The organism is Singulisphaera rosea, assembly GCF_054877945.1.
On the sequence record NZ_JBTYIP020000035.1, the window covers coordinates 1 to 57671 of the forward strand.

General features: G+C 63.5%; 42 protein-coding genes, 1 pseudogene and 2 riboswitches (1 of these 45 running past the window's edge). Of the genes and pseudogenes, 26 read left to right on the forward strand and 17 right to left on the reverse strand.

Annotation, left to right across the window (positions count from 1 at the left end; translation table 11 throughout):
* Positions 1-387 precede the first annotated feature (387 nt).
* From ACYOEI_RS35540 to ACYOEI_RS35570, 7 genes and pseudogenes are all read left to right on the forward strand, one after another.
* Positions 388-2268 (forward strand): redoxin domain-containing protein, encoded by a 1881-nt coding sequence (locus tag ACYOEI_RS35540; protein ID WP_462855043.1) that lies wholly within the window; start codon positions 388-390, stop codon positions 2266-2268.
* A gap of 526 nt (positions 2269-2794) precedes the next feature.
* Positions 2795-2971: pseudogene (locus ACYOEI_RS35545) on the forward strand (transposase family protein); the annotation flags it as partial.
* A complete protein-coding gene (locus tag ACYOEI_RS35550) occupies positions 2925-3668 on the forward strand; it encodes an ISAs1 family transposase (protein ID WP_462855044.1) in 744 nt (247 codons plus the stop codon). The pseudogene ACYOEI_RS35545 and the gene ACYOEI_RS35550, both read left to right, overlap by 47 nt.
* A 255-nt stretch (positions 3669-3923) precedes the next feature.
* Positions 3924-4736, forward strand: coding sequence for a hypothetical protein (locus tag ACYOEI_RS35555; RefSeq protein WP_462855045.1), 813 nt, complete (start codon positions 3924-3926; stop codon positions 4734-4736).
* Positions 4737-5476: 740 nt separating this feature from the next.
* Positions 5477-6043 carry a hypothetical protein gene (locus ACYOEI_RS35560; RefSeq protein WP_462855047.1) on the forward strand — a complete coding sequence of 189 codons (567 nt, stop codon included), beginning with the start codon at positions 5477-5479 and terminating at the stop codon, positions 6041-6043.
* Between the two features lie 186 nt (positions 6044-6229).
* Positions 6230-6487, forward strand: a complete 258-nt coding sequence (locus ACYOEI_RS35565; RefSeq protein ID WP_462855048.1) for a transposase — start codon at positions 6230-6232, stop codon at positions 6485-6487.
* Positions 6484-9030: a tetratricopeptide repeat protein gene (locus tag ACYOEI_RS35570; protein ID WP_462855050.1), complete on the forward strand. Its 2547-nt coding sequence runs from the start codon at positions 6484-6486 to the stop codon at positions 9028-9030. The genes ACYOEI_RS35565 and ACYOEI_RS35570 overlap by 4 nt, the downstream gene beginning before the upstream one ends.
* Positions 9031-9177: 147 nt before the next feature.
* Here ACYOEI_RS35570 and ACYOEI_RS35575 read toward each other — a convergent pair whose 3' ends face one another.
* Complete coding sequence (locus ACYOEI_RS35575) at positions 9178-9426, reverse strand: hypothetical protein (protein WP_462855051.1); 249 nt, start codon at positions 9424-9426, stop codon at positions 9178-9180.
* A 124-nt stretch (positions 9427-9550) separates the two neighbouring features.
* On the opposite strand from ACYOEI_RS35575, the gene ACYOEI_RS35580 reads away from it, so the two are divergent.
* Positions 9551-10744: a bifunctional heptose 7-phosphate kinase/heptose 1-phosphate adenyltransferase gene (locus tag ACYOEI_RS35580; protein WP_462855053.1), complete on the forward strand. Its 1194-nt coding sequence runs from the start codon at positions 9551-9553 to the stop codon at positions 10742-10744.
* On the opposite strand, the gene ACYOEI_RS35585 is transcribed toward ACYOEI_RS35580, so the two are convergent.
* Complete coding sequence (locus ACYOEI_RS35585) at positions 10684-11361, reverse strand: type 1 glutamine amidotransferase domain-containing protein (protein WP_462855054.1); 678 nt, start codon at positions 11359-11361, stop codon at positions 10684-10686. The genes ACYOEI_RS35580 and ACYOEI_RS35585 overlap by 61 nt on opposite strands.
* A 374-nt stretch (positions 11362-11735) precedes the next feature.
* On the opposite strand from ACYOEI_RS35585, the gene ACYOEI_RS35590 reads away from it, so the two are divergent.
* Complete coding sequence (locus ACYOEI_RS35590; protein WP_462855056.1) at positions 11736-12518, forward strand: SDR family NAD(P)-dependent oxidoreductase; 783 nt, start codon at positions 11736-11738, stop codon at positions 12516-12518.
* Positions 12519-13084: 566 nt separating this feature from the next.
* Here ACYOEI_RS35590 and ACYOEI_RS35595 read toward each other — a convergent pair.
* From ACYOEI_RS35595 to ACYOEI_RS35610, 4 genes are all read right to left on the reverse strand, one after another.
* The gene (locus ACYOEI_RS35595; RefSeq protein WP_462855057.1) at positions 13085-14554 is read right to left on the reverse strand and encodes a tetratricopeptide repeat protein; all 1470 of its coding nucleotides are present in this window, start codon (positions 14552-14554) and stop codon (positions 13085-13087) included.
* Positions 14555-16099: 1545 nt separating this feature from the next.
* Positions 16100-16819 carry a DUF4058 family protein gene (locus tag ACYOEI_RS35600; RefSeq protein WP_462855059.1) on the reverse strand — a complete coding sequence of 240 codons (720 nt, stop codon included), beginning with the start codon at positions 16817-16819 and terminating at the stop codon, positions 16100-16102.
* A gap of 138 nt (positions 16820-16957) precedes the next feature.
* A complete protein-coding gene (locus tag ACYOEI_RS35605) occupies positions 16958-18766 on the reverse strand; it encodes a DUF190 domain-containing protein (RefSeq protein WP_462855060.1) in 1809 nt (602 codons plus the stop codon).
* 92 nt (positions 18767-18858) lie between these two features.
* Positions 18859-18942, reverse strand: a riboswitch (Fluoride riboswitch).
* A 188-nt stretch (positions 18943-19130) separates the two neighbouring features.
* Positions 19131-19598 carry a hypothetical protein gene (locus ACYOEI_RS35610; RefSeq protein WP_462855061.1) on the reverse strand — a complete coding sequence of 156 codons (468 nt, stop codon included), beginning with the start codon at positions 19596-19598 and terminating at the stop codon, positions 19131-19133.
* Positions 19599-20530: 932 nt separating this feature from the next.
* Positions 20531-20668, forward strand: a riboswitch (SAM riboswitch).
* 208 nt (positions 20669-20876) lie between these two features.
* Here ACYOEI_RS35610 and thrC point away from each other — a divergent pair.
* From thrC to ACYOEI_RS35630, 4 genes are all read left to right on the forward strand, one after another.
* Positions 20877-22145, forward strand: coding sequence for a threonine synthase (gene thrC / locus ACYOEI_RS35615; protein ID WP_462855062.1), 1269 nt, complete (start codon positions 20877-20879; stop codon positions 22143-22145).
* A 360-nt stretch (positions 22146-22505) separates the two neighbouring features.
* Entirely contained in the window at positions 22506-22778 is a 273-nt protein-coding gene (locus tag ACYOEI_RS35620; protein ID WP_462855063.1) for a ubiquitin-like small modifier protein 1, read from the forward strand.
* Between the two features lie 98 nt (positions 22779-22876).
* Positions 22877-23923 carry a ThiF family adenylyltransferase gene (locus ACYOEI_RS35625; RefSeq protein ID WP_462855064.1) on the forward strand — a complete coding sequence of 349 codons (1047 nt, stop codon included), beginning with the start codon at positions 22877-22879 and terminating at the stop codon, positions 23921-23923.
* Between the two features lie 159 nt (positions 23924-24082).
* Complete coding sequence (locus ACYOEI_RS35630) at positions 24083-25231, forward strand: aminotransferase class V-fold PLP-dependent enzyme (RefSeq protein ID WP_462855065.1); 1149 nt, start codon at positions 24083-24085, stop codon at positions 25229-25231.
* A gap of 119 nt (positions 25232-25350) precedes the next feature.
* Here ACYOEI_RS35630 and ACYOEI_RS35635 read toward each other — a convergent pair whose 3' ends face one another.
* A complete protein-coding gene (locus ACYOEI_RS35635; RefSeq protein ID WP_462855066.1) occupies positions 25351-26535 on the reverse strand; it encodes a DUF2135 domain-containing protein in 1185 nt (394 codons plus the stop codon).
* 152 nt (positions 26536-26687) lie between these two features.
* Complete coding sequence (locus ACYOEI_RS35640) at positions 26688-28379, reverse strand: hypothetical protein (protein WP_462855067.1); 1692 nt, start codon at positions 28377-28379, stop codon at positions 26688-26690.
* 496 nt (positions 28380-28875) lie between these two features.
* Here ACYOEI_RS35640 and ACYOEI_RS35645 point away from each other — a divergent pair, with 496 nt between their 5' ends.
* Positions 28876-29253 (forward strand): hypothetical protein, encoded by a 378-nt coding sequence (locus tag ACYOEI_RS35645; RefSeq protein ID WP_462855068.1) that lies wholly within the window; start codon positions 28876-28878, stop codon positions 29251-29253.
* Positions 29254-29566: 313 nt separating this feature from the next.
* Here ACYOEI_RS35645 and ACYOEI_RS35650 read toward each other — a convergent pair whose 3' ends face one another.
* Positions 29567-30568 (reverse strand): hypothetical protein, encoded by a 1002-nt coding sequence (locus ACYOEI_RS35650; protein ID WP_462855069.1) that lies wholly within the window; start codon positions 30566-30568, stop codon positions 29567-29569.
* A gap of 593 nt (positions 30569-31161) precedes the next feature.
* Here ACYOEI_RS35650 and ACYOEI_RS35655 point away from each other — a divergent pair.
* The 5 genes from ACYOEI_RS35655 (at position 31162) to ACYOEI_RS35675 (ending at position 37233) form a co-directional block, all read left to right on the forward strand.
* Positions 31162-32145, forward strand: a complete 984-nt coding sequence (locus ACYOEI_RS35655; RefSeq protein ID WP_462855070.1) for a GDP-mannose 4,6-dehydratase — start codon at positions 31162-31164, stop codon at positions 32143-32145.
* Positions 32146-32267: 122 nt separating this feature from the next.
* Complete coding sequence (locus ACYOEI_RS35660; RefSeq protein ID WP_462855072.1) at positions 32268-33260, forward strand: DHH family phosphoesterase; 993 nt, start codon at positions 32268-32270, stop codon at positions 33258-33260.
* Between the two features lie 251 nt (positions 33261-33511).
* Complete coding sequence (locus tag ACYOEI_RS35665) at positions 33512-34036, forward strand: QcrA and Rieske domain-containing protein (RefSeq protein WP_462855073.1); 525 nt, start codon at positions 33512-33514, stop codon at positions 34034-34036.
* Entirely contained in the window at positions 34029-35876 is a 1848-nt protein-coding gene (locus ACYOEI_RS35670) for a cytochrome b (protein WP_462855075.1), read from the forward strand. The genes ACYOEI_RS35665 and ACYOEI_RS35670 overlap by 8 nt, the downstream gene beginning before the upstream one ends.
* Before the next feature lie 592 nt (positions 35877-36468).
* On the forward strand, positions 36469-37233 hold the full coding sequence (locus ACYOEI_RS35675) for a gamma-glutamyl-gamma-aminobutyrate hydrolase family protein (protein WP_462855076.1): 765 nt from the start codon (positions 36469-36471) through the stop codon (positions 37231-37233).
* A 291-nt stretch (positions 37234-37524) separates the two neighbouring features.
* On the opposite strand, the gene ACYOEI_RS35680 is transcribed toward ACYOEI_RS35675, so the two are convergent.
* From ACYOEI_RS35680 to thiC, 3 genes are all read right to left on the reverse strand, one after another.
* Positions 37525-37884, reverse strand: a complete 360-nt coding sequence (locus ACYOEI_RS35680) for a hypothetical protein (RefSeq protein ID WP_462855077.1) — start codon at positions 37882-37884, stop codon at positions 37525-37527.
* 548 nt (positions 37885-38432) lie between these two features.
* Complete coding sequence (locus ACYOEI_RS35685) at positions 38433-40580, reverse strand: polymorphic toxin-type HINT domain-containing protein (RefSeq protein ID WP_462855078.1); 2148 nt, start codon at positions 40578-40580, stop codon at positions 38433-38435.
* A 549-nt stretch (positions 40581-41129) separates the two neighbouring features.
* Positions 41130-42533, reverse strand: coding sequence for a phosphomethylpyrimidine synthase ThiC (gene thiC / locus ACYOEI_RS35690; protein WP_462855145.1), 1404 nt, complete (start codon positions 42531-42533; stop codon positions 41130-41132).
* Between the two features lie 284 nt (positions 42534-42817).
* Between thiC and ACYOEI_RS35695 the strand changes: the two genes are divergently transcribed.
* The gene (locus tag ACYOEI_RS35695; protein WP_462855079.1) at positions 42818-43789 is read left to right on the forward strand and encodes a DUF1571 domain-containing protein; all 972 of its coding nucleotides are present in this window, start codon (positions 42818-42820) and stop codon (positions 43787-43789) included.
* Positions 43790-43966: 177 nt separating this feature from the next.
* Here the strand turns inward: ACYOEI_RS35695 and ACYOEI_RS35700 are convergent, their stop codons facing one another.
* From ACYOEI_RS35700 to ACYOEI_RS35715, 4 genes are all read right to left on the reverse strand, one after another.
* Positions 43967-44965, reverse strand: a complete 999-nt coding sequence (locus ACYOEI_RS35700) for an amidohydrolase family protein (RefSeq protein WP_462855080.1) — start codon at positions 44963-44965, stop codon at positions 43967-43969.
* 124 nt (positions 44966-45089) lie between these two features.
* A complete protein-coding gene (locus ACYOEI_RS35705) occupies positions 45090-46679 on the reverse strand; it encodes a TolC family protein (protein ID WP_462855082.1) in 1590 nt (529 codons plus the stop codon).
* 273 nt (positions 46680-46952) lie between these two features.
* Positions 46953-48920, reverse strand: a complete 1968-nt coding sequence (gene selB, locus ACYOEI_RS35710; protein ID WP_462855083.1) for a selenocysteine-specific translation elongation factor — start codon at positions 48918-48920, stop codon at positions 46953-46955.
* Between the two features lie 481 nt (positions 48921-49401).
* The gene (locus ACYOEI_RS35715; protein WP_462855084.1) at positions 49402-49707 is read right to left on the reverse strand and encodes a hypothetical protein; all 306 of its coding nucleotides are present in this window, start codon (positions 49705-49707) and stop codon (positions 49402-49404) included.
* A 506-nt stretch (positions 49708-50213) separates the two neighbouring features.
* On the opposite strand from ACYOEI_RS35715, the gene ACYOEI_RS35720 reads away from it, so the two are divergent.
* From ACYOEI_RS35720 to ACYOEI_RS35745, 6 genes are all read left to right on the forward strand, one after another.
* The gene (locus tag ACYOEI_RS35720; protein ID WP_462855086.1) at positions 50214-52202 is read left to right on the forward strand and encodes a CRTAC1 family protein; all 1989 of its coding nucleotides are present in this window, start codon (positions 50214-50216) and stop codon (positions 52200-52202) included.
* 26 nt (positions 52203-52228) lie between these two features.
* Positions 52229-53200: an enediyne biosynthesis protein UnbU gene (locus ACYOEI_RS35725; RefSeq protein WP_462855088.1), complete on the forward strand. Its 972-nt coding sequence runs from the start codon at positions 52229-52231 to the stop codon at positions 53198-53200.
* 230 nt (positions 53201-53430) lie between these two features.
* Positions 53431-53658: a hypothetical protein gene (locus tag ACYOEI_RS35730; protein ID WP_462855089.1), complete on the forward strand. Its 228-nt coding sequence runs from the start codon at positions 53431-53433 to the stop codon at positions 53656-53658.
* Complete coding sequence (locus tag ACYOEI_RS35735; protein ID WP_462855090.1) at positions 53659-54792, forward strand: carboxymuconolactone decarboxylase family protein; 1134 nt, start codon at positions 53659-53661, stop codon at positions 54790-54792.
* A 270-nt stretch (positions 54793-55062) separates the two neighbouring features.
* Entirely contained in the window at positions 55063-56073 is a 1011-nt protein-coding gene (locus ACYOEI_RS35740) for a carboxymuconolactone decarboxylase family protein (RefSeq protein WP_462855091.1), read from the forward strand.
* A 15-nt stretch (positions 56074-56088) separates the two neighbouring features.
* Positions 56089-56418 (forward strand): carboxymuconolactone decarboxylase family protein, encoded by a 330-nt coding sequence (locus tag ACYOEI_RS35745; protein ID WP_462855092.1) that lies wholly within the window; start codon positions 56089-56091, stop codon positions 56416-56418.
* A 93-nt stretch (positions 56419-56511) separates the two neighbouring features.
* Here the strand turns inward: ACYOEI_RS35745 and ACYOEI_RS35750 are convergent, their stop codons facing one another.
* On the reverse strand, positions 56512-57671 hold the 3' end of the coding sequence (locus ACYOEI_RS35750; protein ID WP_462855094.1) for an efflux RND transporter permease subunit. It continues 2335 nt past the right edge of the window; only the last 1160 of its 3495 coding nucleotides appear in the window; the start codon falls outside the window, past its right edge; its stop codon occupies positions 56512-56514.

The following is a 57671-nucleotide window of genomic DNA, read 5'->3' on the forward strand; positions in this document are numbered from 1 at the left end:
CCAGGCGGATGACCTGGAAGGGGCGACATCCGAAGGTGGAGAGTCTCGAGGGTTCGTATCCCGATGGGGTTCGAGTGGGCGCGAAGGAAATGAAGAGTTATGAGGCCCGACTACAGCGATCGGTGACTCTCCCCAAGTACGACATCACTATCACTCCAAAAACGAGGGATCGGCAGGTGAAATAATTCCTGCCGAACGCCTAACAGGAGCAAAAAAGGGGGACATAACAAATATCACTCCTCGGTCGGGAATATAGCACATTTTCTGAATGGGCGCAAAAAAAGGGGACATAACGAATTAAGCCAGCCTGTATCGGCCAAAGAGGCTTGTGCAGCCATCGGCGTCGAATAAATACACCATACACCCGACCGAGGCAGGATATTTGTTATGTCCCCTTTTTTGACTTCTGTGCAGTTGATCGGATTGTTGATCGAATTAGTGTCGCGTGTTATGATTCATTGCAGAGGAATTGTTGTGAAGAATCCCATTTTGTGTTGCGAGGCTTTTATGGTGGGTCGAACTTCTGTTATCGTTCTTGTTTGCATGCTCTTTTTTTGGGAGGTTCGTGGTGATGATTCGACGAACGCGAGCAATAATCAGCGGGTGGTCGAAGGGAGAATATCGACTGTTGGAAGTCTTCCGATCGAGGGAGCGAGGCTTTTTTTCACACCTGAGTTACTGGGGAGGAGCTTCATCGAGGGCGCAGAGGCAAAGACTGATGCCCAGGGACGCTACAGAATCGATCTGCGACGATTTCCGTGGTCCATGAAACCATTTCGCGCGGTAGTCCTTGCTCCTGGTTACAAGGTGGGAGATCGAATACTAGAGACTGTCGTGGGAAGAACGACTACGGATTTCGAGCTTAACGCGCAGCCATGGAGAGAGACGATATTTTGTGTAGAGACGAGCACAAATGAACCGTTGGCCAATGTGGTGCTCGCTTGCTCGATCGGAGGAGTGCGTTGGACGCGAGCAAAGACTGATGCCGATGGTCGCTGCCGGTTGGCAATCCCTCCTTCATTAGGGATGACTGTGGCCGCGAATCCTGTAGGTGCTCGGCCTGTCGAGTTGAATCTCTCAGGTACTGAGAATGAGCCGACGACCCTCAGGTTGCCCGCTCTCCCTCCGATCCGGGGTCGGGTTGTCGATGTGGAGGGTCGTCCCGTTCCTGATGTGGCCGTCGGCCTTTGGATTTCATTCGACTCGGAGCGAGGAGCTAGTGTACGACCCTTCTCCGACGGATCCCGGACGGTAACCAACGGCAACGGTGACTTTCTCATTTGCCCGGTGGTCTCAATTCATAGTTATGATTTGACATCAAGGTTGGTCGAAGGTGTTGATCTCTGTTTTGCGGATTTGTCCTATAACCGACTGGCTTGCAAGTTTTTCGAATCTTCTCAATTGATGAAGCCGATCGAGATCAAGCTTGAGCGTGGAAGACGAGTTCGCATCCCGGTCGCGCCTGAATCGGTGGGACTTTCTTCCGGAAATCAGGTTGAGACGATAATCTCGGTCGCGCTTCATGCTGATCGTCCAAGGGAGTGGTCTACTTTATCTATGCGATACTCAATTTTGAAGGATTTTGCTGGCCATGGCGAGGCCCTTTTACCAGAAGAGTGTTTGCCCGAAGGGAGGTATCAGTTAAAGACATTTATTTGGCGTGCTACTGGTGACGGAGCAGCTGGCTTTGCACAATGCGAGTTCGTTGTACCGAAGGGAGACGGTCCTCTAGACGTACCTCCTCTAATATTCGAACGGCTACCGTATCAGAAGATGACAGGGAAACCTGCTCCGGAAATCGAGAGCACTGATCTCAGGACAGGCCGTCCTGTTAGGCTGGCCGATTTTCGCGGCAAGGTGGTCCTCCTTGACTTCTGGGGTTTTTGGTGTGGCCCTTGTATCCGGGATATGCCGAAACTGATGGATCTACATCGCAGATTTGAAGGCCGGCCATTGGTGATCATTGGCCTGCATGATGGCTCAATTCAGTCGGAGGCCGAATACGATCAGAAGATCACTTTTGCCCGAGATCGATTCTGGGGTGGGCGTGATTTACCGTTCCATGTGTTGCTCGATCGCCGCCATCCCAAAAAGGAAGGCGAGCACGGTACTATCGGAACAGGTGTAACGGTAGAACGCTACAGTATCCTAGAATTTCCGACTCTTCTGATCATCGACCGAGATGGGACGGTGGTCGGCAAATCTCGAGATAACAATGACTTGGAGCCTCTTGTCCGATCGCTAGTGGAAAAGGCCGAACGGTTCTGACTCGGACTCTGTAAATTCTGTCGGAAATGAGGCTCTTGTTGGCGATTCGGAGATAGCGTTCGGTGAATGTCATCTTGCTTGACCCACTGTAATTCAGCGCTTTTTCTCTTGGCGTGAGAGGATCCGACGACACTCCCTCATGCAGTACATCAGACGCTCCACAGTGTTTCGTCGACGATGTGCGTCAATCTCGAATTCTACCGGCCTCATCGAACGATTCTTGTTCTTCTTCGATGGGATCGCCGGCTTGATCTTCAGATCGATCTGGTACCTGTCGATCCAGTCTGCTCGGTATCCCTTGTCTCCGGATACCGCCACCGGCTAGGCGACCGGATCGCCTTCGCCGTCCTGGTTCGCCTCGACGGCACTCACGAACATCGGGATAAACGCCGTCATCTCACGCGCCTGCCCGGCAGGGCGATTGCGCAATATTGGGTACTTTGAGATGATAACGTTATGACGATCTGGTTTCGGGAAGCCGAGGTCCGTCCACCGGGGCGACGATTCCAGGCGGTATCCTTCTCATATGGCGACCGATCCTTCACCAGTTATCGACTGTCACTTCGCTCCCCTGACCGATCCCCGCCGACGCAAGGTCACTTACCCGCTCCTCAACCTCCTCACCATCGCCCTCTGCGTCATCATCGCCGGCGCCGATGATTTCGTCGCTATGGCCAACTTGGGCCAGGCAACACGGCGATTTGCTCTCACAGTCCCTCGACCTGTCCGCAGGCATCCCCTCTCACGACCGACTCAACATGATCTTCCGTTGCCTCAATTCCGCCGAGTTCGAGCGCTGTCTCTTTTCCTGGTTTGGAGCCCTGCATGACACCAGTGAGGGGCGGTTGTTGGCTATCGACGGCAAGACTGCCCGGCAAAGCTTCGATATGGCCACCGCCAAGTCGGCCCTCCACATGGTCAGTGTCTGGACCGTCTCGCAGAAGCTCAGCATCGGTTCCGTGGCCCTGAATCAGAAGAGCAACGAGATCACGGCCATCCCCGAGGTGCTCAAGCGGGTGGAGTTGTGTGGGGCGATCGTCACGGTCGACGCCATTGGCTTCCAGACCGAGATCGCCAAGCAGATCGTCGAGGCCGGTGGGCACGACATCTTGGCCGTCAAGGGCAACCAACCGACCTTGCACGAGGGGATCGTGGACCATTTCCTGGACCACTTCGACGATGACTTCGCTCGGATCTCGGTGAGCTGCCATGAGACGTTCGAGGAGGGACCTGGGCGGAAGGAACGCCGGACCTACTACTTGTGTGATGTGCCGGAAGGCCTGCCCGATGCCGGCCGTAGGTCCTTGTCGATGGTCTCGGTGTCGATTTGTGCCGAGCGGAGCCGATCGAGGATTCAGTTGAGCCTCCCGTCGGAATTTCACTTGCCGAAGATGTCTTAGTGGATGTCCCAGGGCCCATATTCATCGGGAAGGTCGCGCTCGGACGCATCGGTCCTGAGTAAAGCCTCGGGCGCAAAAAAGGGGACATAACGAATTAAGCCAGCCTGTATCGGCCAAAGAGGCTTGTGCAGCCATCGGCGTCGAATAAATACACCATACAACCGACCGAGGCAGGATATTTGTTATGTCCCCTTTTTTGCCCTCGCGATGGGAACTGTTGATCTGCTTTGGCATCCTATCCAGAGTCTGGATAGCTTGACAAATGGTGTTTATATCGTCGTAACAAACCCTGCAAAGGTTGGCGAAAACCTTTATATGAGTTATGATTCTTACAAGAAACTTAGTGTGACGCAGCAAAATGATTTGCTTGCAAAATTTGGGGGAGGTCTTCTCTTCGACGCTGCCGTAGGCAAGGTTGTCCCAATTGTCACGAGCCGAGCCGCAGCGGAGGCAAAGACCGCAACCGCGTTTGTCAAACGGTCATTGTCTGAGTTGTACAAAGAGGTCGATAGGGCAACCACCTCAGCCTTGTCGCCTCGGCTCTCATTTGGTGGTCCAGGTGACGTGTATGTTCGGAATTTGTCCGATGACATACATGACTTGGAAAGAAAGCTCGATTCGCCGCATCGTGATTTCGACCCAGATGATTTAGATGATCTTGACGCGGGTGAACTCCCTCCTTTGAAAGGGACACCTTGGCCCAACCGAGAGAAGGAGCTTTTCCCGTCCGAAATGGACATTGCCAGAAAATGGGGTGTTAAACCTCTTCAGGTCATTAGCCCGGCTTCTCTTGCATCCTACGCTGGACAGTCTGTAAAATACATTGTTTCTGTGACTGGCAAGATTTTCGTTATTCCTCGAGGCTTTAAAACTCCAGACGGCGTTTTCGAGGAAATCTCGCATGCTGTAGCGGCGAATGGCTCTGACATCCTTGCTGCAGGTTCCGTCACCGTTGAGGGCAATGTAGTATTGACCATAAATCGCTTCAGCGGACATTACCGCCCGGATGCAGCTTCTGTGGCAATTGCCAAAGAGGCATTTCGTCGTGCTGGTTTTGTTTTCAAATAAGATAATTTAGCTGAATCGCTATGCCTCAATGGTTTATCGATATGCTATGGATTCTCATCCTTGCCATAGTGCTGACTTGTTAGATTTTAATTGGCGACTTTGCCTAGTCTCCCCTGCGTACAATTTTGATTTGCGATCAGCTCGCCTGTCTTTTAGTCTAGCTTTGACGGTTAGATTTTGCGACCCCATACATGACCGACCCCGTGGAGTTTTCTTAGGTGATATATATTCTGCATCAGCCTCGGCGAAATCTTACTCTTCACCCTCTTGTTTCAGGCTACCCGTCAATAAGTTCGACAGTTAGGTTACAAATCAGTGGCCTGGCTCGCCGCTTGCATAATCTTAAGAGTTCCGTCCTCCAGCTTTACCATCTCGTCCGAATGAGGTGGTGGGACTTAAAGTCAATCTTGTCCCTCAGCATTTACTCGAGAGAAGCTGTGCTTCATTTTAGCTGGAATTCAATTTCAACATTCGGATATCCATTTGTTTGCTAGGATTCTGTCCGAGCATTCGCTTATGCGTGACGTAAACCTTTGCCCGCAAAGGGACAGCTCACATTAATCGAAAACACACAAGTTTGTTTGTGTTAAAAATTTGTAGGTTTTTGGCTCTAATGCTTGAACTGCCTCCTAGGGCTCTATCCTCGAAATCCAAAGAATGAGATTGCCTATCGCTGATGCCTCTTTTAGACGGACTGCAGCAAACCCTTGATCTTTTTCCTAATCCTGGAGTTTCGAGCTATGTTCCCTGAAGATGCTGTGGATTTGATCCATATGGACGTGGATTTTATCATGGATTTCATTGAGAGCAACCGCTCAGATGTTCATCCTGATAACGACTTTCATTGGCATTTTATTGCAGACAGTTCTGGGTTTCGTGCGAATCATGCTAAAATCGAAGACAAACGTAACGCGTTGTCTTGGGCCAAAATCGCTGTTACCGTTTACGACCTGCTCGGTTCAGTTGTTGACCCTCCTGACCGATTCGTATTCCGGTCCTCCGCAGTTGCAGTTCGGAGCAACATGATTCTTCGGTATGGTCCTATGAGCGGGGATGCGGTTCTGGATCCAAAGCTTATCGAAGACTGGTTCTTTGGAGACGTCGGTTTGCCATTCGACGAAGCACGACGCGTTGTAAACGACTGGGCGTCTTCTACATTGGACGTTAGGGCAACCGTCTATATTGCAATTGAGATGTTTGATTTTATTAAGCCACTGCTTGATCGTTCGATGTTCCACCGCATTTACGAATTGAATCAATGGGGTGATACACTGCTTCTCGCCAAGTCGCTGAGAGGCGGCAATTAGAGTGACCTGAAAACGTTGTTGTGTCGTTTTTTAAAATATTTGGTTTTGGCTTTCCTTTATCCAACCTAGATTACTACGTTACTCGGAAGGGTACTGATTAGTAGAAAGAAAGGACATGCAATGCAGTCTTGACGTCCCGCCTCGACGTCGCTACTGTGCCGATGATCACACCCAGGAGACCCCCCGATGACTATGGCCCGCGCCCATTTGGTCGATCCGACTGTCACCCGTTGGTATCATTGCATCACCCGCTGCGTCCGACGCGCCTTCCTCCTGGGGGATCCCGAGCACGGCCGCAAGGACTGGATCGACAAGCGACTCAAGGAACTTGCGGAGATCTTCGCGGTCTCGGTCGCCGCATTCTCCGTCATGGATAACCATCTCCACGTCCTCGTCCACCTGCACCCTTCCAGCCGAGACCGGTGGAGATACCACGGCAGATGATGAACGAATCGACCGCCGGGAGGTCCGCAGATCCTGGAGACGGCGTGGTCGATCTGGCAAAAGACGCATCTACGCTCGGAACCCAAGAGGCCGCCGGGTCGCCAGACGCTTGCTTCGCACGAGGTCAGGCGGCCCGTAGGCAGGGCAAGCCGGATCGGGCCGCCGAGGAGTTCGGCAGGGCAGTCGCCGCCACCCCGGGGAACGCCGACTATCACTCGCACCGCGCCGCCGCACTCTTCGCCATGGGGCGGCTCGAGGAGGCGGCGGGGGGGTATCGCGAGGCGAGCCGGCTCAGGCCCGATTCGGCAGCGTTCCGGAATGATGTCGGCGTCGCGCTGGCTAGGCTCGGCCGGAGGGACGAGGCGGCGGCCTGCTATCGCGAGGCGATTGCGATCCGCCCCGATTTCCCCGACGCGCACAACAACCTCGGCAACGCCCTCAGGGTCAGGGGCAAGCTCGACGAGGCCGTGGCCTGCTACCGCGAGGGGCTGCGGCTGAGGCCGGCGTATCCCGAGGCGCACAACAACCTTGGCATCGCCCTGCGGAACCAGGGGAAGCTGGACGAGGCGATCGCGTCCTATCAGGAGGCGCTGCGGCTGAGGCCGGCGTATCCCGAGGCACACAACAATCTCGGCATCGCCCTGGCGGCCCGGGGGAGGCGCGACGCCGCCGTGGCGTGCTTCCAGCAGGCGACTCGGCTCCGGCCCGACTATAACGAGGCCTACACCAACCTCGGCGGCGCCCTGGCCGACATCGGGAGGCACGACGAGGCGGCCGCCGCCTATCGCGAGGCGATCCGGAGGCGGCCAGGCGACGCCAGGGCGCACAAGTGCCTTGGCATCGCCCTGGCGAGGCAGAACAAGCTCGACGAGGCGATCCCTTGCTACCGCGAGGCGATCCGGCTCCGCCCCGACTACGCCGACGCCCACAACGACCTCGGCATCGCCCTGGCCCGCAAGAACCGGTTCGCCGAGGCCGAGGAGAGCTACCGAAGGGCGCTCGAGGCCCGGCCCAACTACGCCGAGGCCCACAACAACCTCGGCAACGCCCTGCGGAACCTCGGCCGGTTCGACGAGGCCATCGCCGCCTACGACCGCGCCGTCGAGCTGAAGGAGAACTACGCCGACGCCTCGAACAACCGCGGGATCGCGTTCGCCGAGCTCGGGCGGTTCGACGAGGCGATCGCGAGCTATTCGCGGTGCATCAAGCTCCGGCCGCTCCACGTCGACGCCCACCTGAACCGCGCGTTGACCTGGCTGCGGCAGGGGAACTTCGCGCAGGGGTGGGCCGAGTACGAGTGGCGGCTGCGGAAGCGGAACGTCTCCTCGCGGCCGCCGACGCAGCCGGCCTGGAACGGGTATCCGCCCGAGGGGATGCGGCTGCTCCTGATCCACGAGCAGGGCTTGGGCGACTCGATCCACTTCATCCGCTACGCCCCGCTGCTGAAGCGGCTCGGGGCGACGGTCTACTTCGAGTGCCCCGAGCGGCTCATCCCGATCCTGTCGAAGATGCCGGGGATCGACGCGCTCGTCCCGCAGGGGCAGGAGCCCCCCGAGCACGACTTCCACGTCCCGCTCCTGACCCTCCCCGGGCTGATGGGCACCAGGCTCGAGGCGGTCCCGGCCGAGGTCCCCTACCTCGAGCCCGACCCCGCGCTCGTCGAGCGCTGGCGGGCCGAGCTGGCCCCCTACCCCGAGTTCAAGGTCGGGATCAACTGGCAGGGGAACCCCGGCTACGCGGGCGACTTCCATCGCTCGATGCCCCTGAAGCACTTCGAGCCGCTGGCGCGGGTGCCGGGCGTCCGGCTCTTCAGCCTCCAGAAGAACGTCGGGTCCGAGCAGCTCGAGGCCCTCGGGGACGCCTTCCCGGTCGTCGACCTCGGGCCCCGGCTCGACGCGGAGGCCGGGGCGTTCATGGACACGGCGGCGGTGATGAGGAACCTCGACCTGTTCGTCACCTCCGACACGGCGGTGGCGCACCTGGCGGGGGCGTTGGGGGTGCCGGTCTGGGTGGCGATGTCGGCGGCGCCGGGGTGGCAGTGGATCTCGGGCCGCGAGGACTGCCCGTGGTATCCGACGATGCGGCTGTTCCGCCAGGAGCGCCTGATGGAATGGCCGCAGGTCTTCGAGCGGATCGCCCGCGAGCTCGCCGGGCTCGTCCCGCCGGCGCTTCGGGCGCGGTCGATCGGGGTGAAGATCACGCCGGGGGAGCTGTTCGAGCGGATCGCGGAGGCGGGGCTCGCCGTGGAAAGGGCCGAGGACGAGTCCTCACGCCGGGCCGCGCGGGCCGACCTCGCCGGGCTCGAGGCGACGCGGGACCGCTCGTTCCCCGCTTCGGACGAGCTCCGGGGGCTTGCCGAGAAACTGTCGGAGGCGATCCGGTCGGCCCGGGCCGCCGAGGACTCGATGCGCGAGTGCGAGCGATCGGGCGACTTCGGGCCGAGGTTCGTCGAGCAGGCCCGGGCCCTCTCGGGCGCCCGGGAGCGTCGCGAGGCGTTGCGTCGGCAGATCGATGTTCTGTTGCTGGGAGATCGAGAGGTGTAAACATCCGTCCCGAAACCCGGTTTTTCTTAAAAACCGGGTTTCTGATGGAGTCGGCAGCGACGTCCCACGGTGGAGGGGTCGGCGTTGACGGTGGCAGAAACCCGGTGTTGAAGAAAACACCGGGTTTCGAGAAGCGTGGGTGGGCCGTCAGGACAGGGCCGGCTCGAGCGCGGCGAGGGGAACGACGGGGACTCCGACCTCAGTGGTGCGGATCGCCCGGAGCATCTCGGTGGTGCTCCGCTCCTTCGGGCCGCCGACGAGCTCGACCCGGCCGCCGTAGGACTCGACCACGACTCGCTCGGGGATCCGGTCGAGAGTATAGTCGGTCCCCTTGGTGTGGACCTGGGGCCGGAGAAGCGCCAGCAGGCCCGCGGGGGTAAGGTGGAACCGTGACAAGTCTCACCCACCCTGGCCCGTCCACACCCTGAAAAGGCTCGTGCGTCGACGGCCCGAAAACGATAGGATGACGGCCCCCCCCGCCTGCCGAGTCCGGACGACATCTCGAGGCAATCCCGTGCCCATGGATCAAGGTTTCGAACCGTCATCGGCTCGTCCCCCCCGAGATGCCGCGGCCCGTCCCCACGACGCCGGGACCGGTGAGACCCTCGCCGACCTCGTCCGGCGTATCGGGAGTCCGCGTGTCCTCGTCGTGGGGGACGTCATCCTCGACCGGTATACCTGGGGGGATGCCGAGCGGATCAGCCCTGAGGCACCCGTCATGGTCCTCCGTGCGGACCACAGCGAGAACCGGCCGGGCGGGGCGGCCAGCGTCGCGGCCCTGGTCCGCGGCCTCGGGGGCCGGGCGAGCCTGGCGGGACTCCTCGGCGACGATTACGACGGCAAGGCAATGCGCCGACTCCTCGACGAGGCCGGGATCGACCATTTCGCGGTCATCGAGGACGGGGGCCGGCCGACGACCGTCAAGGAACGCCTCATGGGGCGGGCGCAGCACCGCCATGCGCATCAGATCCTGAGGATCGACCGCGAGGTTCGCATCCCTCCCTCGCCACGTGCGGCGGAGAAACTCACGCGGCGGCTCATGGGCCTCGTCGACGATCACGATGTCGTGCTCATCTCCGACTACGCCAAGGGCGTCTGCGGGCCGCTTCTGCTCAGCGACCTCATCCTTAGGGCACGAGTCCAAGGGATTCCGGTCCTGGTCGACCCGGCGCGAGGCGTCGACTACGACCGCTACCGAGGGTCGACCTGCCTTACTCCGAATCGCCGCGAGGCCCAGGAAGCGGTCGGGATGACGATCGGCAGTCCCGAGGAGGCCCTGGCCGCCGGGAGCGAACTCCGAGAACGGTTCGGACTGGATGCGGCCATCGTCACACTCGACCGAGACGGGATGGCCCTGGTGTATGCGGAGGGCGAAGCGGCCATCTACCCCACCCGACCAAGGCAGGTGTACGACATCACCGGGGCCGGCGACATGGTCCTGGCCGTCCTCGGGATCGTGCTGGCCGAGGGGGCCTCGTTCGACCAGGCGGTTCGGCTGGCTAATGTCGCGGGAGGTCTCGAAGTCGAGAGGGTCGGCGTGACGCCGGTCACTTGGAACGAGATTCTCGCCGAGTTGGAGCCGACGCGTTTGCGCGGGCCGGCTCATTTCGTTGTGCATCTTCAACTCCAGGACGAAGCACCCGCACTCGCTGCTTATGAGGCCAGGAGCTTCAACAGAGCCTCGGCTCCCGCCCGGGATGAGGCCGGGTTCTGACCCGTGACGAGCCTCCCGTCGGTGACGACGAAGCTCGCCCAGTCCTCGACCTTTTCAAAGAGCCCGCCGAGACGTTTCAGCTCATCTTCCACGAGGAACGGCACGACCGAGGTAAGGTGGACCGCCTCCTCCTCACTGTTGGAGAAGCCCGTCACCCGCTTTCCCTTCACGAGCGGCTGACCCGCAGACTGGACGCGGCGGAGTACACCCGGCGCGTGGCAGACCGCTGTAACCGGTTTGCCGGAGTCATAAAACGCCTCGATGAGGGCGATCGAGTGCGGATCCTCGGCCAGGTCCCACATCGGGCCGTGGCCGCCGGGATAAAAGACCGCGTCGTAGTCCGCGGCGGCGACGTCGGCCAGTCGTGCCGTGTTGGCGAGCGTGGCCTGCGCGTCTGGATCTTGCTTGAACCGGCGCGTCGCGTCAGTCTGACCCTCCGGCGTGTCGCTGACGGGGTCGATCGGCGGTTGCCCGCCTTTCGGCGAGGCGAGGGTCACGGTCACACCGGCATCGACGAACGTGTAATAGGGCGCGGCGAACTCCTCAAGCCAGAAACCGGTCTTGCGGCCCGTGTTGCCAAGCGTGTCGTGGGAGGTCAGGACCATGAGGATCTTCATCGTGCGGCACCTTGAGTTCATGTCATGGGGCTGAACGGCTCTCTCTCGAGCTTGACGAATTTGACGATGCGGCGAAGAGGATCGCCGAAGTTGCTTGGTCGACTTTCTCCGAAAATACCTGGTGCCACAGCCAGAGGCTACAGACCGGTGCTTGGCTCAGCAGACCGGCCCTGGCGTGATAACGGCTCTCGGTCGAGCGTGGTGTCGAGCAGGAAAAGCCAACACAACAGCGATAACATCACGGCGACTGGAACGCTTGCTCTATTAGCCCGATCCCGTACCATGGGAATCCATGGCGAAGGTTGAAAGGCCCTCGCGGCCCCGATGAGATTTCGCCCGAAATCGCCGAATTCGCAAAGGAGTGTCGGAACTCGATGAGAATCTTCGACAGATTCCGATTGACGGGAAAGCGTCTTTTCATCACCGGCGGCAGTCGAGGGTTGGGGCGGGAAATGGCGATTGCCATTGCGGACGCAGGGGCCGACGTGATTCTCGTCGGCCGCGATCAACCCAGTTTGGAGAAGACGGCCGAAGACATCCGTTCCCTGGGCCGACAAGCCTGGATCATCGTGGCCGACGTCAGCAAGCCCGACGAATGCGAGAAGGCGTGCCAGTCTGCTCTGGAACGACACGCCCCGGTCGACATTCTCATCAACAATGTGGGCGGTCGACGTGAGAACATTCCCACCGAAGCGATGCCGCTCGACAAGTGGCGTGAGCTGATCGATCTGAATCTCACCAGTTGCATGCTCTGCACGAAATGGTTTGGCGAGGCGATGATCGAGCGGAGCCAGGGTGGGCGCATCATCAATATCGCATCGATCAATGCCCTGGTCGCCGGCCGAGGTATCGCGGGACGGCACTACGAAGCGGCGAAAGGGGCGATCCTGCAATTCACCCGCGCCGTGGCGGCCGACTGGGCGGTGCACAAAATCACGGTCAACGCCATCCTTCCGGGTAGCTTCATGACGGAGCCGAACGAACGCTGGTCCAAGATTCATCCGGAAGTGATCGAACGAACTCGCTCCAACATCCCGTTGGGGGATTTCGGTCAGCCGGAGGATCTTGGCCCGCTTGCAGTGTACTTGGCCAGCGACGCCTCACGCTACATGACCGGCGCCGCCCTCGTGATCGACGGCGGATACACGCTGTGGTGAGAAAATGGACCGCAATTCCCGATCTTCTGCGTCTGTTTCGAAATTGGGTCAGGACATCCGGCCCTCGATCCTCGTCACTTCCTCCTCTTTCCACTCCAGCAAAGCCACGGTCTGCCTTTTCGGCTCCTGAGCGTCCTGCTCACCCACGATGGCCTCAAAGCTTTGAAGACCGCCTCGAACCTGGCGCGGGTCTCTTCCTGGACCTACAGAGGTTATCAGCCGCATCGCACACTACCGATTTGGCTGAAAGCCTTGGATTTTGGGCGAGACCGTTCACCTTGCGCGATATGGATGCGTTAACCGCTGTAGCTGGCCGAGTCGAGGGTGTTGAGGATGCCCAGGCCGTTCGGCTGGGGCTCTCGATCCTAAGGACCGTGAGGCGACCACTTAATCATTATGATATAGATAAGCGTTCATATTTCACATTCTTCGTTGTCGGTAGGTCTGCGAGCAGGAGAGGCGGAGGCAACCCTCCAAACGACAACGCGGCGAACCACGTTGCCTCAACGTGGTTCGCCGCGACTCTTCGCTACGACGACAGTGACTCGCGGTGCCCGCGCCTTCGCTCAATGCGTGAATTTCAGTGAGGGCGCATCCGGCGGGGCGTTCGGCGGACGAAACTCAAAGGAGTTCCCATCCGTTTGAGTGATTTTGCCGACCAGGGGAGGCCCGTCTGCCTGGAGGAGCGCGAGATTACCGTCCTTGAAGCCGGCGGTCCCTTCGATCGTCTGCTTTTGGCCCTTCGTGTCGACGACCCAGGTGAACGCACCTTCTTGATTCAAGGTCAGCTCGATCGCGACGTCGGCAGAGGGCTTTGCCTTCCACTCGCCGGCCAAAGCCGCGGGTGGGGGTGGCGGCGGAGGGGGCGCGGGATCGCCTTCGGGCGTCTTTCCGGAGTTCTCCGGCGCTGCTCCCGGGGCCGGCGCGTCGACGCCTTCCGGCTGGGGAGGAGTGGGCGCCGGCTGAGTAGACGCCACTGCTGTTGGGGTCGGCTCGGAGCTTGGCTGATTCGGTTCCGGTTGAGATTCAGAGGCCTTCTTCAAGACCTGGGAGAAGGAGGCCGAAAGCCGATCCTTGGGCTGGAGTTGGACCACTCGATCGAATTCACCCGCAGCCTCCTCCGTGTTTCCCTGGACCATGTAATAGTAGGCCAGGAGGAACGCGTCGGGCGCCGAGTCGTGGTTTGTCCGAGAGTCCGCCTCGAGTGCGCGGAGTTGGTTCGTGTAAGTGTCGACGTCCGGATAGAGGCCGACGAGCGTGGACCAATTCCAGCCAGGCTCGGCCGAAAGGACTGCGTAGAGGACCGACGCAGCTTCGCCATATCGCTTGAGCGCGAAGAGCGTGAGGGCCCGGAACTCGTGGACGGCAGGGACATTGGGGCTCTGCCGGATGGCTTGATCCGTAAGGTCGAGGGCGCCGGGGTAGTCGCCGGCTTTGAACGCGTCGCGTGCTTTCGCAAACAACTGTTCCGACGTTTCGACGACGGCCTGTTCAGGGGGAGACGCGGCGACGTTGATCGGCTGCGAGTAGTCATAGGCAACAGCCACTCCCGCGGCAGGGGCGGGCAGACTTGCGTAATACGGGTCGGCGTAGCCGCTGTAGAAGGCACTATTCGCCATGGAGCCAAGGCCCCAACCGGCGTAGTTGCCAATCCCCCAGGTCGGGAAGTAGTTGTAGAGGCCGTAAGCTCCGACGGGGAATCCAAGCGTGTTGGAGTACGCGTAGCCCGGCGAGTTCAGGATACCGCCGAGCGAGCCGAGACCAAACATGGACGCCGAGCCCGCGCCGAGGCCGGTCCAGAAGCCGTTACCACCCCAACCGCCCTGGTACCAGTTGCCGTAGTAGGGTCGGGCCCAGCCTCCGCGATAGCCATAGCCGAGCCCACCGTAACGGCCGCCAAGGCCCCAGTTGCCGCCTCCCGAGCCGGCCCCGCGGTTGTTGACAAAGACGTCGTTCCGGTCGATCGTCCGCTTGTTCGACTCGACGACATCCCTGCCGGGATTGTTCGCGAGACTTTTCTCGCGTTCGCGAATCAAACGATCCTCACCAAGCGGCCGACGCTCCGAACCGCGTATTTCGGCGTCACGCGCTTGGGCTCGCGCCCGAAGGCCGGGCCAGTTTCCGGCCAAAGGCCTCCGTTCCGCACCGCCCAACGGACGTGCTCCCGCCGCGGGGCCCGGTGTCGGAATCTTCGCGGGTTCCGCGCCTCGGCCGATGACCGGGCGAGCCGCCATGCGTCGAGCCCCGGCGCCGGTCGCACCCGGACGGGGCGGAGCGGGTGCGGCCGGCCTTGCCCCGCCCTCAACAGGACGTCCAGCCGCGGCTGGCCGCGCCGGTCTCGCCCCACCACCCCCTCCTCCGCCGCCGCGAGGCGGGGCGCCCCCGGCGTAGGTTGGATCCCTCAGGACTGGAGCGGCAAAGAGGACTACCGCCGAGAAGACCAAACGCTGAAGCGACATCGACAACCTCGCGAGCAAAGCTCGGGTAAAAGAGGACTCCAGTGAGAATGCAGCGGTCCGGCGTCACGTCCGCCGGCCGTTATTTCAAGTCGCCGAACGAGTCCGGCTTGGCGCGCAGCGACCGTGGCCCGGTGGACCATAACGATGCCGTTGACGCAGAAGCTTCAGCCCGACAAGCGACCAATCGGCGTAGCGGGTTTTGACATGATCCTTGTGGCTCAGGGGGGTAAGACACCGTCGCGACGCAATGCCCGCAGGCTCGCGACCCTTAACTCACCTCGACGAATCAGCGAATGTTCGCAACGCTGGGGCAGAACCCCAGCTCATGCCCCCTTCGGGGTCCGACAACCCGCATGGGTCGCCCGAGGACCGAACGATTGCTCGCTCCGGAATATGAGCGGATGCAAATGGAATGCCAAGCCGACCAGGAGAGGCCTACCTGGGGTCGTAGCGGCAGATGCTGGACCTATTCGATCGATTGACGACACCTTTGCCCATGCCCGAGAGTTCCGGTGCCCAAGGCAATGAGAGTCGATCGCTTCGACCACGCCGATGACCAGTCGTTGAGCGAGAACCTCGAGATGTCGCCTCCCGGCAGCGGCGAGGGTCTGGAGATGTCGTCGAGCTTCAGAGAGGCGCGATCGGGTTGCTCAGCCAGGGATCATCGACCGTTGGTTTCGACCCGGGAAGGAATGCTGGGGGCGGGCTCGCTGGAGAACTACCCAATCCCTGGCCGAATTCATCTCGCATCTCCTCTACCGGGGGTAGACGGTGATGGCATCCAAATTATCGCGACACCAACGGAAATCGCGGGGCGATTTGACGTCCTATTTTTCATGAGAATTCTTGCAGAACCGATCAAAGACCGTGAGCACTTGCGAGAATTTCTCTCCGGATCGACGCCCAGCATGTAAGGCCAAGAGCCGGAATCACACCCTAGCAAGAAATATTTATTTGCTAGCACTCCAGGACACCATTGAAGGCCAAGAATTGTACGAGCCACCAAAGTACAACTCATGAAATGATTTTCAACAACAAGATTTCACAACTTATATACATATTTTCGATAGATCGCGACTGTGGCCATCCGAAGTTCCGCAACCGAATCCAATTTGTGCACATTCATACGATTCGGAACACTTGACATTTGGCCTCGTAACTACTTTCGAGATCCAGAGGGATCGCCAAGTCTTCCGCCAACCACAACGGTAGCGTCGGCAGGTGTTGGCCGAGATGGAGCGGAGAAGACCAGGTTTCCAGCACGTGTTTACGACCGCGCAAGACCCATCGGCAAGCGACGGCGTATGTCGCCGGTGGGGCGGGTGTGAACGCCGGATCAATCTGGCCGACGAGTGCCAGCAGTTCCGCATAAAGATTGTAATGCTTCGACGTGACCAGATCGACGACGATCACCGAGACACTCTGCCTAAGCAGTGCTTCGCACTTATCCACGAAAACCTGACGGCTTTCGGGGAGGTCCTTGTTGGCAGGGCTGACCAGTTCGATGGCCGCCACGAGCCGTCGGGCTCGCCTGACGTCGAAAATCCGGACTTCGTACGCGCCGTACGCCAAGAGTTCCGTTTCGACAGCGATACTCGGCTCGGAAGGAGCGAATGCCAAGCCTTCGCTCGGATCAGACCCCAATGCATCCTGCGAGTCATCCTCGAAGCCTGCCACGTCGATCTCGATCTCGGCGCCGACGCGTACACGGGGTTCTGCCGAAAATCGTGACGGCAGCCGGCCGACGAGATCGAGAACGATCATGGCCGGCCATTGCCCGTGGAAACCCTCCCACGAGGCGAGGCTGTCGAGCGGCGGGTGGAAATGATCGCGAAGTGGCATGGTCGTCCCAGGCGAGTATCAATCACGATCTGAACATGAATCCAGGAAATCTATTATATTGAGCCTTCCCATCCTGCAACTTCTCGGGGATTGTACCATGACCCGGATAACATGGGCCGGGATCCGGAAAAGTCCCAATCAGTCGGGTTCACCGACGACTTCAGCGCCTTGACTCACCTCGTCCAGCGGGCCCTCGAGTTCGACTTCCTCGAACGCCTTGCCCTGCCAGCCCCAACGTTCGACGTCCTTGTAGACGATCATCCGTCCCTGCAGGAGCTCGGAGGACTCCTGGCAGAACCGTTCGAGCATTTCGCGGGTCCCGTGGAGTTCGACGTAGATGGGGAGGCGCGTGTTGCCGTAGTCGATGGGATTGCGTTCGGCCTGGCCCTTTTCGACGAATCCGGCGACGCATTGTTTGACGGTGCCGTGGGCGAGGCCGAACTCGCGCGCTTTTTGGATGATGCGGAGATAGACCGGGGGATTGTGCAGGTGCTGCGTCCAGGTCCTGGGCTTGGGCTTCTCTCCGGACTGGAGAAAGATTCGCAACTGGCCTAAGGGACGCGAGACGAATGGGGTGTCATCATGCACTCGAATGTCCTCGAGAAGATTCCAGGTCGCCTCGTGGCCATTCGCGAACGGGCGAACGCCGAACGACCCGACCTGCATATTGCCGGAGTGGACCTCGCGCAGGGAAAGGCCTTCGGGGACGAGCACGTCGAGAGACTTTGGGGTGTCGACCTGCTGGGAAAGGTAAATGCCGCGATGTCCCGAAGAAACATAGCTGACGACACACGCGAGCATCATCGGTGCAGCCAGTTCCGCACCGAACAGTTCGATCCCCATCAGGACGCACGCTAGCGGCGTGTTGGCCGCGCCGGCGAAGACGGAGATCAAGCCGAGGGCGGCGAAGATCGCGGTGGGCTGGCCGGTGAGTTTGGCGAAGGCATAGCCGAGCGTCGCGCCGATGCAGAAGAGCGGCGTGACCTCGCCCCCCTTGAAGCCGGTGCCGAGCGTGACGGCCGTGAACAGGATCTTGAGCGCGAACGCCCCGAGGAACACCCCTTCCGGCGTAAAGCTCTGTCCGATGAGCGATAGGCCCAGGCCGAGATAGTCGCGAGTGCCGAGTGCGTAGGTGAGGCCGATGACCGCGACGCCGCCGAAGGCGGGCCGGAGCCATGGAAGGCTCACGACACGCTTCATGACGTGCTGGATCGAGTGGGTTAGCTCCGCGAAGAGCAGGCTCGCCATCCCGAAGAGGAGGCCCGCGAGGGCCGTCCAGAGCAGGAGCGGCAAGGTGACGTGCGGGATGACGCCAAGGACGTAGAGGTGATGATCGATCCCGAGGCTTCGACAGACCATGTCGCCGATGACGCTCGCGACGAAGCAAGGTACGAGGGCGTCGTAGCGGATCCTGCCGACGGCGAGCACTTCTAGGCCGAAGATGCTCCCCGCGAGGGGCGTGCCGAAGACGGCCCCGAAGCCACCGCTGATCCCGCTCATCAGCAGGATGCGTCGATCGGCCGGGGAGAGCCTCAGCGTGCGGGCAATGACGTCGGCCAGGCTTCCCCCCATCTGCACGGCCGTGCCTTCTCGACCGGCCGAGCCGCCGAAGAGGTGCGTCCCGATCGTGCTCAAGGCGATCAGGGGGGCCATCCGCCAGGAGACGTCGCCCTCGGCCGCGTGGATGCGATCGAGGAGGAGGTTGTTCCCCCCCTCGACGTCCTGGCCGAACCGCGAGTAGAGGAAACCGATGCCCACCCCCGCCAGCGGCAGGAGCCAGAGTAGCCAGGGCGTCGACTCCTGCGTGGCTGTCGCCCAGTGGAGGCCGATGAGGAACGCGGCGGATGTGGCACCCGCGAACACACCGACGGCCGTCCCAAGGACGCACCATTTCACAAGGCTACTGGTGAGGACGAATTGTTCGCGGACGTGGAACTTCATGGGCATGCCTGTGACCGAAGTGGGGTCGCAGCATGCGGGAGGCGGGAAGTTGGGCAGGCTCGGAGACTGCCCGTGAACGTAGCCGTCCTACAGCCTCGCTGCTTGTAGGAGTCATCAGCGCACCGGGACCGGTTCCGGCGGCGGTTTCCCGAAGGAGGGCGAACCCCATGCCCAGGTTTTGGATTCTAATCGACATCGTCCGGGAGGGTCAACGACGTCGTCCACCGTGGCGAGGATGAGCGATCCGGATCGTGGTCACACCTCGTCTTTCTTCCACCACAAAGGCACAAAGGCGAGAAATTTGAGAGGATCACTATTCCTCCCTCTTGCTATCCGAGCTCCTGGTACCTTCGTGCCTTCTTGGTGGGAATCAGGCCGATCGGCGGCGATAGGCAAGGTGTCTGGCCATCGGGTGGAAAGCCGAGTCGGAAGGTCGCCAACGGGGGTCGATGGTCCATCGGTCGTCGTTCGAGGTCGGCTCTTTCGAGCGATCCCAGACCATCAGGACGCGTTCCTCGCCCCCTTGAATCGTGAAGGTTTCTTGATACAGGATGCGTTCGCCTCGACGCATCGACAACTCGTGGGTCCCCGCCCTGAGCTCGAACGGAAGCGGGGCGTAGATCCGCTCCTCGACGAAGACGAACTGGTCGTCGATCCGGACCTCGACGTTCGCGTCTTGCACGTGGACGACGACACTCGCCGTCTCCTCACCGGCGACCGAGGCGACGAGCCACCAGATCGTCGCGGCCAGGAGAGTGCCCAGGAGCCATCTCGAGACTCGGCCCACTCGAGAAGGCCCGGACTGTCGAACCTCGGTCGGGATGCTATGAGACATCATGAAGTCCTTGCTTCTAGGTCCGTTGTCCAACGTTCGGCGCACGAGCGCCCGGCACCGGTGGTCGCGGATCACCGAAGTGGCGGGAACGACGAGGTTTGAAAAGACCCGGGCGCACGGCGATCGGCCCGGGCCAAACGGTTGTCTGCAAGGAGGGGCAACGGGGTGCCCCTCACGATCGGAGGGCGAAAGGTCCGGCAGGTCGCCGCAGTCTTACGCCAGGTCGACCGGATCGTTGAGGAGAGCGGGTTCTCAACGTCTGTCGGGAACGCCGGTTTTCTTAATAATCTGATTTGCTCATGTCGTTAAATCGACAGAGAAACAGAGGCCCAGGGTGCCACGGGTTCCGTCTTCGGACCCCGTGCGGGCCAGCCTCGGCCGGCGACTTCGGGCCTGAGCAAAGGACTCGTCAATGACGACACTCACAGTCGATGTGAAATCCTCTCCCGACCAAGGATCGAGCCGTTGGCCGAGCCTGGTCCGCACGGGGTCCGAAGACGGAACCCGTGGCACCTGAAGCATAAACATTATCGCAATGGATATCCTCGACACAGCACCGATTTCGCCCCATGAGCCAACCGGGTTTCGGTAAAGGAACCCACAGGGCGCCCGACTAGCCTGATGCCCCTGAGGACTCTCCGGGAGGGCCGTTCGTCACTGGACGGCCCTCCCGAGGGTATTCACAACGCCCGAGGCGAAACCTTATCGTGAATGTCCGAATTTTTTCCGACTTGAAGATGTGACGAGGGGATAAGGCTCGAACCGAACGAGGTCTTCCGCCGGTGAATGCCCGGCCGATTTGGCCCCAACGATGCGAGGGACCACACTCCGACCTGTGAGGAAGATCCGGCTCCGGTCATCGAGAAGCGCCGGGTTCGTCACTTGACGGGGGCCGGTTGGCGCGTGTAGAGTTTCACGATCACAATTCGGTGCGCATCTTATCCAGAGTGGCTGAGGGACGGGCCCTGCGACGCCACAGCAACCGGTCCGCTATCTGAGCGGATGCTGGTGCTAACTCCTGCCCAGCGTTTCGAGTCGAATCGACTTTGAGGCGCCGATGGGACAGATAAGATAGTCTTCGGCAGAGTTGAGGCGTTCGCGCTTCAACTCCGGCGATACGACTTATCCCCTTCTCCCCATCTATTCCCTCCGGACACTCCTGGATCGCCGCGCACCGGGACGTCGGTTCGTGTCCTCGCGAAACGCGTTCTCGTTCTTCCTCGAATCTCCGGCTATCGGCTCGATGTTGGGGCCGAAGCTGGTGTCACAGGAGAATCGCCGGTGTCTGGTGAACTCGTCAGCGGTCTGAAGTGCCGGCTCTGCGGCAAGCTCTACCCCAAAGAAGCGATCAATTTCTGTACCGAGGACTTCGGCCCGCTCGAAGTCGCCTACGACTACGGGGCGGTGGCGAAGTCCCTGTCGCGACAGGTCATCGAGTCCCGCCCGAGGACGATGTGGCGCTACCGCGAGCTCCTGCCGATCGACGGCGAGCCGACCGTGGGGCGGCACGTGGGCTGCACCCCGCTGATCCGCGCCGACCGCCTGGCCAAGGCCCTGGGCGTGCGTGAACTCTACGTCAAGAACGACGCGGTCAGCCACCCGTCGCTCTCGTTCAAGGATCGCGTCGTCGCCGTGGCGCTCTCGAAGGCCGTCGAGCTCGGCTTCGAGACCGTCGGGTGTGCGTCGACGGGCAACCTCGCCGGGAGCGTGGCGGCCAACGCCGCCGCGGCCGGCCTGAATGCTTACGTGCTGATCCCCGACGGCCTCGAGCAGGGCAAGGTCCTGGGCGCCACGGTCTACGGGGCCAAGGTCATCGCCATCGAGGGGAACTACGACCACGTCAACCGCCTCTGCTCGCAGATCGCCTTCCGCTACGGCTGGGGCTTCGTCAACGTGAACCTCCGCCCCTTCTACGCCGAGGGGTCGAAGTCGATGGGCTTCGAGATCGCCGAGGATATGGGCTGGCGCATCCCCGACCAGGTCGTCGCGCCGATGGCCGGCGGCAGCCTCGTCGGCAAGCTCCACAAGTCCTTCAAGGAGCTCGAGGCCCTGGGCCTCGTCGACGGCCCGGTCCGCACGAAGATGTTTGGGGCCCAGGCGACCGGGTGCAACCCGATCTCGAACACGGTGAAGACCGACGCCCTGAAGGTCCGGCCCGTCCGGAACCCGAACACGATCGCCAAGAGCCTCGCCATCGGCGACCCGGCCGACGGCTACTTCGCCTCGCAGCTCATCCGGGACACCGGCGGCTGGAGCGAGGACGTCGACGACGACGCGATCGTCGACGCCATGCGGCTCCTCGCCGAGACCGAGGGAATCTGGGCCGAGACCGCCGGCGGCGTCACCGTCGCCGTCGCCCAGAAGCTCATCGAGCAAGGCAAGATCGACCGCGACGGCTCGACCGTCCTCTGCATCACCGGAAACGGCCTGAAGACCCAGGAAGCCCTCCTGGGCAAGATCGCCAAGCCGGTCGTCATCAAGCCGACCCTCGCCGAGTTCGAAGCCCTCGTCGGGGCCGATGCTCCCGAGCTGGTCGCCGCCGCCAACTGAGTGACTTGTCTTTTCCCGAAACCCGGTTTTTTCTTAAAAGCCGGGTTTCTGGCGGGAGAGGCGGTGACATCACGAGAGGGAGAGGCGGTGACGTCCCGAGAGGGGGGATGACTTCGACCGCGGCAGAAACCCGGTTTTTAAGAAAAGCCGGGTTTCGGTCGGGTGGGTCGTCCGCCCCGAGAACCGGCGGATTTCGAGAATTCGTCGGCCGCCCCTATGATGTGAACATCGTGCGTGTCGGCGGGTCGCCGACGTATCGCCGGGCTCGTCCCGCCGACTCAATCGCCTTCAACGCCCTGTTCGAAGCCCGAAGGCGGGCGGTGCCCGCCCTTTTGCCAGCAAGGTAAGGATCCAGGAATCATGCCCGTCGTCACCATCCCCACGCCGCTGCGACCCCACACCGGAGGCGAGTCCCGACTCGAGGCCCAGGGCGCCACCGTCGGCGAGATCCTCAAGGACCTCGGAGACCGCTTCCCCGAATTCCACAAGCGAATCTTCAACGCGGCCGGCGAGCTCCAGCAGTACGTGAACGTCTACGTCAACAACGAAGACATCCGCTACCTCGACGACCTCGAGACCGCCGTGGCCGATCGGGACACGCTCGACATCATCCCGGCCGTCGCGGGCGGCTGAGGGTTCGTACTAACTACACCTGGTCGTTTCTCAAAAAACCCCGAACGCCCTTCACCCTCGAGGCGACCGGCCCGGTCCCTTGCCCAGGAATTGCCCCAATGTCCGCCGATCCGTCCGACCCGCTCGACCGTTACAGCCGCCAGGTCCGTTTCCCCGCCCTCGGCGAGTCGGGTCAGCGCAAGCTCATGCAAAGCCGGGTCACCCTCTGCGGCTGCGGGGCGCTCGGGACCGTTTTGGCCAACCACCTCGTGCGGGCGGGCGTTGGCCACGTCCGGCTCGTCGACCGCGACTTCATCGAGACGCACAACCTCCAGCGCCAGATCCTCTTCGATGAGAACGACGTCGCCGACAATCTCCCCAAGGCCGAGGCGGCCGCGAGGAAGCTCCGCCTGATCAACAGCTCGGTCACCATCGAGCCGGTCGTCACCGACATCGACCACACCAACATCCTCGACCTCGTCGACGGCGCCGACCTGATCCTGGACGGGACCGACAACTTCGAGACCCGTTACCTCATCAACGACGCGGCGGTGAAGCTCAACAAGCCCTGGGTCTTCGGCGGGGTGATCGGCAGCGAAGGGCAGACGATGACGATCGTCCCGGGCAAGACGCCCTGCATCCGCTGCCTGATCGAGACCAGCCCGCCCCCCGGCATGACCCCGACCTGCGAGACGGCCGGCGTGCTCGGCCCCGCGGTCGCCGTCATCGCCTCCTTCGAAGCTGTCGAAGCGATCAAGCTCCTCAGCGGCGCCCACGACGCCCTGAACAGCGAGCTGATCATGATCGACGTCTGGGAGTGGTCGTTCCGCCGCCTCAAAGTTGCCGGCCTGCTCGGCAAGGTCGACTGTCCGTGTTGTCAGCAGCGCAAGTTCGAGTGGCTCGACGGCGCGCTCGGCTCGCACACGACCACGCTCTGCGGCCGCAACGCGGTCCAGATCGCGACCCGACGCCCCGAGCCCTTGAACTTCCCCGAGCTCGCCACGAGACTCGCCCCACTCGGCGACGTCCGGCACAACAACTTCATGCTCCGGTTCGCCGCCGAAGGCCATGAGTTCACCGTCTTCCCCGACGGCCGCGCGATCATCAAGGGGACCAACGACATCGCCAAGGCGCGTACCCTCTACGCACAATTCGTGGGCAGTTGATCACTTCAATGTAAAAGTACGGGAGGAGGATTCACCACAAAGGACACAAGGGGAAGAAAAAGAGAAGAATGTTTAAAAGAAGAATCAAATATCTGATTTCTCTTTCGACCCTTCCCTTCGTGTCCTTTGTGCCTTTGTGGTGAATCTCTCTAATCGCTCATGATCTACCTCGACAACGCCGCCACCAGCTTCCCGAAGCCGGAAGTCGTCTATCAGACACTCGATCGCTTCGCGAGGACGAGCCTCGCGAATCCCGGGCGTGCCGGGCACCGGATGGCGGTCGCCGCCGAGCGGTCCCTCGACGACGCGAGGCACGCGCTCAACCAATTCTTCCGGGGGGAAGGCCCCGAGCGCTGGATCTTCACGTTCAACTGCACCGACGGCCTGAACCTGGCCATCAAGGGGACGGTCAAGCCGGGCGATCACGTGATCACCTCGGATCTCGAGCACAACTCGATCAGCCGGCCGCTCCGGGCGCTCGAGAAGGCGGGGGTGATCACGCTCACCCGAGTCGCCTCCCACCAGGGCTACCTCGACCCTGAGGACGTCCGCAGGGCGCTCACGCCCAGGACCTCGCTGGTCGCGCTGACGCACGCTTCGAACGTGCTGGGGACGGTGCAACCGATCGAGGCGATCGCGCCGATCGTCCGCGAGTCGGGGGCTTTGTTTCTCGTCGACGCGGCGCAGTCGGCGGGCGTCGTCCCGATCGACCTGCGAGCAACGCCGATCGACCTGCTCGCCTTCCCCGGCCACAAGGCCCTTTACGGCCCGACGGGCACCGGTTCCCTGTATGTCGGCCCCCGCGCCAACCCCCGCCCCTGGCGTGAAGGGGGCACGGGCGGCGACTCGTCGAGCGAGACGCAGCCCTCGCTCTTCCCCTACGTGTACGAAGGGGGTACGCCGAACGTCCTGGGCGTCGCGGCCCTAGCCTCGGGCGTGGCCTGGGTTGCCGAGCGAGGCCCCGACGCCCTCCGTCGCCACGAGGTCGAGCTGCTCCAGACCGTCGTGAACTGGGCCGAGTCGGCCGAAGGCTGGAAGATCGCCGGGCGTTGGGACCCGGCAACTCACGTCGGGGCGCTCTCGCTGATTGTCCCGGAAACCCTGACGCCCCAGGACCTCGGCTCGATCCTCGACACCAGCTTCACGATCGCCGTCCGTCCCGGCCTGCACTGTGCCCCATACATCCACCGAGCCCTGGGCACCTTCCCCGACGGCACCCTCCGCGTCAGCCCTGGCCCCTTCACCACGGCCGAGGACATCGACACCTTTGTCCAGGCCCTCGCGGAGATTACTGCAGGGGTTTTGTAAGCTGCGATCGTCAGAGGTCTTGATTCGCCACGAAGGCACAAAGACACAAAGAAGAGAAAGAGGGACATAGCCTCCCTGTTTCTCTTCTTTGTGTCTTTGTGGTGAGTACTCTTTCCGGATCAGGGCTTGGGCTTAGCCTTGGCCTTTTCGGCCTTGGGAGTGTCCTGCGTGCCCTTTTTCTTCGGCGACGCTGCTTGCTGGGAAAGGGCGGCGGCCGGGGAGAGGAACGGGAGAGCGGTCTTGCGTCGCCCTCCCTTCAAGGTCCCGACGACCGGCTTCGAATCCTTGGTCAGCGCGATCGTGTGCGTCTCTTTGTGTTCCTCCGCGGTCCCTTCGTGAGTGATGATTTCGAGAGTCGCCTGGAGCGCGGGCTTGTCGGGATTGTTGTAGATGGTCTCGATGCGGACGGTGTAATCGCCGTCGAACGCACGAGGGCAGACGTAGACCTCCTCCGGGTGTGCCCCGTAGCCGTTCTTGACGATCGAACCACCGAAGACGGTGCGGGGGGTTCGGATTCGCGCCGTCGCGCCCAGAGGCTCTTCGACCGCGAGGTCGAGGTCGGCATCACCGACCCAGCTCAGGCGGATATAAAGGTCTCGGGCCTCGGACTCGGTGAGGGCGGTCAGGAGTGAGTCGGCCTCGGCCCCCTTGTCTTCCTCCCGGAGCGACTTGGCGAGGGTCTCGACCTGGAGTCGGGCATCGGTGCGGAGCCGGTCATCGGCCCCCGGCCAGCCGAGCGAGAGTAGGCGGTCGACCGAGGCGGCCATCCGCTTCGGGTCCTTCGTCCGCTGCGCCACGTTGATCGACATGATCGACGGCTCGGCGCGATGGGGGACCTTCTCCGCAGCCTGGTCGAGGAGAGTCCCTGCCCGGGCATATTCGCCGTTGAGGAACAGGAGATCCGCCACGCTGACGAGGTTGTTCGGGTTCTGGTCCTTCTCGGCCAGGTCGGCCGCATATCCGAGCGAGACCTTGGCGTCGTGGTCGCTCCCCTTGTTCATCCGGATCGCCAACGCCAGCCCCTCGTACATCCAGGGCTCGGCATTCTTGGTGCGGTAGGTCAAGTAGGCGGTCAGGATCGCCTGCACGTCCTGCGTCTTCTTATAAGCATTGAGCGAGGTCACCTTGTCCTTCAGGTCGGCCGAACTCTCATCATGCGTGCGGTAGTAGTTCATCCAGTACTTGGCCGTGTCGACCGCCTTCCGCTGTGGGACGACCGGCTTGGCCCCGGGGCGGATCGGGATCATGTTCGGCTTCACGCCCGGCTTGGCGGGGTCGAGGGTGGGGTTCCCATCCCGGTTCATGTTCGGATTGGCGGGTAGGACGGTCGGGAAGTCATCGTTGGGCGAGGTCTGTGTCTTCTTGGACGACGAAGACCCGGGACCAGCCGGCGTTTTGCCGCGCTGGTCCCGGGTCTTTTGAGAAGGTTGTGAGGCTTTGGGGGAGTCAGCGGCTCTCAGTTGCTTTTTTTTTCCGAGAAGCTGCCGGCCGAGCTATCGACGGTGTTGGGGTCCTGGACCGGGACGGACATCATGCCCATACCGCCCATGCCGCCGCCGCCCATACCGCCACCCATGCCGCCGCCACCCATACCGCCGCCCATACCGCCACCCATACCACCGCCCATACCGCCGCCCATACCGCCTCGCTGACCGCCGCCCATCAGTGAGAGGGGGATGATGGCGAGGTCAGCGACCGGGTAGACGCGGATTTCGCTCGGGACGTCCTCGGAGTTCTCGAAGGTGATCGTCATCAGGCCGTCCTTGACAGTGTACGTCAGGCCGAGCTGCTTGAGGATCAGCTTGAGGGTCGTCTTGAGGGGGACGCCTTCGAGGTCGAGGGTGATCGGCGAGGTCATCGTCTTCTCGGCCTCTTGCAGGCCGACGGGATCGACGTAGATCGGGATGCCGGAGTCGTTCGCGCCCTGGGTCGCCGACTTGATGTACTTGAGGACGTCTTCGAGCGGCGTCTCGTTGGGGAAGGCCATCGAGATGGGCTCGTTGAGCTTCTCGAGGATCGCCTTCGTCTTCGGGTCGCGGTCGAGGAGGTCGACGGCCTTGCCATACTTCTTGATGCGGTCTTCCGAGATCTTCCGCCAGAGATCGGCGTCGGGGTACTCGATCGTGATCGTGTCCGGGAACGGGACCGCGGCGCGGTCGACGTCCTGGAACGACTGCATGAAGCGGAATTCCTTGAGATTCTCGTAAGCAATCTCCTGGGCGAGGAAGCCCGTCGTCTGGGAGACGAACACGCCGGCGCGGGGAGCTTCATCATTGGGGACGAGGGCGCGGGCCTTCTGGGCCAGGAGGCGGGCGTCGTAGAACGCGGCGGTGGTCGCGACGATGTCGCCGGTGCCGCCGTTGTAGAGGACGTTGTACTGCCCCTGGGCCATCAGGCTGTCGAACTGGATCATCAGAGTCGAGACGGTCTGGTCATTCCGGGTCAGGAGGTCCAGGGCGCGGACTTGCTGCTCGGCGGCGGCTTCGAGCCGGAGGCGCTCGGCCTGCTGGGCGACGATCCGCTCCTCGGCCCGGACGGTCGAGAGGAGCTGGGCCTGGATCTCGCGGTCGAGGGCGTTGCGGACCTCGTCGGCGACGTTGGAGGCCGAGCGAGCAACGCTCTGGGCGAGCCGCAAGGTGCTCAAGGCGGCGTCGGGCTGGCCGGCCTCGACGAGGTCGCGGGCCGTCCGGAGCCGTTCGCGGATGTCGGCCGTGAGCTGCTCGCGCTGGACGTTCTCAAGCCTGTGGGCTTCCTCGATCGTGGCCTGCGGCTTGTGAACGGGCGAGGGGATGGCCTCGTCCGCCGGGATCGGCGCCGGAGGCGTCACGACATCGACCGCGTCGGCCGGAGCCGGGGCGGGCGCATCCGCGGGTTGGGCGGCGTCTTGCAAGGCCACTCGACGGACCCCGCCGACCTGGCGGGAGAGGGCTCGGCGAGCTTCAGAGTTTTGGGGATCGAGCGCCAGAGCTTTACGGAAGAACGTCGTGGCCTGCGCGGTCTCGCCCTGCGCGAGCGCCTGGCGGCCGAGGCGGTTCAGTTGTTCGGACAACGATGGCGGCTCGGCGCCACGCGAGGACACCCCGCAAAGCAACAGGCCGCCCAGCGTCAACGGCCCGACGCCTTTCCACAGTCGCGCGGTTCGGGACATGATTGATCCTCTTCGAGAAGGGAAACCGGCTTATAGGACCGGCACGGGCGCTTGTCTTTGATTGAATTTAACGGATCGAGACGCTCCCTCTCAAGCCGGCGAATCCGAGGCCAAGACGCGATCCCGGCCGATCCACCGACGTCGTCACCGACAAGATCCAGTCCCCTCGTCGGGGCGGCCGGACTTCGGAGCCGTACCCTCCCTGTCGTCATCCATTATGCCACACGGATCCGAACCCGGCCAAACCGGACCCGGTCGACTTCACCTCGACCCGAGCACTTTCCTCCTCAACGCCCGAAAACCCCGACGTTGACAGCGTGAGAGCTACGTCCTATTGGATTCTTAAGGGACACATGATCCCACGCGACATCCCACCGAGCGGGGGTTTGAAATGCGGGGCCAAAGGAGGCCGGAAGGCCATTCGACCGACTCCTCCCACCCTCGTGTCTCGTGGGAGGGCCAAACGCTTTCGCTCGGAACCGCCGGGGCTTTCAACATGAACGACAATGACCAGACGTCGCCCACGCCCGGAAAATTCGATCCGTCCGTCTATCCGGAGAATCTCCTGATCCACGAGCGAAGGACCAAGAAGCCAGACCCGTCCCCGACCGTCAGCCCTTCCCAGCCCAAGGAGCGCCGACGACGGGTCGACCCGACCACGTTCGAGAAGCAGTACACTATCGACGAAATCGAATTCATGAATGCGATGCAACAGTTCAAGAGCCAGTCCGGGCACCCGTTCCCGACCTATGACGAGGTCCTGCGGGTGGCGGCCCGGTTGGGTTACCGAAAGCTCGAGCCCGATTCCACCGACGAAACCTCGGCGAACGGCCACCTCAACGGCGAGTCGACCAACGATCCCCTCGCGTCCTAATAACTCCGCCGCCCGTCCCGGGCGTGCCCCTCGATGTCCGGCCCCGTGACGGCCTCTCCCTCAATTTCGTCAACGGCGACACCCTGCTCACAGCCCTGTGCGTCGAGGTCGATCCAGGGTCGGCGGTGAACGCCCGGTACGAAAACGACATCCCCTGCGTCCAGAATCCATCGCCTTCTCAAACAAGAGCTCGAGTCGGCCCCGATCCTCTGCGCCGTTCGGTTTCGAAACAGGAACCGGCCCGAAGGACCGCGAGGGCCTCCGGGCCGGGACTCGATTTCGCATGCCGGCTGAGCAGCGACCAGCCCTCGGTTCAGCGGGAAATCGTGACGACCGCAGGCCCGTGGAGCAGGCTCGCCCAGGCGAAGACCGCCTCTCTCGTCAGCCGGACGGCGTGGGTCAGCCGTTCGGCTTCGGCCTGGCGAGAGGCGATTGACTCGGCGACACCGGCCCCCTCGCGAGACTCAGTCCGGGCGAGTCGCGCCGAGTCTTCCGCGAAGGACAACGCCATCGAATCGACGACCGAGGTAAACTCTCGGACCGAATTCGAGGCGACGGTGGCCGCCAGGTCGGCCGAGAAGCTCGTCGCCACGTCTTCCATGGCCACCTGGAACGCTTGATCCAGGTCCGAGGAGCCGGCCGGCTCGACTGAGGCCGGCGACGCGATCGGAGCCGCGACGACTGGCGCCGAGACTTCAACCGTGGCGGGCACCACCACGGTCACTTCGGCGGCGACCACGACCTCGTTTGCAACCGTCACATCCTCGGCGGGAGCAGCGACCGGCTCGGGGGCCACGACGACTTCCGAGACGGCCGCGACGACTCCCGGAGTGCTCCGTGCGGGGACAGGCTCATCCGGGGCCGAGAGGATCGGTGCATCCAGGCTGGGTACCTCGTCGTCCTGCACCACGACGGCCAGGGACTCGGAGGTTGCGGGTGCAACTTCGAGGGCCAACTCATCCAGGACCAGGAGCCCGGGGACATCGAGGGCCGGAATCGTGACCGATGCCAGTTGGATCGGCGAGGGTTCGGCAACCGGAGCGGGGAAGATCGCCACGGCGGGGGACGGAATCGACTCAATGGGCAGAAGCCCTGCGGGCGGCGCGACTTGGCGACGAGCCGCGAGGGCCCACTCTCGATTGTTGCTCACCACGACGGTGGGCCGTACGGCCTTGGCCCGTGCGACTCGATGATCGGCGGATCGGGCGTCGACCCAGTCGTGAGCCACGCGGCCCAACGTCTGAAAATCCTGGCGGCTCGGCAAGCTCATACCCAACCCGGCCAAAAGTCCCACCAAGATCAAGCGGAGCGCCATCGGACGACCTCCAACGCTGAATATAGGGATCATCATTGCGATGTTTCCGTCAAATGGGGTGTATCCCGATCCTTCAGGCGATGCCCCTCCATGCCCGGCTCCGGTCCGACCGGCTCGACGCCTCGTCTCCGAGGCGGAGCCTCGGGATACCAAGTTCACGACCAGCGTCCCGACCCCAAAAGTCCAAACCGCGCCGGCCTTCGCTCCGTCTCATCCGACTCCACACTCCTTCGCTGGAAAAATTTATCGACGGGGAATTCTCGGAGCTTTAGAGAGTTCGGGGGCTTCACACAAAAGAATCAGGCACTTGATGCGCACACCGTGGCGTCAAACTCTGGGCAAGCCGAAAAATCTCTCCATTTTCAAGAGGCCAAGCCCACAGGGGTTCTGCCGAAGTCTGTGTGAGTCTGCGGGATAGATTGAGTCGGCGGGCGTATCGTTTCGCGATTGTCAGGATTCGGGAAAACCGTACGATGAGCGCCGGCGGCCGCGGGATGCAGGCCGCCTCTTGGGAAGAATCTGGGTAACGCCCGGACTTCCGATCGGCCCGTGAACGAGCACGAGCGCGACAACAGCCGAGGGAGTGGCCGACGATGGGCAAGACAGTCCTGGTGACAGGCGCGGGGGGGTTCATTGGCAGCCACCTGACCGAGCGTCTCGTCCGAGAAGGCCATTCCGTCCGGGTCCTGGTGCGATACAACGGCCGTGACGATCGCGGCCAGATCGATCGGCTGGATCCGGAAATCCGGGCGTCGGTCGAGGTCCATCGCGGAGACCTGAAGGATCCCGAGGCGGTGCGCAAGGCCGTCGAGGGGCGAGCGTGGGTCTTCCACCTCGGTGCCCTGATCGCGATCCCCTACTCGTACCAGAACCCGCACGACGTGGTTCAAACCAACGTGGTCGGGACGGCGCATGTTCTCGACGCCTGCCGGCACGAGGAGTCACTGGAACGTGTCGTGCTGACGTCGACGTCCGAGGTCTACGGGACCGCCCAGTACGTCCCCATTGACGAGCGGCACCCGCTCCGAGGCCAGTCGCCTTACGCGGCGACCAAGATCGGGGCCGACGCGCTCGGCGAGAGCTACCACCGCGCGTTCGGGCTCCCCGTGACGATCCTCCGACCATTCAACACGTTCGGGCCGAGGCAATCGGCCCGGGCGATCATCCCGACCATCATTAGCCAGGCCTTGACCCGATCGAGCGTGAAGCTGGGGAGCCTCGATCCGAGGCGAGACCTGACCTACGTCAAGGACACGGTCTCGGGCTTCCTCTCGATCGCCACCTGCGACGCCGCCCTCGGCCGGGTGGTGAACATCGGACGGGGCGAGGACCTCACGATCGGAGAGCTCGTGGAGCGGATCGCCGCGAGGCTGGGCAAGCCGATCCAGGTCGAGACCGACACCCAGCGGATCCGCCCGACCGCCAGCGAAGTCGGAAGGCTCCTGGCCGGGACCGCCCTGGCGAAGGAGCTCTGGGGGTGGACCCCCCGCTACTCGCTCGACGAGGCACTCGACGAGACGATCGCCTGGGTCCGCAACAACCTCGGCCTCTTCCGCGTCGACTCGTACACGACCTGAGTCCAGCCCTTCCCCACCCCCGGCGCGACCTTGGGCCAAGGGTGCGAGTGACTTGCGAGCGGCGTCCCGACTTCGATAAGATAGGGCTTTGTGGCCTGCGCCGACCCCGCCTGAGTCTCGAAATGAGCATCGACTGGACCCCACTGGCCGACCTGATCGCGACCCACGATCGATTCCTCGTGACGACGCACGTTCGACCGGACGGGGATGCCCTCGGGTCTGAGGTCGGGATGGTGGGCTTCCTCCGGCAGCAGGGCAAGGACGTCCGGGTCGTGAACTCGAGCCCGACGCCCCCCCGGTATGACTTCCTCGACCCCGACGGCACGCTCTTCGAGCACTTCGGGACCCAAGTCAATCCGGCGGACCTGGCCGACCGCGAGGTCGCGGTGATCCTCGACCTCTCGGCCTGGAGCCAACTCGGCGACATGGCGGGCTACATCCGCGAGTTCCCGGGCACTCGCGTGGTGATCGACCACCACGTCAGCCAGGACGACCTCGGCGCGACCTTCTTCAAGGACACGACCGCCGAGGCGACGGGCACCCTGATCGTCCGAGCCATGAAGGCCCTCGGCGGGACGTTCACCCCCGAGGTCGCCACCGGGCTCGTGACCGCCATCGCCATGGATACCGGCTGGTTCCGCCACCCGAACACGAAGCCCTCGACGCTCCGCACGATCGCCGACCTCGCCGAGGCGGGGGCGAAAGTCGACGAGATCTATCGGGTCCTCTTCGAGCGAAATAGCCTGGGCCGACTCCTCCTGATGGGGGAGACGCTCTCGAAGATGAAGACCGACTCCGATGGCCGGATCGCCTATGCCGTGGTCACGCGCGAGGCGATCGCTCGCACCGGCGCGATCCCCCAGGACACCGAAGACCTGATCGACTTCACCGTGAGCCTTACGGGCGTCGAGGTCGGCATGCTCTTCCTCGAACAGGCCCGAGGGGGAATCAAGCTGAGCCTCCGGTCCCGCAACGGGCTCGACTGCGCCGAACTCGCCGGCCAGTTCGGCGGCGGCGGGCACAAGGCCGCGGCCGGGGCCACGCTGCCCGAACCGCTCGAGCCCAACATCGAACGCGCGCTCGAGGCCGTCCGCAACGCTTTGCCTTCCGTTTGATCGGAAAAATGTTTTGGCGCGAGGCCGCGAATCTCCGTAATACGACTGAGACGACCGGTTTCCGTCCCCCCCGAACAACGTCCGCCCTGCCCTGGACCACCCGACCGTTTTGACCGCGATCGCCCCGATTGAACCTTCCCCTTTGCTCGTCCGTGCGCCCCAACCGCACCGAGGCAACCCGCCGGCCGCATTCCGATTGACGCTCGGAGCGAGAAGGTCCGGCTCCCCTTGCTGTCGAGGGAGTTTCGACGATGAATCGACGTAGCCTCTATCGGATCGGCACCTTTGCGCTGGGGGGCCTGTCCGCCCTCGCGCTTGCGGTGCCGGGTGTCGCCTACATACTCGACCCGCTTCGCAAGATGCAGGGCAAAGGGCAGTTCCGCCCGTTGGCCAAGCTGAGCGAACTCAAGGTCGGGGTCCCCGTGGCCGTGGCAGTCAATGAAGAACGCCAGGACGCCTGGGTGAAATACCCCAAGGAGCCGGTCGGATCGGTCTGGCTGCTCCGCCAGTCCGAGGGGGGTAAGGAACCGGTGGTGGCCTTCACCAGCCGTTGCCCCCACCTCGGCTGCGCGATCAACCTCTCGGCCGACCACAAATCGTTCTACTGCGCCTGCCACTCGAGCAGCTTCTCGTTCGACGGCACGCCCCAGAACGAAGTCCCCCCCCGGGCGATGGACAAGCTCGAGGTCGACATCACCAAATCGTCCGACCCGGAGGTCCGGGTCAAGTTCCAGAGGTTCCGGAGCGGGACCGAGGAGAAGACCCCCCTTGCTTAAGCCACTCGCCGACTGGTTCGACGACCGGACGAACGTCCGCTCGCTCATCCGCTCCGCCTCCGAGACCCCCATCCCCGGCGGCGCCCGCTGGCGCTACGCGATCGGGGCGGCGTTGGCGTCCACCTTCCTGATCCAGCTCGCCACCGGCCTCTTGATGATGCTCTCGTACTCGCCGTCGTCGTCGACGGCCTGGGGGAGCGTCTACTACATCAACGAGCAGATGACACTCGGCTGGGTCATCCGGGGCATCCACCACTTCGGCTCGGGCGCGATGATGACCCTCCTCGTCCTCCACCTGATGCAGGTGGTCGCGGCCGGCGCGTATCGCCGCCCTCGCGAGGTCAACTGGTGGTTCGGCATGGCCCTCCTGTTCCTCGTCCTCGGCTTCAGCCTCACCGGCTACCTCCTGCCCTGGGACCAGAAGGGATACTGGGCGACCAACGTCGCCACCAGCATCATGAGCGGGGCGCCGGTCCTCGGCCCGTATATCCAGAAGCTCGTCATCGGCGGGACCGACTACGGCAACCAGACGTTGACCCGGTTCTACGGCCTCCACGTCGGCCTCTTGCCGACCCTGTTCTTCCTCTGCGTCTCGGCGCACATCGCGCTGGTCTGCCGGCACGGGGTCACGCCCCCGGCCAACGCCGACCGCAAGCCCGCGGGCAAGTACTGGCCCGAACAGATTTTCATGTTTGCCGTCGCCGGCACGGCCGTGCTGGGCATCCTGCTCGTCATCGTGCTGAAGGAGCACGGGGCCAACCTCGACGCCCCGGCCGACCCCTCGAGCGCCGACTACCCCGCTCGTCCCGAGTGGTACTTCCTCTCGCTCTTCCAGATGCTCAAGGTCTTCCCCGGCCGGCTCGAGATGATCGCGACGATCGTGATCCCGACGACGGTCATGACCGTCCTGATCCTGATCCCGCTGTTCGACCGGATCATGCCGAGCAAGCTCGCCCACTTCCTCGCCTGTAGCTTCGTCTTCGGCCTGGTCGGGGGTGCGGCCTACCTGAGCGTGATGGCGATCCGCCAGGACGCGTCGGACCTGGCGTTCCAGGCCGACCGGAAAGAGGCCGACCTGACCCGGCAGCGGGCGATCCTCCTCGCCGGCAACCCCGCCCACGGCGTCCCCCCCGAAGGCTCGGCGTACGTCCTCCTCCGCGACCCGCTCACGCACGGCGGCGGCGTGCTCGAGAAGAAATGCCTGAGCTGCCACTACTTCGATAAGAAGGGCCTCGTCTCGCTCGACGACACGGGGAAAGACTCGATGAGCCCGCAGGTCGCCTCCGACCTGAAGGACTTCGGCGCGTTTCCCTGGGTCCGCGGCCTCCTCGAGAACCCCGGCGCCGACACGTATTTCGGCAAGGTGCCGAAGTGTGACGGGATGGTCGAGTGGAAGAAGAGCTCGAAGCTCTCTCGGAAGGAGCTCGACGACGTCGCGCGTTTCGTCGCCGACTTCTCCAAAATTCCTCCCGACATGACCCCGGACGACTGGCTCGCGAGCCCCGGCGTTGCGGACCACCCGGGCAATGCACCTTTCGTCAAAGAGTGCGGCAAGTGCCACGTCGTCGAAGGATTGAGCGAAGGAGGCCTGCGCGACTCCCCCCAACTCTTCGGCTGGGGTTCCCGCCAGTGGATCGAACGCATGATCCACAGGCCGGGCTCGCCGGACCTCTACGGCTACCTCGAGGCCAACGACCAGATGCCGGCGTTCTCCTCGGATCAGTTGTCCGAGAACGACGTGACGATGCTGATCCGCTTCCTCAAGAACGACTACATCGGGGCTCCGTCCGAGCCCCCGTCGACCGCGACGTCGATCGCGGCCCGGCCGGCTACGCCCTGAGCCCGGTCATGGTCCCGAAAAAGAGCCGGAGGCCGGAGCGTCCGTCCGACGCCCCGGCCTCCGGCGTTTCGCTTTCGAAGGGAACGGGACCCGCGGTTCTCAAAAAAGGGGCAGCCTCATCCCTCGAATCCCACCCCCGCGTGACACTTGAACACATCGACTTCGATGGGGACGCACGGGAACCGACACCCTCGCTTCCCGATCGGCGAAAACCCCGGAAATGTCGAAAAACCCGGCGAAAACCGGTGGATTTTTCTTGAGTCGGCCTTGTGTGGCGGCTAGACTCGCCTTCACGAATTGGCAAGGAAGCCGGTAAGTCAAACGGAATTGACACCACTCTCGCGTCACACCTTCGAGAAAAATTCGGTTCGCTCTCCTTGGCATGTGTCGAGGCCAGTGATGGTATCGGCATGTCTCAACGGAGGCCTCGGGGATTTTGCGGACGCGGCGATCCTGCGAAGAATCGTCGCGCACTGGCTGCCCGCCCCATTCAGGCTCGACCACAATGCGATTCATGGAGGATCGCGGTGGCAAAGTCGGGGCGGTCGACGAACGGATTTCGCTGACGCCAACGCAAGGAAGGAAGCCCGCCATGAAGGACCGACCTCTGATCGGGATCAACACCGACTACCGCGCCACCACCAAGGGCCGCTCCCCGCACAGTTTCATGCACAGCGGCTACTTCGACTGCATCCTCTCGGCCAACGCCCTGCCCGTCATCATCCCGCCCTTGACCAAGGAGCATGACCTGGCGCCGATCCTCGACCGCCTCGACGGGGTCTTGCTGACCGGCGGCGACGACCTCGACCCGAAGAAGATGGGCCTGTCCCCGCACCCCTCGGTCACCGTGATGTCCGAGCGGCGCGAGTCGGCCGACCGACTCCTCTGCAAGCTCATCCAACAGCGCCGGATGCCCGTCCTCGGGATCGGCGTCGGGATGCAGGAGCTGAACGTCGTCAACGGCGGGGGGATCTTCCTCCACCTGCCCGAGGACCTTCCGCGCAGCATCCCGCACCGCGATCCGCAAGGCGGCGTCCACCGCCACACCGTGATCATGGAGCCGGGGACTCGCATGGAAGAGATCTACGGGCCGGGCGAGATCCGGGTGAACAGCTATCACCACCAGGGGATCCGCAAGCTCGCCCCGATCTTCCGCCAGAGCGCACTCGCGCCGGATGGCCTCATCGAGGCCTTCGAAGGCAAGGACCCGAACTGGTGGGTCGTCGGCGTGCAGTGGCACCCCGAGAACGAGGGGAACATCTCCCTCGACATGCAGCTCATCGAGGCCTTCACCACCGCCGCCTCGGCCTACACCAACACGCTCCAGGGCACCCTGACGCTCGCCAAGGCGAGCTGAGCAGTTGGTCGGCAACCGGCCCCGCGTCCGACATTCGGTTCGATCGCGACAGCCTCGGGCGAAACGCCCAGGGCTCGACTCGGGGCCGGGAGATTGTCGACGGGTGACGAACCCGTCCCCTCCCTTCGGCTTGAAGGACACACAACCTCAGAGTTCCCCCCCACCGTCGTCCTTCTCACCACCTCACGACAGTTGAACCGAGGGCATCCCAAAGCCCTCTTCGCCCAAACATCAACGAATCCGAATGCCCCGACTGCCCGATACCGACAGCCGTTCGGGGCGCGGATCTCGTCAGATCGACCCGACGCGCGACGCGGCGAAGGTCACCCACGTCCCCGAATCATTGTTCAATGGCCCGGAGATGTTGCCGGAACCGACCAGGCTCTGGCCTCCCGGCAAGCCTCCGCGGACCCCACGCAACTGCCCGCTCCCGGCGACCTCGAGGGCACTCCCGCCGGGTAGGTCGAAACGGAGCGCGACCGCCCCGCCGTACACCGTGCCCACGACGTTGACGACCGGCCCACGCTGGGGGAAGAAATATCCCGTGACCTGGATGCGTCCCGAGACGCCCAGCACCAGCGGGCCCCGGAGCGTCACGCCCGCGTCCGGCCCCTGCTTGATCGTGGCGACGAAGACCCGATAAGGCGCCAAAGGATTCGCTCGCCCTTGCGCGACCTGGGTGTCCGCGGTCGGCGATTGATGGACGTGAGCATGACCACGGAGGCCGCCCGCACTCGGGGGGCACCGTCCCTCACAAGGCTCGGCCATCGGCGTGAGGACCCGATCCCTAGCGATCGAGCCGCGAGGCCTCGGGGACTGGCCAAACCATCGCAATCGATCGAAGAAGGCTCGAGTTCGCCACATCATGCCACCTCCGCGGAAGTGTATCACACGTCCACGACGATGGGGTGGCAACCTCCTCCCACCCGATCCTCTCGACATGCCACCTCATTTTGAGACCTGACCGAGGGTCCCGACCGGGGATGCCGCCACCCCCTCCTTTGCCTCCGGATCGCTCGTTCGGCCGAGAGTCGTGACGACATCCCCTTGGCGGCAGGACGAAAACCCTGCTTATCTATTTAAATTATTTTAATAATAATCTACTTAAATTTCGAAACCGACCGAGAACCGTCCGGACAGCCAGACTTCCCTCCCCTCGTCGGCTCCGAGGGTTGGTGACGACTGGCCCAGGGGTCGGTTCACTTCGCAGCGGCCCCCGCCGCGGCGGCGAGGGGTGCATCAAAGGGAGCCGTCACCGGCTCGACCAGGGTATTGTCGTGCACGAGTAGGCCCTGCGACCCGACGAAGAAGCTGCTGCCGGAGGCAACCTCGAGGTTGAAGACGGGTTGGACCGCGTCCTCCGCGACCGACTCGACGAGGGCCACGCCGCCGAGCGTCCGGATCGGGTCGCCCGGCTTCAGGTCCCGTGCCATGGTCCAACCCTGTCCGGCCTTCCAGAAGCGATGGATCCCCGTCGCGACAACCGACTCACCGTCGAGCCGAACCCGCAACGTCTGATTGGGGGGGTTGTGGTAGACAGCCACAACCGACTGGTAACGCAGAAGTCCCGACTTGGGGTCTTGTGTCAGGATGGAATCCCCGACGAGGACATCCTCGATCGGCTTGGCTCCATCAAGGGCCCGGACCGAAGTCCCCTTGGCGAAGCAGGCATGGTGAAAAGCGACGACCGTGGCTTGACCGGCGCCAAAGGTGACGGGCATCGCCTGGGGTTGGTAGTCGAGGGGAACGTCCTCGACGACGGAGTCCTTCTGCTGCGACGCTTTCTGCGGCACGAAGGCCGAGCCGCGAAGGTCGTTCAACCATTTCTCCCAGGTCGTGCGGTCCTCGCCAAGGTCTTTCTCGGCAACCGCGACCAGGACGTCATGGGCCCTCGCGTTGATCCGCAGGATCGGTTCGTTGGCGCGTTCGATCCGCTCGACATCGCTCGACAACTGCCATTGGGCCACTTGGGCAGCCCGCTCGGCATCGGAGTTCATCTGCCCGATGGGGATGGTCGCCTCATAAGGCATAACCACGGCATATTGCCATGGGTTTGCGGCTTGATTCTGCGCCCCGAATGCATTGCCTACCGAATACGGTAGCGTGCCTAGGGTCGCTAATTGCTCTGCCTGATTCTTCGCGATCGTGTTTCCCAATTGATGGGCCACCGACGAGCCGAGCCCAGCTTTGTTCAGCGTTTGCGCGATGTGCTTCGATTCCGCGGCCTGGACCGGAGCCGAAGTCAGTGTACCCGGTTGAAGCCACGGAACCTGGAAGTATCCGAGCGTCCTCTTCGCATACGCCATCCCGGACTCGTCGAAGACGATCTGATCGCCGGGCTCGAGTTGGGGAGGCGGCGGCGGGGTATATCGTCGCGTGACGTTGCGTTTCTCACCCTCGACCGTGAGCTCACCCGCCGAGCCCGGCCCCTCCGACCGGTGAACGTTGTACTTGATGGGCTCGCGGAGCAACCCGACGAGGATCTCGGCGAACTCGCGAGCGTCCCGACGCCGGAGCGACTCGAGGGCGATGCGTCGGGCCTCGCCCGACTTGCCGAAGACGGCAAGGTTCGTCAAGGCCCGCGAGGCCGACGGGGAATCGATCTGGGCGAGCGTACGGGCTGCCACGACCTGCAACGCCCCATCGCCATTCCCAAAGACCGCCCAGACCATGGGAACCGCGCGAGGGTCCGTGACATCGATCAGGGCTTGCTCGGCGGAGGCCCGCTTCGACTTATGCCCGAGCCATCCGCGCCACTTTTCGAAGAGCGGGCGCCAATGCTGGTCGGCCTTCTTCTGCGCCTCGGTTTCACGATCCCACTCGACGACCTGCTCCTCGGTCAACCAACGCCCGCGATGTTTCTTCAGCCCCATATGCTTCAAGGCCGACTCTCGACCGGGGTCGAGCCGGAGGACCGCCCGCAAGTGGGCCACCGCCGCCTCCTTTAGCCCGTTCTCCTCGCACCACATGGCAAGCTTCCACTGCGCCTCGGCCGAGTCGGGAGTCTTGGCCCGCTTCTCCTGGTACTTCCCGCGGAGCAGATTGAACTCCTGGTCGCCATTTAAGCGATCGCTGACGACCTCGGGTCGCTGCCACTTCCCCTGATAGGAGACGAGTCCGAGCAGCCCCCGCGCCGTGGCGTTCGAAGGGTTCGAGAGCACCGCAACCGCGAGGTGTTTCAGCTTCTCGGCCTTCAGCCCGTGCGACTCGCACCAGAGCGCGAGCCGGACGTGGGCGTCCGAGTCGCGTCCCACGTTCGCATTCGCCGCCTCGTAGACTTTCACATCCTCGGGGGACGGAGAGTCGGCCAATGTCAAGGACATTGCCAGCAACAGGAGAGCAGGCACGGCAATCCTCCGATCATCCGGTGGGGCTAGAGTCAATTCGGACTCGACGCCCCGACACTCCTTGGCCGTCGACCCATCGGCCAGGCCATCCGGAGTAGGGCGACCGACCGAAGTCACCCTCGCTCCTAACGATCATGGGGCGCGGCCCGTCTCGAGGCAAGCCGCCCCCTCACGGTATGTGAGTGACACTCACACCCTCCGACCATCGATCCCGAGCGATCAGGGCAAAACCCTGACAGTAAAGAGGTTGCGCCTCGAGACATCGCAAACTCTTTTTGACGTTCAGAACGTGAGGAATGAGGCCCCGTCGGGTCGGACAGAGTTCCGAGACACGGCCAGCGGCAGCCCTGGTGGGCAATGCCCACCCTACAAGAAAGCATGTGCATTCCCCGTAGGGTGGGCATCGCCCACCGATCCGCCACCGGGAGTGCCCGACCGACGATCGAAGGCCCAGCGAAGTGTTGTGGAATGTGCTTCGTCAAACGACCGGGCCCGGCGCAATGGCCGGGCCCGGACAAGGTTTCGGGAAGTGCGGAGGTGCGAGAGGGGTCAGCCCCCCACGTTGGCCGTCTGCGGTTCGCCGAGCTGCACGAGAGCGGCGGCCTCGGCGGCGTGCTTGCGGAGGTCTTCGGTGATCCGCATCGAGCAGAACTTGGGGCCGCACATGCTGCAGAAGGCCGCGGTCTTGAAGGCGTCCTGCGGCAGGGTCTCGTCGTGCATCCGACGCGCGGTCTCGGGGTCGAGCGACAGGGCGAATTGCTTCTCCCAGTCGAAGGCGTAGCGGGCACGGCTGAGGGCGTCGTCGCGGTCGCGGGCTCCTGGGCGATGGCGGGCAAGGTCGGCGGCGTGGGCGGCGATCTTGTAGGCGATCACCCCCTGGCGGACGTCCTCGACCTCGGGCAAGCCGAGGTGCTCCTTCGGGGTGACGTAGCAGAGCATGCTCGCGCCATGCCAACCGGCGAGGGCGGCGCCGATCGCCGAGGTGATGTGGTCGTAGCCCGGCGCGATGTCGGTGACGAGGGGGCCGAGCACGTAGAACGGGGCCTCGTTGCACTCGACGGCCTGCTTCTCCATGTTCATGGCGATCTGGTCCATGGGGATGTGCCCCGGACCTTCGACCATGACCTGGCACCCTCGGCTCCAGGCGCGTCGGGTCAGCTCGCCCAGCGTCTTGAGCTCGGCAAATTGAGCGGCATCGGAGGCGTCCGCGAGCGAGCCGGGGCGGAGGCTGTCCCCCAGGCTCCAGGTCACGTCGTACTGCCGCATGATGTCGCAGAGGTCGTCGAACCGGGTGTAGAGCGGATTCTCCTTCTTGTGGGCGAACATCCACTGGGCGATCAGCGAGCCGCCACGCGAGACGATGCCGGTCACGCGATTCGCGGTCAGGGGGATGTACTCGCGGAGGATCCCGGCGTGGAGGGTCATGTAGTCGACCCCCTGCTTCGCCTGGTGCTCGACGATGTCGAGCAGGTCCTGCTCGGAGAGGTCCTCGACTTGCTTGACGCGCTGGATGGCCTGGTACATCGGGACCGTGCCGATCGGCACGGGGCTGGCGGCGATGATAGCCTGGCGGATCGCGTCGATATTGCCGCCGGTGGAGAGGTCCATCACGGTGTCGGAGCCGAGCTCGACGGCCAGCTTGAGCTTGGCGAGTTCGTTGTCGATGTCGGAGGTGACGGCCGAGTTACCGATGTTCGCGTTGATCTTGCACTTGGCCTTGATCCCGATGCCCATCGGCTCCAGCCCGAGCTTGAGGTGGGCGACGTTGGCGGGGATCACCATCCGCCCCCGTGCGACCTCGGACCGGACGAGCTCGGGCTCGAGCCCCTCGCGGCGGGCGACGAATTCCATCTCGGGCGAGACGATCCCCTGTCGGGCCAGTTCGATCTGAGTCATGTTGCGAGTTGCCTCCTCCGAGGGCCGGTCGAGTGCGCCCTTCTCGACAGCAAAAATCGTGCTGGACCGCGGGCCTCGCCCTTCACCGTCGGGCAGGCCCCATCGTAGACGGGCGCCCCGTCCCCGGTCAATTCACCGCGGGTCGCGCCCGCGCGTCGCAAGGCCCCTAACTCCCACAGGTGTCCCCGATCCCATCGGCTTTCTCGCATGATCGGTTGACGATCGTGGTTTTTTCGCACACACTCTAGAGACCTCGTTCGCGTGCGCCCCGACCTGACCAATTTCCCTCCTCGTCGTTCTCCAACCCGACGGCAGATTCGGCGAAAAACGGAGCTGTTTGCATGGTCGCGAACCTCGTGCCATCCGGGTTTTCGTCGCGTCTCGGGCGTTGGTCATGGGCACTGGTCGTGGTCGTGCCGATCGCGGGCGTCTCGGCCTTGAGCTGGTGGTTCACGGAGCCGCTCGAGGAGGTCCGCCCCAAGTCGTCGAACGCGGTCGCGGCCCTTGATCGTGCTCCCAACAAGCCCCCCGCAACGCCGACGCCGACCTCGAAGCCGGAGTTCGACGCCCGTCCCGAAGTCGTCCCCCCCTGGCCGGAAGGACGACTCGAAGGGGCCCCCGCGAACCAGTTGTTGCTCGACATGCTCCTGGTCGTCGCCAAGCGTCTCGACGCGGTGGACGGCTACACCGCGACGTTCCACAAGCAAGAGCGTCTGAAAGGTGTCCTGGGCCCCGACCAGACCATCGCGATGAAGGTTCGCCAGCGTCCGTTCGCGGTCTACCTCAAATTCCTCGCCCCGCATCCGGGCAAGGAAGTCGTCTATGCCGAGGGCCATCGCGAGAACAAGGTGATCGCCCACTCGACGGGCGTCGCGCGTTGGTTGGTCCCCCGACTCGCCGTCCCCCCCGACCATCCCCTCGCCCTGGCCGAGACTCGACACGCCATCACCGAGGCCGGCCTGAGCAGCCTGACCGCCAAGCTCCTCAGCTTCCGCCGCCTCGACCTCACCGACCCCGACGCCGTCACGATCCTCGACAAGACCACCGACAGCACCGGCCGCCACTGGCTCCGCTCCGTCCACGTCCACCCCCACAAGGCCTCCGCCCGCCCCTTCACCCGCGTCGAAGTCCTTTACGACCCCGAGACTCGCATCCCTCTCCACATCAGCAACTACGACTGGCCCGAAGAAGGCCACAAGGGCGACCTCCTCCTCGCCGAGCGCTACGCCTACGACGACCTCAACCTCAACGCCCCCCTCTCCGCCCTCGACTTCGACCCGGCAAATCCCGCCTACGCCTTCCACAGGTATTAACCCCACAGCCACACCAGCACCTATCGATACATAATATATCCAAGGCGTAATCCAATATACATGCGGTTGGACTTGGGCGACTCTCTGAGACTTGGCCCACAAAAGCGGGGCAGGAGTGCCCCGCCTACCCGGCTGTTGCGAGGCTCGCCGGGTAGACGGAATTGAGTTCGATCGCCCTCAACTCAGGCCGTAGAACTTCAGCGCATTCCCCGACCAGAGCTTCCGACGGTCCTCCAAGGGGCGTTCGGAGACAATCGTCCGTAGAGCCTCAACCCACTGCCGATAGGAGGCGCCGAGGAGGCAGACGGGCCAGTCGCCGCCGAAGACGACGCGGTCGGGGCCGAACGAGTCGAGGCAGTGGTTGACGATCGGCGCGAGGTCGGAGGGAGTCCAATCCTTCGGGGCGGAGGCGACGATCCCCGAGATTTTGCAGATGACGTTGCTCAGCCCCGACAGCTTCACGATGCTGCGTTTCCAGGCCTCGGGGTCATGTCCGGGAGGTTTGTCGCCGTTCGCGGGGCCTTTGCGGAAGACCTTCGGGTCGGCATTGCCGCAGTGATCGAGGACGAATCGGGTCCCCGGGCAAAGCGTGGCCAATTTCAAACCGTCGGACAACTCGTCGGGGCCCATGCAGAGGTCGAAGCAGAGCCCGGCTTCGCCGAGTCGCCGGATGCCCTTGACGAACTCGGGCTGGAGGCAGTAGCCGGGCTTGATCTCGGAGCCCTGGAGGACCTGCCGGACCCCTTTGACGGACGGTGTGTTCCGGAAGCGGGCGACATAGGCGGCGAAGTCGGGGGAGGCGGGACGCCCGCCGATGACGGCGGCCACGGTCGGGGCCGAACCGGACCGACAGAGGGCGACGATGTCCTCGGCCTCGGCGACGTGCTGGCGGGGGACGACGTCGACCTCCATGTACACGGCCTTGACGACGTTCAGGCCCTCGGTGGCCTCGCGGTACTCCTTGGTCTGATAGCTCTTCTTGAGGACACCCGTTGCGCCATCGAGCCAGGCGAGTTGGAACTTGGAGAGGTCCCAAAGGTGCTGATGCGTGTCCACGATCGGTAGCGCAGCGGCGTCGGTCGCTTCCGCGCCATTGGCGAAGCCCGAAGGACAATTCCCCGCGGCCAGAACGGTGCCGGTCATCACCCGGACGAAGTCGCGACGTGTCGTACCCATATCAAACCCACCTGCACATTGGATCGAGGGGGAGACGCCAAGTGAACCTCGGGCGACTCTACCACGATCCTCACGGAGCGGAAGGGGTAGCCTTTGGGGGGGGTGACGCCTTGCGGCTCGATCGTCAGGGGAGGAGGCGTTGGCCGACGGCGGTGTTCAGGGCGAACATGCTCCGGCGGTGGCGGACCTGGGTGTCGCGATACTGGCGGACAATCTCGTTGTAGTCGCGCTGGGCGAGGAGGAAGTCGACCAGGCCGGCTTCGCCCTGGCTGTAGCGCCGGGAGGTCTCGTCGCGGATCCGACGGGCGCCGGGGAGGAGGTCCTTCTCGATGTGATCGACGGCCGCCTTCGAGACGTGATACTCGCGTTCCGTCTGGCGGACCTCGGTGAGGACCTTGAGCTCCGCCGAGGCGAGTTGGGTCTTCGTCTGCGCGACGTTCACATGAGCACGTTGGATATTGCCCTGGTTCCGGTTGTAGAGCGGCAATGGGACCGTCACGCCGAGCGCCCAGGAGTGGGCGCTCTGGGTGTGGAACGGCGCGTTGTTCTGGAAGGTGTAGGGCTGGTAGAGGACGTACACATCCTGGAACCGCTCGGCCCGAGCAAGCCTCACGTCGGCCTCGGCCAACCGGGTCCCGAGCCGGAGCGCGATGATGTCGGACCGGGCGTTCATCGCGATCTGCACGAGCTCGTTGCTCGACGGGGGCGAGGGCGCGAGGTCGTCGATCGTCCCGCGGAGCTCGAGGTTCTCGGCCTCGAGCGGGTTGATGCCGAGCAGCGGTGCGAGCCGACGTAGCGCGGCCCGGAGGGCCTCCTCGGCGTCCGACTGTCCGATCCGGGCGGAATCGCGCTGGACGCGGATTCGCTCGACATCCCCTCGCGTCTTCTCTCCCCCCTTAAGCAACTTCTGGGTCTTGTCGAGCAACTGGTCGAGGCCCGAAGCGCTGGCCTTGGCGTACCTCAGGGTCTCGCGCGCCCCAAGGGCTTCGACGTACGCGGCCCCAAGGCTCTCGATCTGGAGCCGAACGGCGTCCTGGTATTGCGCCTCGATCACGTGTTTCGCTTGGCAAGCCACCGCCATTCGCGCCCGACGTTTGCGTGAAATGTCGATCGGATGACTGATGTTGACATCATACTGCACCGGCCCCCCCGGACGGGACTTGGAATAGTCTCCGTAGGGGATGAGCTGCGAGTCGGCGTAGAAGATCGGGTTCGCCCGGAGGCCGGCCGTTAAGATATCGGCGCGGGCTTTGGGGACTTCGTGCGCGAGGGCCCGGAGATCGAGGTTTTCGCGGACCAGTCGCTCGACGGCCATGTCGAAGGTGAGGCCGTTCGGCGGACCATCGTCGACACCTCCGCCCCCGGGGACCGAGAGCGACCCGTAGATCGGGACCTCGGTGAAGGCGACCGTCTTCGGCAAGGTCACTCCTTGCGAAGGCCCCATGCCTATCCCCGGCCCCGGCCGGCTCACCCCAGTCGGCACGCGAGGGACGGATGGTCCCGGACGTCCACCGAGGATGATCGAGACATCGGCCGGCGCACCGCCACGGCTCCCGCCCGAGCCCGGTACTGGACCCAGGCTCGTCGAGTCCGGGACTCGCGCCGAGTCCGGCGGCGCCACCGTCGGCCCCTGGCCGTTGGCCCTGCCCTGGGCGAATCCCCAAACGACGAGCCCCAAGAGCAGGGGCGCGCACCCACGACGTGGAGAGACCATGTCGACGTCCGCCCTTCCTAGGCCAATTCCAAAAAGAGGGCCGGCCCTCCCGCCGTCCCTTCCGGGTTCGTGAAAACCCGTTCCTTCTCTCATTCGTCCAAAGAAGCCGCGGAACTTGGCGAAGTTTTCAGCGAAGTGGGATTCTGGGCGATACCGCGAAGGTCCTGGGGGCTCGGCACAGATCTCGAATCGAGGGGACCCCGGCGCAAGCCCCTCTGGCTCCGATCCACTCAGGGGCGTTTGGAACGGCGGAGTTACGTCTCGGAGAGTTGCTCAGGACAGGATCTGCTCTTCCCGCAAGTCAGGCGAAGGTCTGACGTTTGGATTGAGTCGCCGGACATCCCCCTCGCGAATCGTGACGCCCGCGCGGTCGAGATACTCGCCGAAAGGCACCGCGTATTTACGGGTCGCGCCCAGGAGGTCTCGAAGTTCGGACATCGTCATCAGAGAGCCATCCGACAACCGACCGATGACACGTCGCCGCATCTCCGTTTCGGCATCACGACCGAGGAAGAGACCCCCGCCGAGGTCGACGAGCTCTCCCTCATCGATGAGAAGGCTCAGCAACTCCGGGACAACCGCGACGCGAGGGCCGGCCAGTGTGGCGACTGCGGCGGCATCGGGGGGCATCAGTCCCCCTGCCCGGTATGCGGACGCGATTTCGGCTTTAAGTCGTTGTTCTCCATGACTCAGTTTCGACTTATGACCCCGTAAGGCGATCGACCGGCCCTCGCAGACAACCTCCCCCTTGGCTTGAAGCCGACGAATCAACCCACCGATCAGCACGTCGTTCGCGATGTCAGGCAAGAGGGCGACCAGGTGGTCGCGGCTGACCGCGGTCTGACGCGGCTTCGACGCATGGAGACGAGCCAAAGCCTTCGTGACTCGGTTCTCCAACTCGGCGGCGATTTCGGCCGGGACTCGGACCGATCGTCGAGGGCCGAGGGGCAACTCAACCAGTCTGCCCGACGTCGAAAGGGAGTCGACGGCGTCGGAGACCTCACTCAGGGGCAATCCGGCTTCGCGACACAGATCGGTCTCGGCCCAGGGGATCAGTCCGCGAAACGCCAGCGAGGCCGCAACACTCTCGATCGGATCGGTCGAGCGAAGGCGCCCCAGTCGCGTGATGGCCGACTCGTTCTGGCGACGGAGTCGGCGAGCCGTCGGCTGGAGAACCTGGCCGCCGCCAAGGGTGGCGGGCGGGCTCTCCTGTCGGAGCACGAACGGCTGTCCGTGGACCACGGCCACGGGCTCGGCCAGGAACAGTTGTCCCAGCGCCGGCGCGTCGCCCGGACCCAACGTGTTGCCCTCCAGCAGCGACAACGTCGCCGTGACCTCGGCGGTCCCGACGTGCAGGCGATAGCGTTCTCGATGCCGGAAAGGCCGCTGGGCGTCGTGCGCAGCCCCGACCTCGACGGAGAGGATCCGGGACGCCTTCAAATAGCCCCGGGCTCCCAACTCATGACCGCGACTTACCTCGGCGTGGTGAACCCCGACGAGATTGATCGCCGCGCGTGCTCCTCGACCGACTCGGTCGACCGGCTGATTGTGCCGATGGAGGCTGCGGACTCGGACCTCCCGCCCTTCGGGGAACCACTCGAGGTCATCGCCGACGGCTACGCTTCCCGACGCGACAGTGCCGGTCACGACCGTCCCGTGTCCCGCCAGGGTGAAGACGCGGTCGATCGCCATCCGGAAGAGCCCCGGGTCGCTCCGAGCGGGAGTCTCGTCGGCCAGTCGCCCCAGGGCCTGCTTCAACTCCTCGATCCCCTGGCCCGTGGGCGCCGACGTCCTGACGATCGCGGCGCCCTCAAGAAACGTCCCGGCGACCAGGCCACGGACCTCTTCCTCGACCATCTCGAGCCAGCCGGAGTCCACCAAATCACACTTGGTCAACGCGATCACGCCCCCCGACAGGCCGAGCAACCGGAGGATCTCCAGGTGCTCTCGAGTTTGCGGCATCACCGAATCGTCGGCGGCGACCACCAGGAGCACCAGGTCCAGGCCGGTCGCCCCCGCGAGCATGTTCCGGATGAACCGCTCGTGCCCCGGGACGTCGATCAACGCCAGGTGGTTCCCCCCCAGGTCGAGCGTCGCGAATCCCAGGTCAATCGTGATCCCTCGTTGCTTCTCGGCCGGGAGGCGGTCCGTATCGACACCCGTCAAGGCGCGCACCAGCGCCGTCTTGCCGTGGTCGATATGCCCGGCCGTCCCGAGCACGAGGTCGCGATGTCCGATCATTTTGCGGATCCTGTCCCGGTGCACCACGCATTCCGCAGGCTCAGTCTAGCATGAAGCCGGAGGGGCCCGCACGAGACGACCAAACCATTCTATATAAATTTGTAAATTGTCATAATTATCGATAATTCAACAAAATTAAACTCCCAAAAAGACAGTCGCCCCCTGTCGGCCCCCACCCGGAGCCGGCGCAAACCCCTGAGCCAACGGATGCTTGATTGGTTGGGGCGGCACACGCCTTCCTCACGACGCAGCCTGCTCCTTTGGAGACTGATGGGTTCGCTCGTCCGTCACGGGTCCGGTTCGAATCATTTTGCTTGTCGAAGCTCCTTGATCGCGGTCATTTCTTCGAGTAAGTTGGTTAGAGAATCGACTCGATCGATTGCAGAGGCCTTCTCCCAATCTCGCGTCTCCAATCTCTCGCAAGCAGTCCGTATCAATCTGGTGCAGTCATGCAATCCTCGGTCCAAGGAACCAGGGTGGCTCAGACGCTCGGGGCGATCCTCTCGCTCTGTGTGCTGTTCTGCGCCCCTGCGTCCGAGGCCAGGGCGGGTTGTTCCGGGCATTCCGTGACCTTGCAGACGCAGGGGGGCGCCGAACCGTCGACCCTTGCTCCCACGAACCTGGACAGGTCGGCACTTCCACCCCTCGGTGAAGTGCCGCCGACTCGGCGGACGCCCTGTTCCGGGGTGCTTTGCTCCGGGAACCCGGGCGTCCCACCATCGAGCGTCCCTCTCGTCATGATCGAGGTCGGAGAAGGCCATTGGGCCATGTCCTTCCGTGCTCCCATCCTCGCGGATCCAGGTTCGCATGCCCGCTCGGGCGAGGACGCATGCTTCAGTCCTATCAATCGTCCTTCCTCAATCTTCCACCCACCTCGACAGCTCGGCGGTCATCCCGCGTCCTGATCGTGTGATCGGCCAGCCCAATCACGTGAGCGCAAGGGCTCGCATCGTCACCCCGGCGATCCGGTGCCCAGTGCGCTCAGTGGCAGGATTCCGATCGGGGCGATGGAGCGATTCGGACATCCGTTCCCGTCGATGGCCTTCGGGCCAACCGTGAAAGCGGTCTGCTTCGGATCGTCGCAATCGCCGACGAAACTCGATCGCGGCGGCGCACCGGGCTTGGGATTCCCCGGCTTCGATGTGCAGACACCGTCGCCACTCACGCGGAAAGAGTGCTTTTTCCGAAGAGCGCAGACGGCCCAGGGTTGGGATCGAATGATCGGTCGATTCCTGAGGCAACTCCGCACGGACAGGCTAACGTTTCACGGATTTTTGAAGGGGGAATCGAAGGATGAATCGACCGCCTGGATCGGTCCGACACCGAGCGGCCTTGTTCGCGGCGGTGGCGATTGTCGCCGGCCTGTACGCGATGACGCGAGAACAGGTCATGTCCAAGACCGAGTCGGATAAGGCCGTCAACAACTTTCGATTCATCCGGACGCCTTTGCCCGAGGTGCCCGACCATCCCCCTTACAAGTACGTGCGCAAGGTTCATCCCAGCGTGCGGCACATCCGGGCGTATGTGTCGACGCTCGGGGCGAGCGTAGCGATGGGAGATCTCGACGGCGATGGTCGGCAGAACGATGTCGCCTGGGTCGATCCTCGGACGGACAAGGTGAACTGCGGCCCGGTGCCGGGGACAGGGGCACGTTACAACACGTTCGCCCTCGAGCCGGGGACGTCGTTCGGGAACTGGAATCCGACGACGATGTGCCCCCAGACCTCGCTGATCGCCGACCTGAACGAAGACGGCCTGATGGACGTGCTCGTCGTCTATTGGGGGCGAAGCCCGATCGTCTATCTGCGAAAGCTGCCGGCCGATTCGAAGACGCCCCCCTCGGCCGCCGGGTTCGAGGTGCAGGAATTGATCGAGGGGGCCGACCGCTGGTACTCCTCGACGGCGGTCGCATCCGACCTAGACGGCAACGGTCACCTCGACCTGATCCTCGGCAACTACCTCCCCGACGGCTCGAGGATGATCGACCCGAACGCCGAGGGGCTCGAGACGCTGCACGACTCGCTCGCGAGGTCCGGCAACGGCGGCGGGTTGCGATTCTTCCGATTCGTGGGAGCAACCTCGGGCGAGCATCCGACGGTCCGTTTCGAGATTCAAAAGGACGTGATCGCGGACGACGTCGCCCACGGCTGGAGCTATGCGATCGGACCGGTCGACCTCGATGGCGACATGCTGCCCGAAGTCTACATCGCCAACGACTTCGGCCCCGATCGACTGTTATATAACCGATCGACGACAGGCCACTTTAAGTTCGACACGTTGCAAGGGGAGCGTGGCCTGGAAACCCCGGCCTCGTGCGTCATCAATCACGACTCGTTCAAGGGCATGGGCGTGGACGTCGGCGATATCAACGGCGATGGGCTGTTTGATATCTACGTGAGCAACCTGACATCCCGGTGGGCCCTGACCGAGAGCCATTTCCTCTGGCTGAACACCGGCCACCCCGGGCGGATGAAAGAGGGGATCGCCCCGTTCCGTCAGGCCAGCGAGGAGTTGGGCCTCTCGCGAAGCGGCTGGTCGTGGGACTGTCGGCTGGCGGACTTGAACAACGACGGCGTGCTCGAAGCGCTCCAGGCGAACGGCTTCATCAAAGGGAAGACCAACCGTTGGCCCGAGCTGCAAAGTCTCGGGACCAGCAACAATCAACTGTTGCACAACCCCAAATTCTGGCCGAGGATCCAACCGGGCGATGACGTTAGCGGGCAGGACCGATTTGCATTCTTCGTCAGGTCAAGCGACGGCCGTTACTACGACCTGGCCCCCAAGATGACGTTGCAGGATGGTCAGTCCATGTCCGAGGCGATGGTGACGCGGGGGATCTCCCTGGCGGACGTCGACGGAGACGGCCGGCTCGACTTCGCGGTCGCGAATCAATGGCAGCCCTCCTACTTCTACCAAAACGATTCCCCCAACCCCGGCCGCTTCCTCGGGCTTCACCTCCTCCTCCCACTCGAGAAAGGACAGCCCACGCAGGTCACGCCGGGCATCGGTCACCCCGTCGAGGAGATTCCCGGGCGGCCGGCCGTCGGGGCCGTGGTGAGCGTCCGACTGCCGGATGGACGGAAGCGGGTGGCCCAGATCGACGGCGGGACGGGATACGCCGGGAAGCGGGCCCCGGATGTCCACATCGGACTGGGCACCATCACCGACGCACCCGTGGAGATTCGTTGGCGGGACCCGGACGGCAACACGCGACAGGAAACGTTCGACATGAAGGCGGGTTGGCACACCATCCGACTCGGCTGGCCGGCCGATCAAAAGTGAGGTTATCGATGTCAACGACAACAGCAATGACGACGACAAAAACAGACTCGATCACCACACTTCAGTTCTATCCCAGGCGGAGCGCCCTGCGCCGCTATTTCGCCTTGTGGTATTTCACCACCTTGTTGATCGTTTGGAACCTCCTCGGCCATCTCTCCCTCGGCTTCGAGCAGTCGCATCTCCAGTCCCTCGTCGGGCTCGCGACGGCGATCGGCCTCCAACTCCTCCTGGAGTGGATCGACGCCCGGGCCAACGACCGCACGCCGCGTTACACCGGCTCCTCGGCGAACTTCCTCAACTTCCTGCCCCCGGCCATTATTCCGGGACTTGCGGTGTCGATGCTGTTGTATCCCAACGAGCGGCTGATGCCGTTGATCTTCGGGATCGGCGTCGCCATCTGCTCGAAGGTGATGTTCCGGGCACCGGTGGGCGACGGCAAGACCCAGCACATCTTCAACCCGTCCAACCTTGGGATCGTGTCCACCTTGATCCTGTTCCCGGCCACCGGCGTCGCCCCTCCCTACCACTTCACGGAGAACCTGACCGGGATGTGGCACTGGGCATTGCCCGGCTTCGTCCTGACGTCGGGGCTCATCGTGCATGGCCTGTTCACGGGACGACTGGTGCTCGTACTGACCTGGCTGGTGGCGTTCATCATTCAGGGGCAGGTGCGGAGCTGGTACTTCGGGACGTCCTGGATCGTGCCCCTGACGCCGATGACCAGTGCGGCGTTCATGGTCTTCACCCTGTACATGATCCCCGACCCGGCCACGACGCCAGTCCAACCACTTCGCCAGGCGCTCTTCGGTATAACGATCGCGGCCGTCTACGGCATACTCCTGGTCAACCACATGGTGTATGGGCTGTTCATCGCGCTGGCGATCGTGTGCGCGATGCGGGGCGCCGGTTTGTACGCCTGGGCGGAGTGGCGGTCGCTTCGGGCCCATTCACAAGCACCCCTCTCGCTTTCGCCGGAAATGGCAGGTGTCGCGAAATGAGTGTCTGGGGGTAAGTCGTCCCATCGCGTCCGATCGAAGACTCAACGCCTCAAAGCAGTTCTATAACAACAAGCACGTCCCCCGTGAAGCTCCCTTCTCGAACGCGCGATCGCGGTCGTTAGTAGAGGGGGAGTCCACAATGACTCTTGAGGAGCACGAAGGTTGTGCTCCCAACAGGCTCGACGATGACCATCTCCCGGATCTGAACGAAGGTGGAGGCTTTTTCGACGATGTCCAACGTGATCACGAGTGCAATGGTTCGGGCGACCAGGCGGCTCGCCGGGCGTTACATTTATACGCATCCGAACATCGCACTGACGTTCCGTTGTCGGCCCCCCTACTACGCTTCGTTCAGGAAGACGTGGCTCTCCCTCATGTGGGGTGGCGAAGCCAAGAGACGACGCTTGCGAGAGGCGATCGCCGTCGCCATTTCGGCGGCGAATCAGTGCTTCTACTGAATGACCGAACATATGCTCTTCCTGCAGGCTGCAGGATCCGACTTCGGTGCATCGCACGAACTGGTTGAGGCCGTTTCAGAAGTGATCCGGGCGTCGGACGACGAACCAACCTCGGGAACTGTCCCTCCGCTCAATCACCATAACGCAAGTGTTCATGCCGGGTTCGCCCCAAGGCGCCCGAAGCCGCATCCCGAACGGATCGTCGAACGACTCGAACGTGCGGGGTTTCGGGGTACCGAAGGACTGCTCGTGGCGCTCGCGGTGCATCTGACGCTCGCCTCGAGGCCGGGTGAGGCCGATGCCGACTGGATCGCCTCGGTCGCGGCGCGGGTCGGTGACGAGGACCTCCTGCTCGAGACGGCCGGCGTCATCTTCGCGTTCAACACCATCAACCGCATCGCCGATGCGCGTCGCGTGCGGCTCGAGTACAGCTTCCTTCGCGAATTCAAGCCGATCCGAGGGTGGGTCGAACGCCGGCTGGCTTCGGTAACGAGGCTGGCGTACGACCTGTCGTTCAAGCATGATGCCCGACGCTCGTCGGCCGAGATGCTGGATCGGCTCGGCATGCTGTTCGAGCGCCTGGGGGCGTCGGGGGTTCCCGAGGTATTCCACTGGTTGGCTCAATCGCCCGTGGTACTCGAAGGGGTACTCGAGATGCTCGAGTCCAGCCTCACGGGCTACGGGGTCCACATCGACCTCATGAAGGAAGCGGCCGGGATTACCGTGGCGTCGCGGGCCATGCCCGGATCCGGCCTTAGCGTCGCGATCGAGCAGTGGCTAAGCCACGGATCGTTGCCCGATTCGACTTCGCTCCGGGCCTGGGCGGCCCCGTCCGGCGGCCGCGGCTATGATTCGGGTCTGGTATCGGCGTGTCGTCGCTATGCGTGGCAGGTAGCCAACACGGCGTACACGATTACCGACGAACAGATCCACAAGCTCTCCGAGCTCGGGCTGTCGGACGCCGAACGCCTCGACCTCGCACTCATCTCCGCGATCTTCTCCGCGTTGAGCAGCATCGAACCGATGAGCGGGACAGCCGCGCCGGCAAGTGTCACCGACCTCCCACTCCTGGAGGGCACGCACGACAGCGGCCTACCCAGCATGGCGCACACGAGCGAAACGACCCTAACATAGCAACAAGCAATCACGATTTTTCAGAAGCAAACTCGCCGAGGTTTGTGGATAGCAATGTCGACCACCTGGATTGCACCCAGGGCGAGATCCCCGAACGTCCTTGCACGATCGATCGTCGTCGCACGGCTGCTTCAAGGAGGAACGGTCGCGACCCCGTCCCGTTCCGCCCCGGCGTCTCGAATCGATAAACCGAAACACTTTGATTTCACAAGGGATTCACCCCGTGAGAGTCCCGCCCCTTGCCGTTCTCCCGCAGGAAGGAGTGTGTCCATGATCCGATCGAGTTGGTCTACCTTGTTCATCGTCGCGATGCTCGCCGGTACGGCGACGGCGGCCGATGGGAGCCCGGGCGGTTGGCCCCTGGCTTCGAACGACGAGGCCTGGAAGTATTTGCCCCAGGCGTTGACCGGGCATGGAGCGAAGCTCCCGGCCTGGGCGAGGGCCACGGCGCGTGACCTGCCGCGGACCACGGCCGCGATGCTCGACCTCGACCGCCTGCATCGCACCAGGAGTCCGCTCGGTGCGTCTCTCCGCGGCAAGATGCGTTGGGTCGCCGCCGACGCCAATCGTTGCGAATACACCAGGGCAACCGCCGAGGCCGACCTGCGCCGTTCGGGGGTCGCCGAGGCAGAGATCGAGGACCTGAAGGCCATCCCGAGTCGCTGGCGAGACGACGAGCGCAACGCCCTGGAATTCGCCAGGCAGATGTGCATCGACGCCTCGCTCGTCACGGACGCTCAGGTCGCCGAGTTGAAGGCCGCCCACGGTGACGAGACGCTCGTCGCGATGGTTCTCCTGCTCGCGGCGGCGAACTTCCAGGACCGGTTGATCCTCGGACTGGGCATCGCTCCCGAGGAGGGTGGGCCACTCCCGCCGGTCGAGGTGAAGTTCGATCCCGAAGCGCCCAAGCCACCGGTGCCGGAACGCGCCAACCCGGCAGACCGCCAGGGTCCGGCCGAGTCGACGACGGTCGACGACCCCGAATGGCTGGAGTTCGACTTCGACGCCCTGCAAAAAGGACTTGGCAACCAGAAATCCGCGCCGGGGCGAGTGCCGGTCCCGTCGTACGATGTGGTCTTGGCCAGGATTCCGAAGGGATATCCCAAGCCCAAGAACCCCATCCGAATCAAGTGGTCGCTGGTCTGTATGGGCTACCAGCCCGAGTTTGCGGCGGCCTGGAGCGCCTGCACGCGGGCGTTCGGCGAGGAGGCGAAGCAGGACCGGGTCTTCGAGGAGAGCCTGTTCTGGATCGTGACCCGAACGATCCACTGCTTCTACTGAATGGGCCACTGCGAAATGCTGCTCGCGGTCGCGGGCCTGGACCAGAAAGCTCTCGAAGAACGGACTCGTCTCCTCGCATCGAAGGATTGGACAAATTTACCTGCAAATGACCGTGCCGCCTTCTTCTTCGCGAAGACATTCTCGAAGGCGCCCTGGGCGATCGACGACGATCAACGCAACCGACTCGTCGCCCACTTCGGCCGAGAGCGTGCGCTGGACGTCATCTGGTGGGCGAGCCGGTGCCACTACATGACCCGAGTCGCCGACGGCTTCCAGCTCCCCCTGGAGCGGGAAAACGTCTTCGTCCCGCCTCCCTCAGCCAAATCCGCCGAGGGTAAGAAGTAGCCGCCGCCTATGGGACTCGCCTTGCGCGATCCTCGCCAAGGCGAGTCCGGCCTCGGACAACTCCGCACGGTTTCGACGTGACGCCCCGCCCACTCAGTGGTCGAGGCTCGCCGCGTGGGCGGAGGGCTCTCGGTGGCCGTAGAAGCTATAGAGGAGCGGCAAGAGGTTCATGAGGATCAGGGTCATGACCATCCCGCCGACGACGACGATGGCGAGCGGTTGTTGAGCCTGGGCCCCCATCTTGGTCGAGACGGCGGCGGGCAGGAGGCCGAGGATCGCGGTCAGGGCGGTGATCATCAGCGGCCGGACCCGTCGGGCGAGCCCCTGGACGAGCGCGGCGCGGAGCGGGACGCCCTGCGCCCGCATGGCGTTGAAGGACGAGACGAGGAGCAATCCGTTCATGACCGCCACGCCGAGCACCGAGATGAAGCCGACCGCGGCGGAGATGTTGAAGTGGGTACCCGAGAGCCAGAGCGCCCAGATGCCCCCCAGTGAAACCGCGGCGACGTTCGCGAAGATGACGAGGGCGTCAAGCATCGAGCCGAACGCAAGGTAGAGGAGGAGGAGGATCAGCATCAGGGCGAGCGCGATAATCGAGACCATGCGTCGCTCAGCCTGCTCCATCTGGCGGAACTCGCCGCTCCATTCCGTGCGGTACGGCGGCTTGATGAGCGGGGCGACCTTCGCCTGGGCCTCGGCCACCGCGCTCGCGAGGTCGCGGCCCCGGACGCTGAACTTGACCGCGATGACGCGGCTGCCTTGCTCTCGGAAGATGGTCGTCGCCCCGGGCCGGACGAAGCCCGCCCCCCCCTGCTCTTCGCCCAGGGGAGAAACCAGCTCGCGGAGCCGACGTCGGGGGGTCATGCCCAGGTCGATCAACGCGCCACTCATCCGGCTCCCCGTCGTCGCGGGGAGCGGGACGCTCGAGCCCATCGACGAGATCCCGACGCTGGAGCCGGTGAACGGCGTGCCCGGCAGGATCGCCACCGGTCCTTCGGTGACCTTGTGGCTCGTGACGTCTACCGGGATATCGAGGATCGCCTCCTCGCTCGAGCGGAGCGCCTCGGGCCATCGCAGCGTGATGTCGAAGGCCTTCTCCCCTTCGATCATCCGGGTGAACGGCTTGCCGCCGACCGCCGTCTGGATCACCTCCTCGACGTCGGAGACCCGGATGTTCCACGAGGCACACTTCGCGCGGTCGATCGCAAACTCGAGGTTCGACTGCCCCATGATCCGGTACATCCCGACGTCCC

Excerpts from the sequence above, each read along its gene's own strand:
- ACYOEI_RS35745 (WP_462855092.1), top strand. The coding sequence starts at position 56,089 with ATGCTGCTCGCGGTCGCGGGCCTGGACCAGAAAGCTCTCGAAGAACGG.
- ACYOEI_RS35625 (WP_462855064.1), top strand. The coding sequence starts at position 22,877 with ATGTCCGCCGATCCGTCCGACCCGCTCGACCGTTACAGCCGCCAGGTC.
- ACYOEI_RS35620 (WP_462855063.1), top strand. The coding sequence starts at position 22,506 with ATGCCCGTCGTCACCATCCCCACGCCGCTGCGACCCCACACCGGAGGC.
- ACYOEI_RS35560 (WP_462855047.1), top strand. The coding sequence starts at position 5,477 with ATGTTCCCTGAAGATGCTGTGGATTTGATCCATATGGACGTGGATTTT.
- ACYOEI_RS35605 (WP_462855060.1), bottom strand. The coding sequence starts at position 18,766 with ATGCCCATGAAGTTCCACGTCCGCGAACAATTCGTCCTCACCAGTAGC.
- selB (WP_462855083.1), bottom strand. The coding sequence starts at position 48,920 with ATGATCGGACATCGCGACCTCGTGCTCGGGACGGCCGGGCATATCGAC.
- ACYOEI_RS35610 (WP_462855061.1), bottom strand. The coding sequence starts at position 19,598 with ATGATGTCTCATAGCATCCCGACCGAGGTTCGACAGTCCGGGCCTTCT.
- ACYOEI_RS35650 (WP_462855069.1), bottom strand. The coding sequence starts at position 30,568 with ATGGCGCTCCGCTTGATCTTGGTGGGACTTTTGGCCGGGTTGGGTATG.
- ACYOEI_RS35630 (WP_462855065.1), top strand. The coding sequence starts at position 24,083 with ATGATCTACCTCGACAACGCCGCCACCAGCTTCCCGAAGCCGGAAGTC.
- ACYOEI_RS35725 (WP_462855088.1), top strand. The coding sequence starts at position 52,229 with ATGACGACGACAAAAACAGACTCGATCACCACACTTCAGTTCTATCCC.
- ACYOEI_RS35715 (WP_462855084.1), bottom strand. The coding sequence starts at position 49,707 with ATGGGAGCACGGAAGGACATGGCCCAATGGCCTTCTCCGACCTCGATC.
- ACYOEI_RS35635 (WP_462855066.1), bottom strand. The coding sequence starts at position 26,535 with ATGAACCGGGATGGGAACCCCACCCTCGACCCCGCCAAGCCGGGCGTG.
- ACYOEI_RS35570 (WP_462855050.1), top strand. The coding sequence starts at position 6,484 with ATGATGAACGAATCGACCGCCGGGAGGTCCGCAGATCCTGGAGACGGC.
- ACYOEI_RS35700 (WP_462855080.1), bottom strand. The coding sequence starts at position 44,965 with ATGGGTACGACACGTCGCGACTTCGTCCGGGTGATGACCGGCACCGTT.
- ACYOEI_RS35645 (WP_462855068.1), top strand. The coding sequence starts at position 28,876 with ATGAACGACAATGACCAGACGTCGCCCACGCCCGGAAAATTCGATCCG.
- ACYOEI_RS35585 (WP_462855054.1), bottom strand. The coding sequence starts at position 11,361 with ATGAAGATCCTCATGGTCCTGACCTCCCACGACACGCTTGGCAACACG.
- ACYOEI_RS35540 (WP_462855043.1), top strand. The coding sequence starts at position 388 with ATGTCCCCTTTTTTGACTTCTGTGCAGTTGATCGGATTGTTGATCGAA.
- ACYOEI_RS35705 (WP_462855082.1), bottom strand. The coding sequence starts at position 46,679 with ATGGTCTCTCCACGTCGTGGGTGCGCGCCCCTGCTCTTGGGGCTCGTC.
- ACYOEI_RS35550 (WP_462855044.1), top strand. The coding sequence starts at position 2,925 with ATGATTTCGTCGCTATGGCCAACTTGGGCCAGGCAACACGGCGATTTG.
- ACYOEI_RS35660 (WP_462855072.1), top strand. The coding sequence starts at position 32,268 with ATGAGCATCGACTGGACCCCACTGGCCGACCTGATCGCGACCCACGAT.
- ACYOEI_RS35665 (WP_462855073.1), top strand. The coding sequence starts at position 33,512 with ATGAATCGACGTAGCCTCTATCGGATCGGCACCTTTGCGCTGGGGGGC.
- ACYOEI_RS35580 (WP_462855053.1), top strand. The coding sequence starts at position 9,551 with ATGGATCAAGGTTTCGAACCGTCATCGGCTCGTCCCCCCCGAGATGCC.
- ACYOEI_RS35600 (WP_462855059.1), bottom strand. The coding sequence starts at position 16,819 with ATGCCACTTCGCGATCATTTCCACCCGCCGCTCGACAGCCTCGCCTCG.
- ACYOEI_RS35730 (WP_462855089.1), top strand. The coding sequence starts at position 53,431 with ATGTCCAACGTGATCACGAGTGCAATGGTTCGGGCGACCAGGCGGCTC.
- ACYOEI_RS35695 (WP_462855079.1), top strand. The coding sequence starts at position 42,818 with ATGGTCGCGAACCTCGTGCCATCCGGGTTTTCGTCGCGTCTCGGGCGT.
- ACYOEI_RS35640 (WP_462855067.1), bottom strand. The coding sequence starts at position 28,379 with ATGTCCCGAACCGCGCGACTGTGGAAAGGCGTCGGGCCGTTGACGCTG.
- ACYOEI_RS35565 (WP_462855048.1), top strand. The coding sequence starts at position 6,230 with ATGACTATGGCCCGCGCCCATTTGGTCGATCCGACTGTCACCCGTTGG.
- ACYOEI_RS35655 (WP_462855070.1), top strand. The coding sequence starts at position 31,162 with ATGGGCAAGACAGTCCTGGTGACAGGCGCGGGGGGGTTCATTGGCAGC.
- ACYOEI_RS35675 (WP_462855076.1), top strand. The coding sequence starts at position 36,469 with ATGAAGGACCGACCTCTGATCGGGATCAACACCGACTACCGCGCCACC.
- ACYOEI_RS35590 (WP_462855056.1), top strand. The coding sequence starts at position 11,736 with ATGAGAATCTTCGACAGATTCCGATTGACGGGAAAGCGTCTTTTCATC.
- ACYOEI_RS35735 (WP_462855090.1), top strand. The coding sequence starts at position 53,659 with ATGACCGAACATATGCTCTTCCTGCAGGCTGCAGGATCCGACTTCGGT.
- ACYOEI_RS35740 (WP_462855091.1), top strand. The coding sequence starts at position 55,063 with ATGATCCGATCGAGTTGGTCTACCTTGTTCATCGTCGCGATGCTCGCC.
- ACYOEI_RS35720 (WP_462855086.1), top strand. The coding sequence starts at position 50,214 with ATGAATCGACCGCCTGGATCGGTCCGACACCGAGCGGCCTTGTTCGCG.